Annotated in this window: 45 protein-coding genes, 1 other RNA gene and 1 other annotated feature (1 of these 47 running past the window's edge); of the genes, 21 read left to right on the top strand and 25 right to left on the bottom strand. The window is 53.5% G+C overall.

Going from position 1 to position 57,671, the window contains the following annotated elements; genetic code table 11:
• Together AOY24_RS15475 and AOY24_RS15470 are read left to right on the top strand one after the other, a co-directional pair.
• Positions 1 to 896 carry the 3' portion of a sensor histidine kinase gene (locus AOY24_RS15475; RefSeq protein WP_042999654.1) on the top strand. Its footprint begins 532 nt before the window's first position, so 896 of the gene's 1,428 nt are visible here — the last part of the coding sequence; its start codon lies off the left edge, out of view; its stop codon occupies positions 894 to 896.
• Between the two features lie 756 nt (positions 897 to 1,652).
• Positions 1,653 to 6,299 (top strand): autotransporter outer membrane beta-barrel domain-containing protein, encoded by a 4,647-nt coding sequence (locus AOY24_RS15470; RefSeq protein ID WP_072185406.1) that lies wholly within the window; start codon positions 1,653 to 1,655, stop codon positions 6,297 to 6,299.
• Positions 6,300 to 6,375: 76 nt separating this feature from the next.
• Here the strand turns inward: AOY24_RS15470 and AOY24_RS15465 are convergent, their stop codons facing one another.
• The gene (locus AOY24_RS15465) at positions 6,376 to 6,732 is read right to left on the bottom strand and encodes a hypothetical protein (RefSeq protein ID WP_054176930.1); all 357 of its coding nucleotides are present in this window, start codon (positions 6,730 to 6,732) and stop codon (positions 6,376 to 6,378) included.
• A gap of 271 nt (positions 6,733 to 7,003) precedes the next feature.
• Between AOY24_RS15465 and AOY24_RS15460 the strand changes: the two genes are divergently transcribed.
• Positions 7,004 to 8,527 carry a cyclic diguanylate phosphodiesterase gene (locus AOY24_RS15460; RefSeq protein WP_054176929.1) on the top strand — a complete coding sequence of 508 codons (1,524 nt, stop codon included), beginning with the start codon at positions 7,004 to 7,006 and terminating at the stop codon, positions 8,525 to 8,527.
• A 5-nt stretch (positions 8,528 to 8,532) separates the two neighbouring features.
• Here the strand turns inward: AOY24_RS15460 and AOY24_RS15455 are convergent, their stop codons facing one another.
• Positions 8,533 to 8,730 carry a hypothetical protein gene (locus AOY24_RS15455; RefSeq protein ID WP_042999658.1) on the bottom strand — a complete coding sequence of 66 codons (198 nt, stop codon included), beginning with the start codon at positions 8,728 to 8,730 and terminating at the stop codon, positions 8,533 to 8,535.
• A gap of 733 nt (positions 8,731 to 9,463) precedes the next feature.
• On the opposite strand from AOY24_RS15455, the gene AOY24_RS15450 reads away from it, so the two are divergent.
• From AOY24_RS15450 to AOY24_RS15440, 3 genes are read left to right on the top strand one after another with little or no spacing between them, the layout of a single operon-like run.
• Entirely contained in the window at positions 9,464 to 10,201 is a 738-nt protein-coding gene (locus AOY24_RS15450; RefSeq protein WP_054176928.1) for a hypothetical protein, read from the top strand.
• Positions 10,198 to 10,443 carry an ogr/Delta-like zinc finger family protein gene (locus tag AOY24_RS15445; RefSeq protein ID WP_000984205.1) on the top strand — a complete coding sequence of 82 codons (246 nt, stop codon included), beginning with the start codon at positions 10,198 to 10,200 and terminating at the stop codon, positions 10,441 to 10,443. Before AOY24_RS15450 ends, AOY24_RS15445 begins: the two co-directional genes overlap by 4 nt.
• Before the next feature lie 15 nt (positions 10,444 to 10,458).
• The gene (locus AOY24_RS15440) at positions 10,459 to 11,025 is read left to right on the top strand and encodes a phage polarity suppression protein (RefSeq protein WP_054176927.1); all 567 of its coding nucleotides are present in this window, start codon (positions 10,459 to 10,461) and stop codon (positions 11,023 to 11,025) included.
• Positions 11,026 to 11,311: 286 nt separating this feature from the next.
• Here AOY24_RS15440 and AOY24_RS15435 read toward each other — a convergent pair whose 3' ends face one another.
• From AOY24_RS15435 to smpB, 10 genes are all read right to left on the bottom strand, one after another.
• On the bottom strand, positions 11,312 to 12,157 hold the full coding sequence (locus AOY24_RS15435) for a DUF4435 domain-containing protein (RefSeq protein ID WP_054176926.1): 846 nt from the start codon (positions 12,155 to 12,157) through the stop codon (positions 11,312 to 11,314).
• A 1-nt stretch (position 12,158) separates the two neighbouring features.
• A complete protein-coding gene (locus AOY24_RS15430) occupies positions 12,159 to 12,995 on the bottom strand; it encodes an AAA family ATPase (protein ID WP_082366192.1) in 837 nt (278 codons plus the stop codon).
• Positions 12,946 to 13,494: an AAA family ATPase gene (locus AOY24_RS15425; protein ID WP_054176924.1), complete on the bottom strand. Its 549-nt coding sequence runs from the start codon at positions 13,492 to 13,494 to the stop codon at positions 12,946 to 12,948. Before AOY24_RS15425 ends, AOY24_RS15430 begins: the two co-directional genes overlap by 50 nt.
• Positions 13,495 to 13,499: 5 nt before the next feature.
• Positions 13,500 to 14,693: an integrase domain-containing protein gene (locus tag AOY24_RS15420; protein WP_054176923.1), complete on the bottom strand. Its 1,194-nt coding sequence runs from the start codon at positions 14,691 to 14,693 to the stop codon at positions 13,500 to 13,502.
• Positions 14,694 to 14,877: 184 nt separating this feature from the next.
• Positions 14,878 to 15,240: a transfer-messenger RNA gene (gene ssrA / locus AOY24_RS24035) on the bottom strand.
• 62 nt (positions 15,241 to 15,302) lie between these two features.
• On the bottom strand, positions 15,303 to 16,493 hold the full coding sequence (locus AOY24_RS15415) for an HlyD family efflux transporter periplasmic adaptor subunit (RefSeq protein ID WP_054176922.1): 1,191 nt from the start codon (positions 16,491 to 16,493) through the stop codon (positions 15,303 to 15,305).
• Entirely contained in the window at positions 16,474 to 18,660 is a 2,187-nt protein-coding gene (locus tag AOY24_RS15410) for a type I secretion system permease/ATPase (protein WP_046401928.1), read from the bottom strand. The genes AOY24_RS15415 and AOY24_RS15410 overlap by 20 nt, the downstream gene beginning before the upstream one ends.
• Entirely contained in the window at positions 18,657 to 20,063 is a 1,407-nt protein-coding gene (locus AOY24_RS15405; protein WP_044266542.1) for a TolC family outer membrane protein, read from the bottom strand. Before AOY24_RS15405 ends, AOY24_RS15410 begins: the two co-directional genes overlap by 4 nt.
• Positions 20,064 to 20,145: 82 nt before the next feature.
• Positions 20,146 to 30,882 carry a BapA/Bap/LapF family large adhesin gene (locus tag AOY24_RS15400; RefSeq protein ID WP_054176921.1) on the bottom strand — a complete coding sequence of 3,579 codons (10,737 nt, stop codon included), beginning with the start codon at positions 30,880 to 30,882 and terminating at the stop codon, positions 20,146 to 20,148.
• Positions 30,883 to 31,498: 616 nt separating this feature from the next.
• On the bottom strand, positions 31,499 to 31,981 hold the full coding sequence (smpB, locus tag AOY24_RS15395; protein WP_042325938.1) for an SsrA-binding protein SmpB: 483 nt from the start codon (positions 31,979 to 31,981) through the stop codon (positions 31,499 to 31,501).
• A gap of 130 nt (positions 31,982 to 32,111) precedes the next feature.
• Here smpB and AOY24_RS15390 point away from each other — a divergent pair, with 130 nt between their 5' ends.
• Both AOY24_RS15390 and AOY24_RS15385 read left to right on the top strand, forming a co-directional pair.
• Positions 32,112 to 32,588, top strand: coding sequence for a type II toxin-antitoxin system RatA family toxin (locus AOY24_RS15390; RefSeq protein ID WP_042999680.1), 477 nt, complete (start codon positions 32,112 to 32,114; stop codon positions 32,586 to 32,588).
• Positions 32,578 to 32,868, top strand: a complete 291-nt coding sequence (locus AOY24_RS15385) for an RnfH family protein (protein WP_042999681.1) — start codon at positions 32,578 to 32,580, stop codon at positions 32,866 to 32,868. Before AOY24_RS15390 ends, AOY24_RS15385 begins: the two co-directional genes overlap by 11 nt.
• 54 nt (positions 32,869 to 32,922) lie before the next feature.
• Here the strand turns inward: AOY24_RS15385 and bamE are convergent, their stop codons facing one another.
• From bamE to nadK, 3 genes are all read right to left on the bottom strand, one after another.
• Positions 32,923 to 33,267 (bottom strand): outer membrane protein assembly factor BamE, encoded by a 345-nt coding sequence (gene bamE / locus AOY24_RS15380; protein WP_044255202.1) that lies wholly within the window; start codon positions 33,265 to 33,267, stop codon positions 32,923 to 32,925.
• Positions 33,268 to 33,416: 149 nt separating this feature from the next.
• Positions 33,417 to 35,078, bottom strand: coding sequence for a DNA repair protein RecN (gene recN / locus AOY24_RS15375; RefSeq protein WP_042999683.1), 1,662 nt, complete (start codon positions 35,076 to 35,078; stop codon positions 33,417 to 33,419).
• An 85-nt stretch (positions 35,079 to 35,163) separates the two neighbouring features.
• Positions 35,164 to 36,042: an NAD(+) kinase gene (gene nadK / locus AOY24_RS15370; protein ID WP_042325929.1), complete on the bottom strand. Its 879-nt coding sequence runs from the start codon at positions 36,040 to 36,042 to the stop codon at positions 35,164 to 35,166.
• 122 nt (positions 36,043 to 36,164) lie between these two features.
• Here nadK and grpE point away from each other — a divergent pair, with 122 nt between their 5' ends.
• Complete coding sequence (gene grpE / locus AOY24_RS15360; RefSeq protein WP_042999685.1) at positions 36,165 to 36,758, top strand: nucleotide exchange factor GrpE; 594 nt, start codon at positions 36,165 to 36,167, stop codon at positions 36,756 to 36,758.
• 81 nt (positions 36,759 to 36,839) lie between these two features.
• Here the strand turns inward: grpE and AOY24_RS15355 are convergent, their stop codons facing one another.
• Entirely contained in the window at positions 36,840 to 38,126 is a 1,287-nt protein-coding gene (locus tag AOY24_RS15355) for an HlyC/CorC family transporter (protein ID WP_152967205.1), read from the bottom strand.
• A gap of 19 nt (positions 38,127 to 38,145) precedes the next feature.
• On the bottom strand, positions 38,146 to 38,937 hold the full coding sequence (locus AOY24_RS15350) for an inner membrane protein YpjD (protein WP_042999687.1): 792 nt from the start codon (positions 38,935 to 38,937) through the stop codon (positions 38,146 to 38,148).
• Between the two features lie 165 nt (positions 38,938 to 39,102).
• On the opposite strand from AOY24_RS15350, the gene ffh reads away from it, so the two are divergent.
• From ffh to AOY24_RS15315, 7 genes are all read left to right on the top strand, one after another.
• On the top strand, positions 39,103 to 40,464 hold the full coding sequence (ffh, locus tag AOY24_RS15345) for a signal recognition particle protein (protein ID WP_042325920.1): 1,362 nt from the start codon (positions 39,103 to 39,105) through the stop codon (positions 40,462 to 40,464).
• 270 nt (positions 40,465 to 40,734) lie between these two features.
• Complete coding sequence (gene rpsP / locus AOY24_RS15340; RefSeq protein WP_042325918.1) at positions 40,735 to 40,983, top strand: 30S ribosomal protein S16; 249 nt, start codon at positions 40,735 to 40,737, stop codon at positions 40,981 to 40,983.
• An 18-nt stretch (positions 40,984 to 41,001) separates the two neighbouring features.
• Positions 41,002 to 41,550, top strand: a complete 549-nt coding sequence (gene rimM / locus AOY24_RS15335) for a ribosome maturation factor RimM (RefSeq protein ID WP_042325915.1) — start codon at positions 41,002 to 41,004, stop codon at positions 41,548 to 41,550.
• Between the two features lie 44 nt (positions 41,551 to 41,594).
• Complete coding sequence (trmD, locus tag AOY24_RS15330) at positions 41,595 to 42,362, top strand: tRNA (guanosine(37)-N1)-methyltransferase TrmD (protein ID WP_054176919.1); 768 nt, start codon at positions 41,595 to 41,597, stop codon at positions 42,360 to 42,362.
• Positions 42,363 to 42,402: 40 nt separating this feature from the next.
• A complete protein-coding gene (rplS, locus tag AOY24_RS15325) occupies positions 42,403 to 42,750 on the top strand; it encodes a 50S ribosomal protein L19 (RefSeq protein WP_012134695.1) in 348 nt (115 codons plus the stop codon).
• A 134-nt stretch (positions 42,751 to 42,884) separates the two neighbouring features.
• Positions 42,885 to 43,301 (top strand): DUF2946 domain-containing protein, encoded by a 417-nt coding sequence (locus AOY24_RS15320; RefSeq protein ID WP_042999690.1) that lies wholly within the window; start codon positions 42,885 to 42,887, stop codon positions 43,299 to 43,301.
• A gap of 56 nt (positions 43,302 to 43,357) precedes the next feature.
• A complete protein-coding gene (locus AOY24_RS15315; protein ID WP_054176918.1) occupies positions 43,358 to 44,716 on the top strand; it encodes a PepSY domain-containing protein in 1,359 nt (452 codons plus the stop codon).
• Between the two features lie 3 nt (positions 44,717 to 44,719).
• On the opposite strand, the gene AOY24_RS15310 is transcribed toward AOY24_RS15315, so the two are convergent.
• The 4 genes from AOY24_RS15310 to AOY24_RS15295 form a co-directional block, all read right to left on the bottom strand.
• Positions 44,720 to 45,202, bottom strand: coding sequence for an OmpA family protein (locus tag AOY24_RS15310; protein WP_042999692.1), 483 nt, complete (start codon positions 45,200 to 45,202; stop codon positions 44,720 to 44,722).
• 15 nt (positions 45,203 to 45,217) lie between these two features.
• Entirely contained in the window at positions 45,218 to 46,441 is a 1,224-nt protein-coding gene (gene dgcN / locus AOY24_RS15305; protein WP_044255213.1) for a diguanylate cyclase DgcN, read from the bottom strand.
• A complete protein-coding gene (locus AOY24_RS15300; RefSeq protein WP_044255216.1) occupies positions 46,434 to 46,952 on the bottom strand; it encodes a YfiR family protein in 519 nt (172 codons plus the stop codon). Before AOY24_RS15300 ends, dgcN begins: the two co-directional genes overlap by 8 nt.
• A gap of 140 nt (positions 46,953 to 47,092) precedes the next feature.
• On the bottom strand, positions 47,093 to 47,467 hold the full coding sequence (locus AOY24_RS15295) for a DUF2799 domain-containing protein (RefSeq protein WP_044328072.1): 375 nt from the start codon (positions 47,465 to 47,467) through the stop codon (positions 47,093 to 47,095).
• A gap of 213 nt (positions 47,468 to 47,680) precedes the next feature.
• Here AOY24_RS15295 and aroF point away from each other — a divergent pair, with 213 nt between their 5' ends.
• Together aroF and tyrA are read left to right on the top strand one after the other, a co-directional pair.
• On the top strand, positions 47,681 to 48,751 hold the full coding sequence (aroF, locus tag AOY24_RS15290) for a 3-deoxy-7-phosphoheptulonate synthase AroF (RefSeq protein ID WP_054176917.1): 1,071 nt from the start codon (positions 47,681 to 47,683) through the stop codon (positions 48,749 to 48,751).
• Positions 48,752 to 48,761: 10 nt separating this feature from the next.
• Positions 48,762 to 49,883, top strand: coding sequence for a bifunctional chorismate mutase/prephenate dehydrogenase (tyrA, locus tag AOY24_RS15285; RefSeq protein ID WP_054176916.1), 1,122 nt, complete (start codon positions 48,762 to 48,764; stop codon positions 49,881 to 49,883).
• A gap of 101 nt (positions 49,884 to 49,984) precedes the next feature.
• Here the strand turns inward: tyrA and pheA are convergent, their stop codons facing one another.
• The 4 genes from pheA to bamD all read right to left on the bottom strand — a co-directional run bounded on the left by pheA (position 49,985) and on the right by bamD (position 52,741).
• A complete protein-coding gene (gene pheA, locus AOY24_RS15280; protein WP_042999698.1) occupies positions 49,985 to 51,145 on the bottom strand; it encodes a bifunctional chorismate mutase/prephenate dehydratase in 1,161 nt (386 codons plus the stop codon).
• 22 nt (positions 51,146 to 51,167) lie between these two features.
• Positions 51,168 to 51,292, bottom strand: a sequence feature (Phe leader region).
• Positions 51,244 to 51,291 carry a pheA operon leader peptide PheL gene (gene pheL / locus AOY24_RS24990; protein WP_001386991.1) on the bottom strand — a complete coding sequence of 16 codons (48 nt, stop codon included), beginning with the start codon at positions 51,289 to 51,291 and terminating at the stop codon, positions 51,244 to 51,246. (Overlaps the previous feature by 48 nt.)
• Before the next feature lie 102 nt (positions 51,293 to 51,394).
• Positions 51,395 to 51,733 carry a ribosome-associated translation inhibitor RaiA gene (raiA, locus tag AOY24_RS15275; protein ID WP_003031244.1) on the bottom strand — a complete coding sequence of 113 codons (339 nt, stop codon included), beginning with the start codon at positions 51,731 to 51,733 and terminating at the stop codon, positions 51,395 to 51,397.
• Positions 51,734 to 52,003: 270 nt separating this feature from the next.
• Complete coding sequence (gene bamD / locus AOY24_RS15270) at positions 52,004 to 52,741, bottom strand: outer membrane protein assembly factor BamD (RefSeq protein ID WP_044255229.1); 738 nt, start codon at positions 52,739 to 52,741, stop codon at positions 52,004 to 52,006.
• Between the two features lie 131 nt (positions 52,742 to 52,872).
• Here bamD and rluD point away from each other — a divergent pair, with 131 nt between their 5' ends.
• The 3 genes from rluD (at position 52,873) to clpB (ending at position 57,284) form a co-directional block, all read left to right on the top strand.
• The gene (rluD, locus tag AOY24_RS15265) at positions 52,873 to 53,853 is read left to right on the top strand and encodes a 23S rRNA pseudouridine(1911/1915/1917) synthase RluD (protein ID WP_044255232.1); all 981 of its coding nucleotides are present in this window, start codon (positions 52,873 to 52,875) and stop codon (positions 53,851 to 53,853) included.
• On the top strand, positions 53,850 to 54,581 hold the full coding sequence (gene yfiH / locus AOY24_RS15260) for a purine nucleoside phosphorylase YfiH (protein WP_054176915.1): 732 nt from the start codon (positions 53,850 to 53,852) through the stop codon (positions 54,579 to 54,581). The genes rluD and yfiH overlap by 4 nt, the downstream gene beginning before the upstream one ends.
• 129 nt (positions 54,582 to 54,710) lie before the next feature.
• On the top strand, positions 54,711 to 57,284 hold the full coding sequence (gene clpB / locus AOY24_RS15255) for an ATP-dependent chaperone ClpB (protein WP_044255236.1): 2,574 nt from the start codon (positions 54,711 to 54,713) through the stop codon (positions 57,282 to 57,284).
• Positions 57,285 to 57,671 lie beyond the last annotated feature (387 nt).

Below are 57,671 nucleotides of genomic sequence, written 5' to 3'. Positions count from 1 at the left end.
GTTTGTTGGTGCTGCTGACGCTGGTGCTGGTCGGCTGGCTGCTGCGCCGCGTGCTGCGGCCGATGCGCCAGCTCTCCTCACTGATGGTGCGACGTGAACCGGAACTCCTGACGCCGTTACCTGAACTGCTGCCCTGGTCGGAGACGCGGTTGCTGATCGTCGCGTTTAACCGCTATCTCGATCGCCTGCGCGCGCTGATCTCCCGGCAGGAACGGTTTAGCGCCGATGCCTCTCATCAACTGAAAACCCCGCTGGCCGTGTTGAAAACGCAGGCCGCCGTAGCGCTTGCCAGCGAACAGCCTCAGCAGTGGCACGAGAGTTTACGGGCGATGAGTACGACGCTGGACAACACCATCCTGCTGACGGAAAGGTTGTTACAGCTTTCGGCGGTGAAGCGAAAAGAGCAGGGGGAGCGGCAGTTTTCACCGGTCAATCTGTTCGAGGTGGTGCAGACGAGCTGTTTCACGCGACTGGCGCAGGCGCGCAGTAAAGGCATCGACCTGGGTTATGAAGGCGTGCTGGAGGCGATATGGATAGACGGTGATGATGTCCTGCTGGGGGAATTGTGCGGTAATTTGCTGGATAACGCCCTGAAATATACCCCGGCGCAAGGGACGGTGACCGCCAGGTTACGTCGGGAAGGTGAGGCCGTGGTGCTGGAGGTCGAAGACAGTGGTCCTGGCATCGAAGATGAACAGATTCATCAGGCAATGCTGCCGTTCCATCGTCTTGAAAATGCCGGAACGGAAGCCGGAGCAGGCATTGGCCTGGCGCTGGTTTCTGATATTGCCCGTTTGCATCGCACCCATCCTCATCTTTCACGCAGCACTACGTTAGGCGGTTTACATGTTCGGGTTCGCTTTTTAGTGGTCGCTCACATCCCGATGAAAACATAAATATTCTTTATAGACAATCAGATAGCCGGAATTACCACATTGAGCCATAAAAGCTTTTAGCAAAAAGTGCTTTTCAAAGGCAGTTTTTACACGCTGGCAAAATGTTAAAAATCTTATTACGCAATATAAAAATCCTGGGTTCCTCTCTATTTCCCCTTTCATGATACGGAAAAATAGAATTTCGTCATCTGTCCTTCCCAGGAATTTATGCTCACTAATTATTATTTTCTGATATTAATGTTCAGGCTAATAGTCCGGGGGCGTATTGACAGCTTTTTAGGCGAGTGTAAAACTGAGCGCAAGAATTACATAAACATTATTAACCAAACAGCAAGCCGCAATGGCTGCCGCCGAACCGATCCCGGGTCGTCACCAGAAGGTCTGAATTTATCGTGTGTTGTCAGTCACCAACTGGCATGAGTGGATGTTTTGTACAGGGACACGCGTTATATATTTGCATAATATTTTTTTTTATTTCTGACGATGGTCTGTGATTCATTAACGCCCTCTCCGGAGAGTAAATCGTGGATCCTGGATGTTCGTTATTTACTCATGCATGGATACTATTGTCGGAGACAATATGTGAAATCATTATAACACCATCAATAGATTATTTAATTTAAGACTGTTCAGAATTCATTTCTGAATAGCCCTCTATTTCCCATTTCCAGGTGAGGGAAGCTTATCGATTCTATGTTGCGTATTAAAAACAATTACACCGCATATAAACATTTTATCAGATTATGAGCATTTTTTATGAACACAAATTATCGCGTTATATGGAATGAAGTTCTGAAGGTATTTCAGGTTTGTTCCGAGTTGGTGAGAGGGAAAAGCCAGTCATCAACCCATTCATCTTTGAAAACAACGTTCTCTTCCGCGCAACAACATCATGCTTTGCAACCGCTTTTTAAACGTAGTGCCCTGTCACTGCTGCTGCTGGCCTCTCTGCCCGCCTATTCAGCCATTATTGATAATGGCGAGGTGGTCAACGTGGCGACGGGATATTCACTGGATTACTACACTTTCATCGGCATGAACGGCGTGGGCACACTGAATATTCTCGCGGGCGGTGTGGTGGCAGGATCGGATGTCTACAAGCTCATTATCGGCGATAACACCCAGGCGAACGGTACGGTGAACGTCGATGGTTCCGGCTCTTCGTTACGTTCAGGAGCGATGACCATTGCCGAGTACGGTGTCGGCACCATGACCATCTCCAACGCTGCGGTGGTGAATACTTCAGGGTTGGGCGTGTTGGGCGGATCAAATGGCAGTCACGGGTCCGCTACGATCCGTTCGGGTGGGCTGTGGAATTTAGTGAATCCTTCGGGGGCGCTCCAGGACCTGAATATTGGTTATGGCGGCACAGGAGTGATTAACATTGAAGAGGGCGGTGCGCTGAACGCCGGTATGACAACGATTGGCAGTTTTGAGGCCGGGGTCGGAACCGTCAGCGTTAGCGGTCAGAATTCAACAATGAGCACCGGCGCGCTGCGGGTCGGGGATTATGGTTCGGGAACGCTGAATATCTCTGACTCTGCCATTGTACGCAGTAGCGCCGACAGTATGCTGGGACGTTCGCCTGCGGGTTACGGGCGAGTGAATATCAGTAACGGCGGGGAATGGCGGATCGCTGACGCCAGTGACGTCACCAAAAAACTCAACGTGGGTCATTCCGCGACGGGGATACTGGATATTCAGTCGGGTGGGAAAGTGGTTGCCAGCGCGGTGAGCCTCGCGGCAAATGGCGGCGAGGGGACGGTGAATATCAATGGCGCCGGATCGCGTCTGGATGCGACGTCAGCCACCGTCGGCGCCGTGGGCGACGGTACTCTCAACCTGAGTAACAGCGGCGCGCTTAACCTGAATGGCAAACTGTTCATTGCACAGAATGCCTCAAGCACCGGCGTAGTGAACATTGGCGCGGCTCAGGGACAGGCCGCCGCCGGAGCGGGCGTGATTTCCGGCGTGACCGGCGTGACGTTTGGCTCGGGTACCGGTTCTCTTGTGCTCAATCACACCACCAACGATTCCTCCACCGCGGGAGGATATCAGCTCGCTATGCCGATTACCGGCCAGGGAACGATTGTTCATCAGGCCGGGCATACCGTACTGACGGGGGACAATACCTACAGCGGGAAGACCCTGGTCAATGGCGGCACGCTCACCTCGGCTCAGCAATCTAGCGCTAACAGAACCGGTCTTGGCAGCAGTGAAGTGACGATTGGCAGTGATGGCACGCTCGAAATTGTCGGTGCCACCGACACCAGCACTAATGACTTTGCTTTTAGCAATGTGTTGAACGGCACGGGGTTGATGTCTGTCAATCTGCACGCTGGAGATGATGTCTTTTCCTTTACGCCTGCCGTCGGCAACAGTTTTCGCGGAGCGGTTGAGTTGCGAAATAGCACATTTGCGCTTTCCGGGAATAACGCTTCGTCATTGGCACAATCGCTGTTAATCAGCAGTGCGGGGAACACCACAACCGTCAGCGGTACGCAGGATCTTACGGGGCTACTTTTTAATGGGGGCACGCTGGCTTTTGACGTTACGCTTCCGGGGTCAACGATCTCCGACAGTCTGGTGTCGGTCAATACCCTGGTTGCCGGCGCTGCGGGGGTAATGTACAACGGACGCGAACACCAGGCAGACGGTACCGGCACGGTGAAAGTAAACCTTGCCGATCCCTGGAACGATACTGGCGCGGCGGCGAATCCAGATACTACCGCAAACCTGCTCCAGCAGGATGACACCGGGATTGGCGTACAGCTGGTGAAAGCGTCGATTGTGCTTGGGTCGGGTGGTTCACTGACGCTTGCCGATCAAAACGGTGCGCCGATTGCGGCAGATAAAACCCTTCAGATAGCGCAGAACGGGACGACCGTGGCGAACGGGCAGTATGGTTTTCGCCTGACCACCGCACCGGGTAATGGCCTGTATGTAAACTACGGTCTGAAGGCGTTGGATATTCTCTCCGGACAAACGTTGGTGCTGTCGCCGTATGCGGGGGCGACGGGGGCTGGCGCTGATATGTCGGCGACGATCTCCGGCAGCGGCAATCTGGCGGTGAATACGGCTGATGTCGTGTCGCTCTCCAACGGCCTGAACGACTACAGTGGTGCCACGCAGGTACAGGCAGGGACGTTGCGCACCGACGCCGATGGCGCGCTGGGCGAGACCAGCGAATTGCACATCAGTAGTGGAGCAACCGCCGATCTCAATGGTACAACCCAGACGGCGGGTACGTTGACAGGACAGTCCAACTCCACCTTTGCACTAAATGGCGGCTCGCTGACCCTGTCGAACGGTGGGCTTAGCGAGGGAAGTCTGACCGGCAGCGGCGCGCTGAATGTTAACGGCGGCCTGTTAACGATTGATGGTGCTAACGCCGCCCTGACGGCCAAAACGACCATCAGCAGCGGGGCGGAAGTGAGCGTAAATGATGTGCTGGGTGCAGGCAGCGGCGATATCGTCGACGGCGGGACATTAACCCTGAATGGCGTTGTCGGCACGCTGACGAACACCCTCAGCGGAGCGGGCGGCATTGATGTGGCAAACATGTCAGATGTGGTCGTCAGCGGGGATAACAGCGGTTTTAGCGGCCTGTTCAATATCGACATAGACAACAAACTGACCGTCAGTGAACAGCAGAACCTTGGCACTGCTTCTGTGACGGATAACGGCTTGTTGACGGTAGCGACGGATACGAACTGGACGCTGGACAATGCCATTAGCGGCACAGGCAATCTGACTAAGACCGGTAGCGGCGTGTTGACACTGAAACAGGATTTGGCCTCCTGGACGGGCACCACCGATATTCTCGACGGTGAGATTGCGCTGGGTAGCGATGCCGATTCTGCCGTCGATATGGCTAACCAGCAGGTGAATATCCACGATGGCGCTACCCTGTCGGGATATGGTCGCACCGCCGGGGATGTGGATGTGATGAGCGGCGGGACGATGCAGGTGTCCGGCTTTACAGTCGGCGGCAATCTGACTCACAGCGGCACTGTGATCCTGGGGCGTTCGGGCATGCAGCCGGGTAATCACCTGGATGTGAACGGTAACTACCACGGTAATGACGGTCTGATGGTATTTAACACAGCCCTCGGCGGTGATGATTCCGCCACGGACAAACTGACCGTACATGGCGATACCTCCGGTAACACGCGGGTGGACGTCAATAATGTCGGCGGTATTGGCGCGCAGACCCGCAACGGCATTGAACTGGTGCAAGTGGAGGGCAATTCAGCCGGTCAATTCGCCCTGACCCGTGGCTCCGTGGAGGCCGGTGCGTATGTCTACACGCTGGCGAAGGGAACCGGCGAGGCGGCGAAAAACTGGTATCTGACCAGCAAATGGAATGGTGTGATTGATTCGGACAACCCGCCGGTTGTTGATCCGCGGACGGTGGATGTTCTGCGACCGGAAGCGGGTAGCTATACCAGCAATATTTCTGCTGCGAACACGCTGTTTGCTCACCGTCTGCACGATCGTCTCGGCGAGCCGCAGTACAGCAATGCGCTCCAGGATGAAGGGCTGGCTGGTAGCATGTGGATGCGCCACGTCGGCGGGCATGAACGTTCCACGGCGGGGGACGGCCAACTGAAAACACAGAGCAATCGCTACGTGCTGCAACTGGGTGGCGACATTGCACAGTGGAGTATGGATGGGCTGGACCGCTGGCATCTCGGCGTGATGGGCGGTTACGCCAATGAGCACAGCAACACCCAGAGTAACCGTGCAGGATACGGTTCAGACGGACGTACCAGCGGCTACAGCGCCGGTCTGTACGGAACCTGGTATCAGAATGCCGTGGATAACACGGGGGCGTATGTTGATAGCTGGTTGCTGTACAACTGGTTCGACAACACGGTGGATGCGGATGCGCGTGAGAGCGACAGCTATGACTCTAAAGGGCTGACGGCCTCGCTGGAAGCGGGTTACACCCTGAAAGCCGGTACGTTCAGCGGCAGCCAGGGCTCACTGAACACCTGGTACATCCAGCCGCAGGCACAGATCACCTGGATGGGCGTGAAGTCGGATTCGCATACCCGGCATGATGGTACGCGCATTGAAACAGAAGGTGATGGCAACATTCAGACGCGTCTTGGGGTGAAAACGTACCTCAACAGTCATCACAAAATGGATGACGGACAGCAGCGCGAGTTCCAGCCCTATGTCGAAGTGAACTGGATCCACAATACCGAATCCTTCGGCGTGAAGATGGATGGCGTGAAAATCAGCCGTGACGGCGCGCGCAATCTGGGTGAAGTGCGTACCGGGGTGGAAGGTAAACTGAATAACCGTTTAAGCGTCTGGGGGAATGTCGGTGTGCAACTGGGTGATAAAGGCTACAGCGATACCCAGGGCATGCTGGGAGTGAAATACAGCTGGTAAGTTCAGACGGGGAAAAGCAGAAATAAAAAAGCCGCGTAAGCGGCTTTTTTATTCTTTAATGATCAGGGCGAAAGATTTATTTGCTGATTTTCTTCTCTACGCTGGCTGCGCCTTCTTTGGTTTTATTCCAGCCCTGCTCAGCACTTTCTTTCGTGGCGTTCCAGCCTTTTTCAGTACCTTCTTTGGTTTTATGCCAGGTTTCTTGCGAGCCTTCGCTAACTTTGCTGCTGATATTATCCTGTTTACCTTCGGCGCGGTGTTCTGCTTTCAGTTTTTGCTCTTCACCCTGATTCTGCGCCTGGTGTAATTTCTCTTTCGCTGTATTTGCGTTTTCATGTGCGGCAGCGACATCATTATCGGTTGCGTGTGTCGTAGCGGCAAAAACAGGAGAAGCCAGCAGAAGTGCAGATAATGCGATTAGAGTCTTTTTCATCATGTCCTCGCTTTACGTTATAAGTTATTAGCGTGATTAAGCATGGCATCTAAACGAAGCGCTGGCTTTAGGAAAAAACTGTAAGCGGGAAATATCGATTTTTTTCCATGTGTTACGTCAGGAGCGCGTCATGCTGATTGGCGTTGACGGCGACAAATAAATATCGACATGACTATGGTTATTTATCGTTCTTTCTACCATGCTTTTTAGATTCGTGGCGTAAAGCGAGTCAACGACAAAATAATAACTTTTCTCTCGCCCGGGGCTGACAATGCGTAACACTCTTCTCCCTATTATTGTTGCTGTGTTGCTCTTTATTCTCGGTGTTTCTGTTTTAAATGTGCAGCTCTGGTATTCGGCGAGAGCAGACAGTCTTTCGGGGGCCCGCTATGTTGCGAGTGATATTGATGTCATTCTTGATGAGGCTACTCACGCGACGTCAACGGCCAGTGATATCATGCGAAAGGGTTGCGATCAGGAAGGGCAGTACCGGTTAGGGACGGAAGCCGCGCTACAGCCTCATCTTCGGACCATTTTAATCTACCGCGAAGGCAAAATATGGTGCTCCTCGCTGCCGGGTAATCGCATGCTACTTTCTTATCTTTCTGAAATACCGGATACAACGCTGCAACTCGCGCCAGCAAATAATGCGGTTAACAGACGACCGGTTTTGTTATATCAGAATCAACTTGCCGGGAGCCGAATTGTCATCACCATCAGTGATCAGCATATTCGTGATTCACTGCGTACGCCGCTGAAAGAGGCGAATTATTCATTAATGGTAGGGAAGGCGATCCTGGGGCTGTCCGGTGATGTGGCGACCGTCAACGATACAGGCCAGGAGTTCGGACAGGTAGGATCCAAACGTTACCCCTTCACAATACGTTATAATTTACCGCCCGTGTTTAGCCTGCAAAGACTCATCAGTCAGGGGATGGGGATGCTGATCTTCATTTTTCTCATGTCTTGTTTTGCCGCGTATGCCCTGATTAAGTATTTAAATAAAAGCACCACGCCGGAAGAAGCGCTGCGCAGAGCAATTCTCAAGGGAGAAATCGTGCCTTTTTATCAGCCCGTGGTGAATGGCCGGGAAGGGACGTTACGGGGTGTTGAAGTGCTGGCGAGGTGGAAACATCCGAAAGCCGGATATATTTCCCCGGCGTCATTTATTCCGCTAGCGGAAAAGTCAGGTTTGATTATTCCTCTGACGCAAAGTTTGATGGAACAAGTGGTTACCCATATGAATGCTATCGCCACGAAGTTGCCAGAAGGTTTTCATGTCGGTATTAACTTCAGCGCTTCTCATATTACCGCTCCGACCTTTGTCGACGAGTGTCTGAACTTTAAGGCGCGGTTCAGCCGAAAAGATTTGAATCTGGTGCTCGAAGTGACCGAGCGTGAACCTTTGCATGTCGATGAGCACCTGGTACAGACGCTCAACGTTCTGCACGAAAATGGTTTTGTCATCGCTCTGGATGATTTTGGCACCGGTTATTCCGGACTTTCTTATCTTCATGATCTACACATTGATTACATTAAGATCGATCAAAGCTTTGTGGCGCGAGTCAGCATGGAAGAAGATTCCACCCGGATTCTGGACTGTGTACTGGATCTTGCTCGAAAACTGTCGCTAAGCATTGTGGCGGAGGGCGTGGAAACAAAGGAGCAGGTTGACTATCTGAACCGTAACGATATTACCTTCCAGCAGGGGTACTATTTCTTTAAACCGGTTAACTTCACCGAACTGATAAAAATTATTTTGTCGAAGCCGAAAGTCAAAGTGGTTGTTGAATAGGTGCGTTATTTTTTCTGTGAATTTTGTGTATTCATATTATCCACTTCCTGCATGCCTTTTTGTGGGTCAATAAAATAGCATTTCGTCTTTGACGAATGGGCCAGTGATGCCGTCTCGCATTGCGCCAGATCGCTAAACGCGCCAATCACTTCACTTTTCGTTGTGTTATTGGAAAGGGCGAAAATCAGTGCCAGAACGTACATATTCATTCCTTGAATAAATGGCTCGCGGAGAGCCAATGTTTTATTGACAGGAAGATACTACGTAGGACATGGCGCAAAACAAGTTGAACATGCCTGCAAGTCTGAATCTGGACCAGATCTCGTTTTTTATAAACCAAAGAATTGGCGTGGCTTGTCTGGTGTTCAGGAGGACTCCAGCATATCTCAATGGTGTTAAAGAAAAGCTAAACGCCAGACTATGAAGCCGCCGTAGAACGGTTCAATAAGTGTGTTGCGTCTATCAGTTGAACTCACAGCTCATAGCAGACGCTCACATCAGCTATGGCTAAAAAGCATGTATGAGGGGAAGGTGACAGGCTGCGTTGAAAGAAAAGCGGGCTGTTGTTTGCGGTCGCATTGAGAGTGGCGAATGAGGCCAGAGAGCAGCAATAAAAAAGCCCGCATCAACGGGCTTTCATGTCACTCTGGAGCCGCGGCTCCTTTGCGTATCCTTTTTTGTCCCCTCACCGTCAGTTACACCCTCAACTGTTCACCCTTTATCTGACTGTATTACTTACCTTTTTCTTTTCAGTGAACAGTAGTGAATAGTTATAAGTAAAAAAAAAAACAGTGAGTAAGGTTTTCCTGAGACCTTTCTCTGGCAAGCCGGGTTTTAAGGTCTGTTTGTGCCATTTTTGCCACAACGGCAATGAATCGTGTTGTTGTGTCTGGCGCGGCAGAATCTCCTCAGGTTGAAACAAAGAGGAGACCTTACATGACCAGTACCACCGCCATTCCCGACTACCTGAAACCCGCAATAGAACGTCTTGAGACGGCCAGAGAAGCGCATCTCGCCAGTGCCCGACGTATGGATGAAACCACGACGGCCATCAGCCAGGTGCAAACGCAAAAAAATGAACTGGAGCAGGAAAACGGCAATGATTCCGGCGCATGGCGCGCCGCCATTCGTGCCGGTGGTGCTGTCATTACCGACGACCTGAAACAGCGCCATATTGCGCGAGTGGTACGGCGGGAACTGGCGCAGGAATGTGACAATATGGCTGAGGTGCTGTCTTTCGAGCTGGACAGCCTTAAAGGCGCGTGTGACCGGACGGCCAGAGCGTATCGTCAGGCACATCACAGCGTCCTCAGTCAGTATGCAGAGCATGAACTCGATGCTGCCCTGCGTGAAAGCTGCGGTGCCCTCATCAGAGCAATGAAACTCAACATACTGGTTCTGAATAATCCGCTTGCTAATACGACCGGGCATCAGGGATATATCGAACCGGATAAAGTTGTAATGCAGCAGGTGAAAGCGTGGCTTGAACAGGCCGTAAAGGGCTGCAATATCCGTCTGACCGATGAACCGGTGCTGTTTAAAACAGGGCTGTCGGCCTCCACTCTGCCACATATGGAGTATGACGTTGCGGCCACACCCGGTCAGCGAAAAGTCTGGCAGGAAAAAATGCGGGAACGTGAAGCTGACCTGAAAGCACGGGGGTTATTGTCATGATGCGCTGCCCTTTCTGCCGCACAGCGGCACACGTTCGCACCAGCCGCTATATGTCTGACAGCGTCAAAGAGAGTTACCTGCAGTGCCAGAATGTGCACTGCTCGGCGACATTCAAAACGCATGAGTCCATCTTTGAAGTGATACGTTCGCCGGTCGTCGATGAGAAACCCGCGCCGGTGCCGACAGCCCCCGTTGCGCCCCGTCGGGTAAAAGGCTGCTACAGCTCGCCATTCCGGCATTAAACAGGAGAGAGACACGTGACTACTGTGACATTACAGCAGGCCTTTGAGGCCTGTCAGACGAACAAAAACACCTGGCTGAAACGTAAAGCCGAACTGGCCGACCTTGAACTTGAATACCGTGAACAGCTCGTTGCCGGTGACGAACAAATCCCGCGCAGAATGCAGGATTTGCGCGACAATATCGATGTGAAAAAATGGGAGATTAATCAGGCCGCCGGTCGCTATATCCGCTCACATGAAAAGGTACAGCATATCAGCATCCGCAACCGGCTCCATGACTTTATGCAGCAGCACGGCGCAGAGCTGGTCGCCACGCTGGCACCTGAGCTGATGGGGTATAACGAACAGCTTCCCGCAGTAAAACAGAGCGCCATGCAGCACTCAGTTGATTATCTGCGTGAAGCCCTGTCGGTGTGGCTGGCCGCAGGTGAAAAAATTAATTATTCCGTGCAGGACAGCGATATTTTAACGGCCATCGGATTCAGGCCTGATGCGGCCTCGCGGGATGATAATCGCCAGAAATTCACCCCGGCACAGAACCTGATTTACACCCGCCGACGCGCAGAACTGGCCGCACGGTAGCACGCAAAAAAATCCCCGTAAATCCTGCTATTTTTCCCGAAAAAAGCCATGCATCCATAGGGTGCATGGTTTTGCATGCAAATCCCCGTATTTTTTATCCCCCGCAGCACCAGTACCGGCGCGGCCTGAGACCGTTCATGCACCTGCATTAAAAGCGACCTCTTAAGCGAGCAGGCGTGGCGGGGAGAGCATTGCGCGCCAGATGGCTACTTTAAAAATCTTTGTTACCATCTTAAAAACCACCTCGAAAAGAGGTGGCTAATGAGATTACGCTTGTTAAAGTAACTCAAGGAAGGAAAATAAAGTTTTCTATATCATTTAGATCTTCAAGACTGCATCGCTGGCTAATCCGATGTTTCAAAGTGATATTACTTACTTTTGTATTCACAATGCTTTTCATTCGAGTAACAATTAAAGGAAATAAATAATCTTTACCCGAAATATATTTTTTGATGTCGAAGTTACCATCAATTGCTCTGTAAATACTATCCTTTTCAGTTTGAAGTTGTTCCAGTGAAATGACCTTAAGTATTTCTTGTTCAAGAGAAGATATTCTCGTGTTTATTTTCTCGATATCGACTATGCCCGAGTTGTTGTTTACTAATTTACTTACTTGATAGTGGATGCTAGGAACTGTTGGTGTGTGTGTTTTAACTAAAAGATACACAATAAATAGTTTAATAAGTGGTTCGATGTTTAGTCTGTTCCATTCGGAAAAATTAAAGACTGCACTTAGTTCATCTCGTTCCCTTTCAGGATCTTCCTCTACCAAAATGTCGAGTAATGCGTGTTCACATAAGAAAATGTTTTCAATGCAATAATAAGGAAGAGTGTACAATCCAGCTTCGCATTTTCTGGTTCCGTTCAATAGATCGATGTCACCATCAATAATATGTAGTTGAGGTCGATTTCTTTTGTTTTTGTCATTCTCCCATGATTGTATTACTGCATTTTTACCTCCAAGAGGAAACACATCATTGATTAGGAATTTCCCATTTAGAACTCGATTTAAAATGCATTTATATATTTTTTTATAGCCAATGGCAGTGTCTTCAATATATATGTCAATTGTGTTTCTTTCCTCAAAGAAAACTGATTTAGCTTTTTTTGCTGCTAAGCCACGCTCTAACATGTTAGACACCTACCTTCAGGCATTTATCAGTCATCTCTCCTACAATATCAGGAGAGTGAGTTGCAAGTATAAATTGAGTTTCTGGATTTATTGCAAGTATTGTTTCTGAGAATTTCTCTTGCCATTTAAGGTGTAAGGATATTTCTGGCTCATCAATTATTATCACTCTGCTAATGCTTGTGTATTTATTAAGCATCACATTCGCAATTAGGACTAGCAATTGACGCTCGCCGGAGGAGAGTATATCAATGTTGCATTTTTTGCCATCTGTTCTGGTAATAAAAAGTCGACCAACCGTATCAACTTCGACTTTTTTCTTTGAGTCAATGAAGAATGAGTTCATCACTTGTAGGAAATTATTTATGGGGCGGTACATTTTTTCTGTTTTTTCGTTGTAGTCATCAATAACTTCTAATATTTCTGATATTCTATCTATCTGTGCTTTATTTAATAGCCACTCGATGGATAATGACTCACTTTGACTTAAATTTTGAAATAATTTTTCTATCTGATCAAAGAATTTTCCAATGTCAGCAATTAGAGATCTATCAGTACTACCTATTTTTTTGACAGCGTCTGTGATTTCTTCTCGGCGCTTTAATATATCTCTTTTATCTTCCCAGTTCATTTGATTATCTGAATGATTAAAATCTAAAAACGAAGAGAATTTAAATGATGATTTTAAAATACTATCTCTCAAGTAAATGCCTTGTCTATCTTCGAATTCACGAATTTTTCTATATTGTTCTTGCATGATTAATTGCACGGACAATAATGCTTCTGACAGACTACCAGTAATTAAAGTGTTTTTTCTGGAAATGTTTTTTTCTGTGAGCATACAACTCCTTTCTGGCTGAAATGCTTATTTCTGAATCTAAATACTCACTTTCTAAACCAATCGATTTCCGATCTAAACCTAAAAATACTGGAGGGGTTATACTTCTTATGCGTTTGTAAATAGAGTTGGTAATGAGTTCTCTTTCTGCATGGGCATAATATTCACTATTATATTCATCTGATAAATAATTTTCCCTTGTGATTATTGGGATTTCTATCAGTTGGCTCTCACCATCAGATTTTATGACTAGGGACAATTTATCTTTATATGCTTGTATTTTTCTTATCTTAGTGCGGTCTTCGTAAGCAATATCAATTTTTTCAAATGGAATTGATATTAAATCTTTGAAATTCAGACAAAACATTGCTTGTATGAGTTTTATTGCAGTACTTTTCCCCGAACCATTGGCTCCAACAAGAAATGAAACGTCTTTGTTGAAGTTGATATTGAAATTTAAATAGCCATACACACTTGTAGCCGCAAATTTTATAAGTTTCACTGTGTCTAATCTCCTTTTTTAACTTGTGTTCCCCACCAATTCATCATGTCAGCCCTTTGCTTTAAGTAGATCGAACGATTATATGCTTTGCGTACCTCATTCCTATCACTATGGGCAAGTGCCGATTCAATTACGTCCGCATTAAAACCTTGTTCATTCAGGGTTGTACTTGCAATAGAGCGTAAACCATGTGCAACCAACTTACCACCATATCCAATCCGTTTTAACGCAGCATTCGCCGTTTGGCTATTCATTGGTTGTTTTGGGTCATTTCTACTAGGAAAAATATGTTCACGATGAGCACTGATTGGCTTCATCACCTCCAGAATCTCTAATGCCTGAGGAGATAGAGGTACAATGTGCTCTCGCTTAGCCTTCATCCGTTCGGCTGGAATAGTCCAGAGCTTTGCATTGAGATCGATCTCTGCCCAACGAGCACCGGAGGCTTCAGAAGGGCGCACAAGCGTCAGGAGTTGCCATTCAATGAGACATCGAGTCGGGACAGACAGATTCGACATAACTAAAGAACGCATCAGCTTCGGCAATTCTTCTGGTCGCAGCGTCGGCATGTTTTGTTTTTTGGGCTTCTCAAAGGCCATCCCAACACCTGATGCTGGATTGGCATCAATCAGACCAGTGTTTACGGCATAAATCATTATCTCGTTAATGCGCTGCACCAGTCGGCGTACAGTCTCTAGCGCCCCACGTGCCTTGATTGGTTCAAGGGCTTCAATCAGTATTCGGGCTTTGATTTGCTGGACAGGGATCTCCCCGATGGCTGGGAGTATGTCTTTTTCCAGTGAGCGCCATATATCTTTAGCATAATCAGGGGTGACGCTTTTGCTTTTGAGCTGGAACCAGTTAGCGGCAACCGTTGAAAAAATACTGTCCAGTGCTATTTGCTGCTGTTCCTCTACAACTTCAGCCTGAATCTGTGGGTCGATTCCGTTGGCTAATAAGGCAAGGTAATCAGCTCTTAACCCTCGGGCATCAGCAAGCGAAAGGGCAGGGAAGGCACCGAGCCCCATCATTGTTCGATGCTTTGTTGCTGGGCGCTGATAACGGAAACGCCAGAGCTTTTTCCCACTGGTTTTCACTATCAGGAAAAGCCCATCGCCATCATGTAGCGTTAGATCCTTCTCTAACGCTTTAGCGCGCAGAACTTCGGTGTTGGTCAGGGGGCGTGTTGTCCGTGCCACTGTGGCCGCTCCTTCATGAATTGGTATACGCTTTTAGGTAGACATCCTACCGTATACCTAAACGTATACCAATAATCATCGGATTTAGGCGGATGTTCTCGGACAACGACAGACACAAAAAAGCCCGCAGGGCTTGTGCCATGCGGGCTTTCTGTACTTCACCGGACGTATCCGGATCATGATTTGGTGGAGCTGGCGGGAGTTGAACCCGCGTCCGAAATTCCTACATCCTCGGTACTACATGCTTAGTCAGTCTTTACATTCGCCTGGCACCTGCGGATTGACACGCCACTACCAGACTAGCCTGATTAGTTTTAACGCTTCAACCCCAGGCAGGGCATCCACGCGATCTCTTTTGGGTTTGACCTCTCTTTGATCCCCGTCTTAAGAGCGGAAGCTAGGGAGAGAGGGCTCAGAGCAGGTTATTAAGCTGCTAAAGCGTAGTTTTCGTCGTTTGCGACTATTTTTTGCGGCTTTTTACGAGGCCAACCGCCCCTCGGCATGCACCTTGGGTTTCGCAAATCCCGTCGAATCCAGAATCAGCCCCAATGTGTTAAGACAAGTATAACAGACTTGTGACAGCCCTTGCCACCCCCAATCATCAGGCATTTACCGCTCGCGCAGCGCTTCTTTGGCTCGGTTGAACGGTTTGATTAAATAGTCGACGATGCTTTTTTCACCTGTTTTTATATCCACTGTCGCGATCATGCCCGGTACGATGGAAAAACGGCGTCCCAGCTTGTTTTGCAGATAGTCCTGATGGGTACGAATGAAAACGCGGTAGTAGAAGATTTCCGGCTTCACTTTGTCCTGAATGGTATCCGGCGAAATGGTTTCGACAACACCTTCCAGTCCGCCGTAAATGGCGTAATCGTAGGCGGTGATTTTCACCAGCGCGCGCTGGCCGGGGTGGATAAAAGCGATGTCGCGCGGCGACAGACGCGTTTCAATCAGCAGATGATCGTCAACCGGTACGATCTCCATCATCTCGCCGTTTGGCGGGATCACGCCGCCGATGGTCGTGACCTGAATGTTCTTCACAATGCCGCGAACCGGTGAGCGAACGGTCAGGCGGGTCACCGAATCTTCGCGTCCCTTAATGATCGCGGAGAGCATTGCCACTTCGGCGTTGGCTTTAGACAGCGCCTCGCGCGCCTGGACGTAATATTGCGAGCGCAAATCCGTGAGCTTCAGACCAATATCGCTTTTTTGCCGTTGCAAACGTAGCACCTCGACGTGGCTGGCGGCGCCGCTTTTTGCCAGCCGCTCGGTGATCGCCAGCTCTTTATTCACCAGCGTCAGCGCCTCTTTGAGCTCAGACTGCGCGTCGGCGAGTTGTGCGCGGCGACTGGTGTAAAGTCGCGTTTCCGAGGCGAGCAGATCCGGCCAGGCGTTCAGTTCGTCAGAGAAAACCAGCGGCTTGTCGCTAACCTCAGCCGTCAGGCGCTGACTGGATGCCAGCGAGGCACGATAGCGGGCGGCGCTTTCGCCGACGTTAGACTCCGAGCGCGTCGGGTCCAGTCGCGCCAGTACCTGTCCCGCCTGGACCTGATCGCCTTCATGCACCATCAGTTCTGCGAGGATCCCCCCGTCGAGCGACTGCAATACCTGCTCGCGCGAACTGGGGATCACCTTGCCGGTGCCCGTCGAGACCTCATCAAGAATGCCGAACCACGCCCACACCGCGAGGATCAGACACAAGATCCCGGTAAGCCAGATGATGCGGCTGGCACCTGAGAATTCTCGCTCGCGGCTGTCGTCGAGCGCGTCGTGGGTCGCGTCAGGCTGACTGGTTTTCATTTTTCCACTCCCGTGTGTTGGCCTGCGCGGCCATTCGACTTTGTCCCAGCGCCTGCGCTTTCGGCGCGTCCATCACCAGTTGCCCCTCTTTAAGCACCACCACCCGTTCGACCAGCTCCAGTACCGGTACGCGATGGGTGGCGACGATCAGAGTGCGGTTGCCGAGCCACTGTCCCAGTCGTTGAATAAACTCGCGTTCGGAATGCTCATCCAGCGAGGCGGTGGGCTCATCGAGCAGGACGATATTGGGGGCGCGCAGCAGCATGCGGGCGAGCATGATGGACTGTCGCTGACCGCCGGATAACCCGCTGCCGCCTTCCATAATCGGATGATCGAGCCCTTTCGGCAGCCGTTTCACGAAGTTGGCCGCACCGCAAATCTCCAGCACGGTAAATATCTCGTCGTCGCTGGCATGCGGGGCGCCGAGCGTCAGGTTCTCGCGCAGGGTGCCAAAAAACAGGCGCGCGTTCTGGCTCAGTAGACCGACGTTGCGGCGCAAATCGGCCATATCGATGTGCGGTAGGCTGAGGTTATCGAGACGGGCGTCGCCCTCGACCAGATCCACGCCGCCTGCCAGCGCCTGCAACAGCGTGGATTTGCCCGCGCCGTTGCGCCCGAGCACTGCGATGCGTTCGCCGGCGGCGATCTCCAGTCGGTTAATGCGCAGTGGCACCCGCTGGTCTTCACTGTGATAGCGAAACTGTGCGTTCTCGAACAGATAATGACCGTGAAAGATCTCCTGATGCACCCGCGTTTCGTCACGCTGGGTCTCGGTGGGAAGTTCCATAATGCTGTCCAGCCCCTTTTTAGCGGCTTTCACCTGCTGCCAGCGTGCCAGCACGCCGCACAGATTACCCATCGGGGCGATCATCCTTGAGCCAAGCATGGAGGCAGCAACCACCGAGCCGGTCGTCAGCGTGCCTTCAATCACCAGCGGAGCGCCAAACATCACCATTGCCGCATAAACCAGCCCCTGGACGGTCACCCCCCAGTTGATTAGCCCTTGCGACAGTTCGCGGGTGCGCAGTCCGGACTCGGCGGTGATGCGGATATAGCTGTTCCACTGTTGCAGAAACCGGTTCTCCGCCTGCATCAGCTTGATGTCCTCCAGCCCCTGAACGCTTTCGACCAGCACGGCGTTACGCAGCGTGGCCTCGTGCGCTGACTGATTCGCCAGCTCCGCGAGCTTTTTTTGCAACAGTAGACCGGGAAGGATCATCAGCAGCGCGGCGACCGGGGCGATCCAGGCGAGCGGCGGGGCGATGATCGCCAGCACCACGATGAACAGGAAAAAGAAGGGCAGATCCACAATGGTGGAGATCGTGGAAGATGTCACCATCTCGCGGATCTGTTCCAGCTCGCGTAGCTGCGAAATAAAGCTGCCGGTGGAGCGCGGGATCGCGCTATTACGCAGGCGTAGAGCGTGGCTGAACACGCGATCCGACACCCGCATATCGGCGCGCTTACCCAACAGATCCATCACATGACCACGGGCGAGTCGCAGCAGAAAACCAAACAACATGGCGATCAAAACGCCGACGGCAAGGACATACAACGACGGCCACGATTGCGCGGGGATCACCCGGTCATACACCTGCATCGAGAAGACGATCCCGGAAAGCGACAGGATGTTGATCAGCAATGCTGCCAGCATCACCGGGCCGTAAGGACGTAGATCTTTCAGCACCAGGCTTTTCAGCCAGTCGGGTTTGAAACGCGAGATATAGGTATCCACCCGGCGGTCTTTCACGGCGGAAAGCGGACGTAACGCGATAATGAAACGGACCGTCGGCAGCAGGTCGCGCAGGGCGATCCGGTTGCGCTGGAGTTCGCCGTTGATAAAACAGACGTCAAGCTGGTCTTCGCCGTCGAACTGTTCAACCAGTACCAGTTCACCCTCCTGGAGCTGGATCACCACCGGCAGACGCCAGCGGGTGAGCGACTGTTCGCTGGGAGCCAGCGGCTGAAAAGAGAGTCCGGCCTGGCGGGCCAGTTGGCTGAGCGCCTGCGGCATCGGTTTATCCTGGAACCACGGGGCGCTGGCCTGTAACGCGCCGGGAGAACAGGCAATACGATAATGGGTGGCGATATGGCTCATTGCCCGCGCCCAGTTGGCCAGCGCCGGTGCGGTGATGCGCTCGTCGCCAGGAATGTCGGCGTGAGTCATGGCTGAATCTCCACTGACTGAATGGTGCGGTTTTCCAGACCAAAGGCCTGGCGCATCTGACCGGTGTTGTACAGGCAGTTAAGCTGCAGTTGATGCAACTGACTCTCTGTCTGTAACTGTGCGAAGCGCGCCTGATAGACCTCCTGTTCAGCGTTAAGCACATCGAGAAGCGGTCGGGAACCAAGGTCGAGATACTGTTGCTGGTACAGCTCGCGCGTCCGTTCACTCAACGTCTCCTGACGCTTCTGGATCTGCAAGGAGGTCACCAGGTTCATCGCTTCACTGCGATCCGCAAGCAGCTTCTTGCGAACGTCCAGCCGGGTGCGCTGGATGGCTGACTGGGCGGATTCCACCGCGTGGCTGGCGGCGTTGCGCCGGGCGGTTAAGCCGCCGCCCTGATAAATGGGCATCTCCACTTTGACCCACGCCGAATACTGAGTGCGGTCAACGGACTCATGCCCGGCATAATTATCATTGAGATAGTGGCGAACCTCCGGCTCCAGCGAAACCGTCGGCGTCATCTGCGCGTTGGCGTAGTCGAGATTAGCCTGGGCGACGTTGGCCTGCGCCCAGGCGGCAAGAACGGCGGGTACCAGCTTGTCATCCGGCTTTGCCAGTTCGCAACTGCGGCCCAGCTTTTGCGGGAAGTCGTTGCTGATGGTGTTAAGGTTTTTCCAGCCCAGCCAGGTCATGAGCGTCGCCTGAGAGCTCTCAAGATTGGCCTGATACTGTACGAGTTGGGAGCGGGCGCCCTCAATGCGCGCATCGGTCTGCACCACGTCCGACAGCGAGCTGGCGCCTTCATCGTTGCGCTGATTCGCCAGCCTGCCAATGGCGCTCAGGGCATCCAGTTGCTCCTTTGCCACCGCCACCATCTGCTGCCAGGTCTGCACCTGTACAATAGCGGTTGCCGTTTCATGGCTGACGGTATCAATGCTGAGCAGCACGTTGGCCTGCTCCTGCGCCACGCCGGCGTTTTCTGCCCGCACCTGGCTTGCGACTTTTCCAAAGTCATAGAGCATTTGCGACAGTGACAGTACCAGCGACGGGCTGAATCCGCTGTCGGAATAGCTGTTGGTATAGCCGTTATTCATCCCGGCGTTAACCTGCGGATAGTATTTGGCTTTTGCAACATCGACCTGCTGAATTTGGGCATACAGTTTACCGACCACTTCCGCGATCGATGGATGCCAGGTGACAGCGCGATTGACCGCCTGAGAGAGGGTCAGTTCACCGGGCGCGGCGCTGTCGCCGCTTTGCGGCATCGGGCCATCAAGCGCGGGCAGTTCCTGCTGTTCAACCCACTGCTGCGGGGCGATGCGGGGCATTTCCACGGCAGCGATAGCGGGCGCAGCGCACAGATTGCCCGCCAGCCACCAGAAAGTAAGCTGTCGTTTTCCCATTTTCTTCCCTAATTGAGCGTTGTTTTTTGCCCCGGGCGAGCGTGCGCCCGGGGTCGTTGTGTTGTCGTGCTACTGGCCTTTATCAGGTCACAATATGGTTTTGTTCGATAAGCTCCGTCAGCGTGGTTTGTACATTCTCCAGGGTTACCAGTTGCGTGGAGTGGTAAGTGCTGCCCGCCCCGTCACGGTCAATAGAGAGAGTGGTATTGCCGCCGCTGGTGCTGACGCTGAGATAGTTGCCCAGCGAGGCGGTTTGCCCGTTCCAGCCCACCAGCAAATCGCCGATGTCAATTTTGTCGCCCTGCGCCAGCGAGAAGTTTCTCCATGTGTCAGTCCCGTTGCCGCCCGTGGCATCGCTGGCGTTGAGCAGGTTGTAGATCAGCGTGTCGCCATATACCGATCCCACCAGCACGTCGCTTTGCACGGTACTGCTTACCTGCGGGGCGATATCCACCGTCAGCGTGGCGGTATCGGTATGACCGTGGGTGTCATTGAGCGTGTAAGTGAATGTCTCCTTCGTGGTGATGGACGAGAGCGCCACACCGTTGTTGAGCGTGTAGGTGTACGAACCGTCGGTGCGAATTTGCAGAGAACCGTAGTGGCCCTGAATGGTTGTAGTGGCGCTGGAGTAAGGATCCAGCGTGGCGGTACTGCCGTTGTAACCGGTAATGGTCAGGCGCGTATCGACGGTATTCAACTGGTCCATCGCACCGCCGGAGTCGCTGCCGTCAAAGATATTGCCGCTGACGGTGTGCGTGCCGGAGGTTTCGAAGTTATCCAGATCGACCGTCGTCCCGGTGATTTTCGGCGTAATGGTCGCTGCGCCCGCCAGGGTGTTATTGCCGGTGAAGTTCAGCGTGTAGGTGCCGCCATCCAGCTCCAGCCCGCTCAGATTGACGGTCACGGTGGCGCCGCCGAGCGTGATATTGGCGACCGGCACGGTACCGGAGCGAACGACCACGCCGTTTTCCAGTATTGACCAGCTAATGGTCAGATTGCCCAGCGTCACTAGCGTCGAGACATCAAAGACGATGGACGCGCCTTTCAGAATGGTGCCTGCCGCGACGTCAAAGGTTCCGCTGCCGCTACCGGTTCTGCCAAGTACTCCCCAACTGGCACTCCCGACGGTGGAATCCAGATAACTCGTGGTGTCCTGTACGGACGGGGCCAACAGGGTATCGCTGACATCGTTCACGGCATCCAGCGGACGGGCAGTCGGCTGGATATTGAGCGAGGCGGTATCGGTATCCCCGTTTGGCGCTTTCACCGTGTAGATGAAGCTGTCCGGTGTTTTGGTGCCGTCCGCGCCTACGCCGCTTTTCAGGGTGTAGGTGTAGTTCCCTTTCGCATCAATGGTTAACGTGCCGTAGGTGCCGACAATAGTCGTCGGGCCGGTAGCGGCAACCGCCACACCGTTTACCTGGGTGACCAGCGTGCCGGCGGGGGCGATATCATCGCTCAACACATTGCCCTGGGTGCTGGTGGTCAGGCTGTCAACGCTGTAAACATGATCCTCCAGCACGTTCAGGGTATAGCCGGTCAACGCCGTGACGCCAAATGCCGGGTTCAGCAGGAACAGGTATTCGCCGCCCGGCAGATTCAGCGTCAGCTTGTCGGACTGACCGCCCAACAGCGGTGCGTTCAGCCAGTTTTTCTCCACTTGCCACTGTTCAAATTTCTGGGTGACGTCGTTGAAGCGATAGATGTACAGATCGAAGCTGGACGCCACCGCCACGCCGCCAATGGAGGATTGCAGCGTCATGGTGCGCGTAGAACCCTGCTCAACGTCGAAAATAATTGGGTTGCTCAGTTTGTCCAGTACGCCCAGATCCAGCACGTTGCCCAGACTGACGTTCACCACCGTAAAGCCGCCCTGCGAGGACGCCCCGTTGTTGATCGCCTCCACATGCGTGTCATAGGGCAGGGTGGAGACGTTATCGACGGCGGTCACGCTGCTGACCGGAGCGTCATTGCCCAGAGTAATCACCAGCTTCGCCGAGGCGCTGTTGCCGCCGCCGTTGATGGTGTAGGTGAAGCTCTCCGTGCGGCCAATCACTGAGGCCGGACTGTTCGGGTTCAGCGCATAGCTGTAGCTACCGTCCTGATTAATCGTCAGCGTGCCGTAGACACCCTGAATGACGTTACTGCCAGCGTTAAGCGTAAAGACTTGTCCGTTGGCGTTAGTGACTGTGGTGACAAGAGTATCCTGCGGCGCGCTGTCATTATTCAGCACGTTGCCAGTCTGCGGCGTAGTGGTAGTGATGGTACCGGCACTGGTCTCTTCGACGCTGACGTTCAGTGCGGTATAAGAGCCGGTTGCCAGCAGCGCGGTGTTATAGGTCAGAACCCGATAAGTACCGCCCTCCAGTCCGGACACGTTCACCGTGACGCCGCTGCTGCCGAGCGTCAGTAAATTGGCAAACTGTGCCTGCGCGGTGTCGATGACCGTGGTCCACGAGTTAGTCGCGGCATCATATTTCTGGATCGCCACCTCCTGCGTATTCAGCAACGAGAGCACAACCCCGGTAGCGCTGGCGTCTATCACCAGACTGGCGCTGCCGCCGTCCTGAATGGTGAACTCCACGGCTGCCGTATCGTTACCTAACACGTTCGCCACGTTGCCCAGCGCGCCAACCAGCAGCAAACCATAGTCGCTCAGTTGCTCGGTTGTGACGGTGGCACTGGAGGTTAACTCCAGATTTTCAACGTTATCGCTGGCCGAGATGGGCAGCGTTGGCGCGGTGACCTGCGTCGGGGTCGAGGTGTTGCCGACGGCGTCCGTGGCGCTGACGCTGATGTTCTCGCCGCTGGTCTGTTTGCGATCGAAGGTATAGGTGTAATTGCCGCTGCTGTTGGCGGTTGTGGTCACCGTTAAGCCCGTGCTAAGCGTGATGCTCACCGTACTGCCCGCTTCAGCAGTGCCGCTGATGCTGGCGCCGTCGGCGCTCACGGTGCCCGTTGGCGCGGCCGTGACCGTATCCACCGTGACGGTATAACCTGATGACAGCGTACTGGTGCCGTTGGTGTTAGTGGCTGTGGCGGTGAGGATGTGTGTTCCGTCGGCGATGTTGGCCTGCGGGGTCAGCGACCAGTTACCTTGCGCATCCACGCTGGTGCTGCCAATAGAGACGCCGTCGCTGTACACCGTGATGGTGGAGAACGGCTGACCCGTCCCGTTTAACAACGGTCTGGCGTCATTGGTGCCCTGACCGTTGGCCACCTGGCCGGTGATAGAGCCCACATCGTCCGTCAACGAGGCGATCACCGGGGCTCCAGGCAGACCACTGAACGGCGCAATGACGCTGCCGGAGGTCCCGGTATTACCCGCTTTGTCCTGGGCGACTACCTGCAACGTCTCTCCACCGACCTGCGCAGGGGTAATCAGAATGTTAAAGCTGCCAGTGGTGCCGTCCGCAACGCCGGTACCCAGCACCGTGCCATTGCTGCTGGTGATAGTGACCGTGCTGCCGGCCTCTGCCGTACCGGTGACGTGACTGCCGTTGGTGACCACCGCCAGATTGGTCGGCGTGCCGGGCGGCGTGGTATCCACCACGATGGTCGATGTCGCCGACGATGCGCTGACATTGCCCGCGGCGTCGGTGGCTTTGGCGGTAAAGGTATGCGTACCCTCCGTCAGTGCGGTGGTAGGCGTAAAGCTCCACGCGCCGTTGGCATCCGCCTGAATCGGGGTTGGCGTGAGTAACGTTGCGCCGTCATAGAGTGTGATGAATGCGCCCGGCTCGCTGGTGCCACGCAGCTCTGGCAGGGTGTCATTGGTGCTTTGTCCGCTGCCGACGGGACCGATGATATTGCTGACATCATCAAGAATGGTGGTAATCACCGGCGCGGTTGGCGCCAGCGTATCTACCGTGACGGCGAAACTGGCCGCCGGACCGACGTTGCCCGCGGCGTCAGTCGCGGTCACAGCAAGGGTATGCGCGCCGTTAGTCAGGGCGGTGGTTGGTGTGAAGGTCCAGTTGCCGTCCGTACCGACAACGAGGCTGCCAATGACCGTGCCGTTATCGGTAAAGGTTAGCGTGGTGCCTGGCTCTGCCGTGCCGTTAAGCGTTGGGCGAGTGTCATTGGTGCTCTGATTGGGCGACAGATTGCCGGTTTGCGGCGCGCTGTCATCGACCACAGAAGTGATTACCGGTGCCAGCGGTGCGGCGGTATCTACCGTGACGGTGAAGCTGGCAGAAGGACCGACGTTACCAGCGGCATCCGTTGGGGTGAAGGTTAACGGATGATTCCCCTGGCCCAGATCGCTGGTGGGGGTAAAGGTCCAGCTCCCGTTCGCCTCAACCGTCACGCTGGCGAGGGGAACGCCGTTGTCCGCGATGCTGATTGTGGTCCCCGGTTCACCGGTGCCGGTGAAAACAGGACGCGCATCGTTGGTGGTTTGACCGCTGCTCAGACTGCCGATGACTGGGCCAACGTCATCCTGCACATTACTGATTATTGGCGCGCCGGGCGAAACGGTATCGACCGTCAGCGTAAAATTCGCTGATGCCGGGCCGGTATTGCCCGCGCTGTCGGTGGCGGTGACCCTCAGCGAGTGGCCCCCCTGGGACAATCCGTCCGGTCGGTAGCTCCAACTCCCGCCTTCGGTCACGGTGGCGGTGCCAAGCAGAACGTTGCCATCGTAGACGTTAATGGTGCTATCGGGTTCACCGGTTCCGGTCATGATCGGGCGGGTATCATTGGTGCTTTGCCCGCCGGTGAGCGCACCGGTTCCTGGCGTCACGTTATCGGTGACGCTGACGATGGTGGGAGCCGGAGGGGCAACCGTATCGACGATCACAGTAAAGGCGGTGCCAGGGCTGACGTTACCGGCCGCGTCTGTGGCGGTTACGTTGAACGTGTGTGAGCCATTGCCCAGCGCGGTGGTGGGCATAAAGGTCCATGCGCCTGTACCGTTGGCCTGCACGGTGCCTAGCAGCGTGGTGCCGTCAAAAATGCTGACGGTGCTGTTCGCTTCGGCGGTTCCGGTCAGCGTTGGCCGCGTGTCGTTAGTGCTTTGTCCGTTGTTCAGCGAACCACTATTCGGGGCGACATCATCACTGACGGAACTGATGACAGGAGCCGATGGCGCCAGTGTGTCCACGGTCAGAGTGAACGCGGCGGACGGGCCTTCGTTGCCTGCCGCGTCCGTGGCCGTGACGGTCAGATTGTGTGGGCCGCTGCCTAATGGGGTATCCGGTGAGAGCGACCAGCTTCCATCGGTGCCCACCACCACGCTGCCCACGGCGAGTCCGCCGTCATACAGCGTAACAGTGGCACCCGGCTCCGCCGTTCCCTGGAAGGTTGGCTGAGTATCATTGGTGCTTTGTCCGTTCGCCAGTACGCCGGTTGACGGGGTGGTGTCATCGGTGACGCTTTGAATCACCGGTACCCGTGGCGCGGTGGTATCGATGTTCACCGTGTACGCAGTGGAAGGCGCGCTGACGTTACCCATCGCATCGGTGGCGGTGACGGTAATCGCATGTGAGCCTGTGGCAAGCGTCGGAGAGGTAAAACTCCAGCTACCGTTGGTGACCTGCGTGGTGCCGATTTTCACGCCATTGTCATAGAGGGTAATCGTACTGCCTTCTTCACCGCTGCCGGTAAAGGCGGGTGTGGTGTCATTGGTGCTACCACCGTTACCGATGACGCCTGTTTGCGGCTCGCTGTTATCCGTGGCGCTGGTAAGGGTTGGCGCTACTGGCGGCGTGGTATCCACCACCACGACAAATGCTTCCGACGCGACGCTGGTATTCCCTGCCGCATCGGTGGCAGTGATGGTCAGATTGTGGCTGCCTTCCCCCAGACCGGTGGGAGGCGTAAAACTCCACGTGCCGTTGACGACCTGTACCTGACCGATTGGCGTATTGCCATCGTAAATCGTGATGGTTTCGCCGTTGGTGCCGCTGCCGCTCAGGGTGGGACGGGTATCGTTGGTCGTCTGCCCGCTGGTCAGTGTTCCCGTACCCGGGGCGACATCATCTGTCACGCTGCCAATCGACGGTTGTGCCGGTGGAGTGAGATCGACGGTGATGTTGACCACGGCTGACGCTTTGCTGCCATCCACAGTATCGATAACCTCGAAGGTGTGCAGGCCTTCGGCTAACGTGGCGGTGGATGTCCAGTTCCAGTTGCCGTTCTCGTCAACCGGGACGTTTGACGCGACAACGATGCCGTCGACCAGAATATCGACGGTTGAGTTCGGTGTGGAAACGCCGCGCAGCCCTGGTTGCGTATCGTCAGTGGTTTGTCCGCTCTTCAGATCGCCCTGAATGGTGCCGGTGTCATCGACTATCGCGCTGATGACCGGCAACCCGGTGCCGGAGCCGGTAAAGTTTGTGGGATCGCTGGTGTTACCGGCGGCATCCTGCGCCGTAGCGGTCAGCGAATTGACGCCCGTTTGCGCTGGCGTGACCTGAATCTGGAACGTGCCGTCTGTTGCCACGCCCGTACCAATCACATTGCCGTCGGTATCGCGGATTGTCACCGTGCTGCCGGTTTCCGCTGTGCCGCTGACCGTCGCGCCATCGGCTGTGATCGTTACCTCCTCCGGGGACGCCGGTTTAGTCAGATCGACGTTCAGCGAGATGGAGGCAGAAGGCGTGCTGACGTTACCCGCCGGATCGGTGGCCGTTGCCGTCAACGTGTAATTGCCTTCGGTGAGCGGCGAATCCGGGGTGATCGTCCAGTTCCCTGCGGAATCGACTTCAGCCGTGCCAATCGCCGTGCTGCCATTCGACAGGGTGATGGTGCTGCCGGGTTCGCCGGTACCGCTAATGGGTAACCCGGGCTGATTGGTGACTGCCGGACTGCCCAGCGAGGTGATAAACGGCGCGTCGGGTGCCTGGGTATCAATGATGATGCCAGTCGCCTCCGACGGCTGACTGGTGTTACCTGCGGCATCTTTTGCCGTCACGCTAAAGTTGTAATGGCCTTCGACCAGGGCGCTATCCGGGGTAAAGCTCCAGACGCCATCAATGACCTCGGCAGTGCCAATCTCCACGCCGTTATTCAGAATGGTAACAATGCTACCCGTCTCGCCCGTCCCACTCAGCGTTGGGGTGGTATCGTTGGTTTGCGCTCCGGCGTTCAACGCCCCGTCATCATCGCTCACAGCCAGCGTTGGCGTGCCAGGCGCCTGGGTATCCACGCGAACAATGCGATCCGGCGAGGTGCTGCTGTTACCGGCGGGAGCGGTCGCGGTGACCTTGATGATATGGTCGCCCTGCGCCAGCAGTGGCGACGGGATGCTCCAGTTCCCGGAATTGTCAATCACCAGCGATGGCAGCGCGACGCCATCCAGCGTGATAGTGATCGTGTCGCCTGGCGTACCACTTCCGCTCAGCAGCGGTCGCGTATCATCGGTGTACTGACCGTTATCGAGAGTGCCGGTCTGATTGCCGACGCGGTCAGTGACGGTCAGGTTGGGCACGGCGGGTGGGGTGGTATCTACCAGAATGCCGATCGCCGCGGAGGGTTCACTGATATTGCCCGCCGGATCGGTGCTGGTGAGGGTAAAAACATGGTCGCCCTCATCAAGGGCATCCGACGTGTAGCTCCAGACGCCGTTAGTCACCGTGACGGTGGTAACCAGATCGCCATTGTCGTAAATGCTGATGATATCGCCATCTGTTCCCGTACCGCTCAGAACCGGCTGGGTTTCCCGGGTCGCCTGACCATCGGTGAGTGGGCCATTTGCGCCATCCGTCAGTGTCAGCGCCGGAGTGTCGGGGGCGGTGGTATCCACCGTAATGGTTATCGGGGAGGATTTCTCGCTGGTGTTGCCTAGAGGATCGCTGGCGGTGACGCGCAGCGTATGGTCGCCTTCGCCCAGCGCGGGAGTCGGGGTAAAGCTCCAGCTCCCGTTTTCCGCAACTTTTGTCGTGCCAATGATCGCCGTTCCGTCATACACCGTAATGGTGTCTCCGGCGGTGCCGCTTCCACTTAACACCGGTTGCGTGGCGTCGGTCACGTCGTTGTCCGTCAGTTCACCTACGTTGCTGCCAGTGTTGTCAGTCAGGGTCACGATCGGAACGACTGGCGGCGTGGTATCGACGGTAATCGTGATGGGTGCAGAAGGTGTGCTGGTCTGGTTTTCCACATCGGTCGCGGTGACGGTGAAGGTATGGTCGCCGTCGCCCAGCACCGGTGTGGTGAGCGTCCAGTTGCCGTTGCTGTCCACGGTGGTGGTTCCCGCAAGCGGGGTCCCTCCGTCCAGAATGGTGATGGTTGCGCCGGGTTCACCGGTACCGTTTAAGGTCAACGTGTTGTCGTCCGTGCGCTGGCTGTTACTCAGATTGCCTTTCTGCGCGCCGGCATCATCGATAATCGCACTGATGACGGGGGCGTCTGGCGCTGTGATATCCGGGGCCGTAACGTCAGTTGGCTGGCTGGTATTGCTCGCGGCATCGGTGGCGGTGATGCTCAGCGTTTCACCGTTGGCCTGCGGCGGGTTAAGGGGGATCACCAGCGTTCCGCTCTCCGGTACCGGACCGATTTCCGCCAGCGTATTGCCGTCACTGTCTTTAATCGTAATCGTACTGCCGGGTTCGGCGGTGGCGGTCAGGGTGGTGCCGTCTGTTGAAATAACCGCCGTAGGTGGCTGCGGCGCGGTGGTATCCGGCGCGGTAACGTTGGCTGGCGTGCTGTTCTGATTTGCCGGATCGGTCACTGTGGCAGTAAGCGTTTCACCATTGGTTTGCGGCGTGTCCAGCGTGACGGTGAAATTCCCCTCGCCGTCGGTTTGACCCTGGCCAATCGGGTTACCGTCCGGATCGCGAATCGTCACCGTGCTACCGGGTTCCGCAGTCCCCGTTACGGTGGCGCCATCATCCGAGACATCCAGGTTTCCGGCGGGCTGCGGCGGGGTCGTGTCCGGGGCGAGGGCGGTCGCCGGAGGACTGGTCAGATTCGCCGGATCCTTGACGATGGCGGTTAAAATTTCTCCGTTGGTTTGTGGTGGGTTCAGTGTGACGGTAAATGAGCCGTCGGGTTGAACCTGTTCAGATCCCAGCGGGGTGTTGTCGCTGCCGTAAATGGTCACCGTCGTGCCTGGCTCGGCGGTACCGGTTACGGTTGTCCCATCATCGGAAACATCCAGATCACCGGCCGCCTGCGGAGGCGTAGTATCTGGAGCGGTTGCGTTGGCTGGCGAGCTGTCATTTCCCGCTTTATCCGTGGCGATGGCGGTCAGAACTTCTCCGTTTACCCGTGGCGGATTGAGCGGGAAGCTGAATTTCCCTTCGCTGTCTGCGGTCACGGTGCCGAGCGTGGTGCCGCTGGCGTCAGCAATGGTGACTTTACTTCCCGCCTCGGCGTTGCCGGTCAGCACGGTTCCGTTTTGCGAGACGCGCAGATCGTCGGGAGCCGCCGGTGGGGTAGTATCCACGGTGACCGCAAATTCTATCGTATTGCCGCTGACGCCGTCCTCTGTGGTCTGTGTGGCCGTGTAGTTGTGCAACCCTTCAGGCACATCTGTCAGATCGAACGTCCACGTGCCATCGTTGGCACTCGCCGTGCCGATCGCGATACCATTTTCATAAATGGTCACGACTGCGCCAGGCAACGCGGTACCTGTAAGGGTGGGGGTGGTGTCCTTGGTAAACTGACCGCTGCCTAACGTCACCGCGATGGGTTGCGTGTCATCAATGATGCCGGTAATGGTGGGGGCATCAGGAAAACCTGAGTCGGAACCGAGAAAGGCGGCTTCGTCACCTTCGTTACCCGCAGCGTCAGAAATATCGGCATACAGCTGTTCGGAATCGGTTTGCGCTGAAGTGAGGCGAACGGTAAACCGGCCAGTGTCATCGACCTGAACCGAGGCCAGGACATTGTGCTGGTTGTCGAAAATCGTGACGACACAACCCGCTTCTGCGATCCCTGAAACCCAGAGCCCATCTTCAGAAATCGCTAACCCGGAGACCTCATCAGGGGCAATCGTGTCGACGGTAAAGGTGAAATCACCGGAGATGGCGCTGGTATTACCGTTTTCGTCCGTCGCGGTCGCGGTCAGTACGTGTTCGCCTTCGGAAAGCGGGAGGTCGGGTTTATAGCTCCAGTTTCCTTGTCCATCGACGATAACGGTCCCCATGACCTGCCCATTGTCATAGAGGGTGATGATGGAGCCTGCTTCACCGGTACCGGTAATCATCGGCTGGCTGTCGTTGGTGCTCTGGTTTTCCTGAATCGCCCCCGTAATGGCGGAGACGGCATCTGTTGCGCTGGTAATCACAGGGGCCGTCGGTGGTGTGGAATTTTCCCCGCCCGGAAGGTTCGTGTTGTTATCGCCGCCGCTGTTATTTCCACTTCCGTTATTTCCGCCCGCATCCCCCGGCGTGCCGCCGTTCCCGGAACCATCATCAGGATTACCATTGTCGTTATCATGATGATGACTGCTGCCACCTCCCGAGGATGCGATGGCCACGATTCCACCGGCAGCAACCGCGCCACCCAGAAGCCATGGCCAGAGTGCTCCGCCTTCGTGAGATTCGCCGGCAGTAACCAGTAAATCGTCAATGGTTGAAATTTGTTCAAAATGCAGACCGTTTTCCGGGTTTTCCACCCACCACAGAGCACCGTGACTGTCTTCCAGCACCAGTTGGCTGGCCCCCTGGTCGTTCGCCACATAGAAATTTTTAACGGTCAGTTTTTCACCGGACGTAAAGGTGATCACCAGATCCTGATTCACGCGAGCCAGTTGGCTGATGTCGCTACGCTCTGCGGATAATTTCACAATGGAAGGGGCATTAAGTGTGACTTCAGAGGCTTCAACATTGGTGGAAACGCCCGTCAACCTGGATATAACGGCGAGATGACGCATATGATCACTCCTGATGGCTAGCTCTGTGCATAAATTCGTTAAAACTACCGGGCAGGGAAAAGTACAGACGAGCGATCCCGTTCATCATGTGGATGAATTCTTGCCGGTGATGACAATGTTATGGCCGTGCAGATAATGGTTTCTGTTGCGTTGAATAACCCTTTGTTTTTTTGATCCACTGGTACTTTCGTATTAGATGATATAGTCAGAAAGAACTCATTCTGCAAATTAACGTATATTTGCGATTTGTTTAGTGGCGGTAAAATATATACAGTTTTGCACCGATTGGCGACGTGAAACGGTACGGTGCGGAAAGCGAGTGTGATTTATCTCATTGTATTGAAATTAATTTTATGATTTCTGTTAGCCGGATAGGTATTGATTTCTTACATAAATTGTATTGGTATTTTTGACTATTAAAATGTCAAAAAAAATTATTTGAAGTATTAGATTATTGGACTATGTACGTAATATGAATAGGGTTGAAGATATATTCTTATCAGTTTTACGTTTCGGGGAAATAGAAATAATAAAGGAGAGAATATATTTTTGGAGATTCAACAGGTAAATAATGATGACCTACCTCAAATGCGAGGCAGGTCACATAATAACACCGTTAGCGTCCGGCATTTTTCATAATGCGCGCTTTATCCAGTTGCCATTCACGTTCTTTCAGATCGGAACGTTTGTCGTGCTGTTTCTTACCCTTCGCTACGCCAATTTTGACCTTGCACCAGGCATTCTTCCAGTACAGAGAAAGGGCGACAACAGTGTAGCCTTCACGATTCACTCGACCATACAGGGAATCAAGTTCACGCTGATTCAACAGCAGTTTACGGGTGCGAGTGGGATCGCACACCACGTGCGTGGAGGCCACCGCCATCGGCGTAAAGTTAGCGCCGAACAGGTACGCTTCGCCGTCTTTCAGGATCACATAGCTGTCGCCGATGTTGGCTTTACCGGCGCGCAGGGATTTCACTTCCCACCCTTGCAGAGCGAGTCCCGCTTCGAATTCTTCTTCGATAAAGTATTCGTGTCGCGCGCGCTTGTTGAGCGCGATGGTGGCTGAGCCAGGTTTGTGTGCTTTTTTCTTCGTCATAGTGCCGCTCAGTATAGGTAATCTGGAATCGAAAAACACCCCATTTCATCCTTTGGGGCGCAAGGAGATATCTTAACATGAACGAGGTTGTACCCTGTTGTGGGATAGCGTTTTTTTTACCTTGTGATAAATGGTATTATTTGTTCGATTTTTGTTGATGGAAAGAGCTATGCCGCAGATTAGTCGAACCGCGTTAGTCCCTTACAGTGCGGAACAGATGTATCAGTTAGTGAATGATGTTCAGTCCTATCCCCAGTTTTTACCGGGTTGTACCGGCAGCCGTGTTCTCGAGTCTACGCCAGGACAGATGACGGCCGCAGTGGATGTCTCTAAGGCGGGGATCAGCAAGACGTTCACCACGCGAAATCAGTTAACCAGTAACCAGAGTATCTTGATGCATCTGGTCGACGGTCCGTTCAAAAAATTGATTGGTGGCTGGAAATTTACGCCGCTGAGTACGGATGCCTGCCGCATTGAGTTTCATCTCGATTTCGAGTTTACCAATAAGCTGATAGAGCTGGCGTTTGGCCGTATCTTCAAAGAGCTGGCATCCAATATGGTGCAGGCTTTTACGGTTCGAGCCAAAGAGGTCTACCGTGTCGCCTAAGATTGTCGTTGAGGTGGCCTATGCGCTGCCTGAGAAACAGTACCTGCAACCGGTGACGTTGCAGCCGGGGGCAACGGTCGAAGAGGCTATCCGCGCGTCGGGGCTGCTGGAACTGCGAACCGATATCGACCTGACGAAAAACAAAGTCGGTATTTACAGCCGTCCGGTCAAGCTGGCGGATGTGTTACAGGATGGCGATCGGGTAGAAATTTATCGACCACTGATTGCCGATCCGAAAGAGTTGCGCAGACAGCGGGCAGAGAAATCGGCAAAAAAATAGCAGATAACAAAAAAGGTGCTCTGAGAGCACCTTTTTTGTTATCTGAAGACAAGCTTACGGATTGTTGGTCAACGAAGGCTTGTTATCGATATTGGTCAATACACCGCTGCTGTTGAAGGTTAACGTCAGCGTTTGCTGCGTAACACCTTCATGGCCCGGCTGTTGACGGAACACATAGAACCAGGTGTTGGTGCCAAACGGATCGGACATCATCGGCGTACCCAGCGCATAGGCAACCTGTTGTTGCGTCATGCCCACACGAATTTTGGCTACATCGTTCGCGGTCAGATAGTTCCCCTGGTTGATATCAGGGCGGTAAACCACTCGCTCCAGAGTGGAACAGCCTGCGGTCAACATCAATAATACTGCTGCGGCAGCAGTCAGCGTTTTACAGCGCATAGTGATTTGATTCCTTTTCGGGCCCGAGCAGTACGTGGCTCATATGTAATATGCCGATGATAATAGACCTTTCACCACTTTAAAACCTTTTGCTTACGGGTCCGACGGCGTTTTTGTTGTCTACTCTGACCGTTAGGGTGCAAAAAAGTTTACGCTGCCAGCAGTTCTTTCGCATTTGCTAGGGTGTTGCGCGTTACTTCGCTGCCGCCCAGCAGGCGCGCCAGCTCCTGTAACCGTGCGCGTTTATCCAGTGGTTGCATGTGCGTTTCGGTCATTTCGCCGTCGGTCTCTTTACTGACAAAAAAGTGCTGATGACCGCATCCCGCCACTTGTGGAAGGTGCGTGACGCACATCACTTGTGTTGACTCACCGAGCTGACGCAGCAATTTCCCGACCACTGCGGCTGTTGGACCACTGATGCCGACATCGACTTCATCGAAAATCAGCGCCGGGGTTTCCATCTTACGTGCGGTAATCACCTGAATGGCGAGAGCAATACGCGACAGTTCCCCACCGGAGGCCACTTTGGCAATCGGCTGCATCGGCTGGCCTGGGTTAGTTGTCACTTTAAACTCGACGCGGTCTGCGCCGTCCTGGCTCAGATGGTGCTCATCAAACGCCACGTCGATAGTGAAACGACCGTGTGGCATAGAGAGTGAGTGCATACTCTCGGTAATGAGGGTACTCAGTTCCTGGGCATAGTGCTGACGTTGCTCATGCAGCGCTTTCGCTGCTTCCAGCGCCTGCTGGCGGTGTTTGTTCACGGCCAGAGTCAACGTTTCCAGCGAGTCGGCCTGATCGTCGAGCTGCTGCTGTTCCTCCAGTAACGACTGGTAATACTGTGGCAGCGCTTCCGGACTGACGTGGTGTTTACGGGCCAGCGAAATTTGCTTCGAGATACGCTGTTCCAGTTCGAACAGGCGATTAGGGTCTAAATCCAGGCGATCGCAATAGTGGCGCAGCTCGTCACTGGCTTCCGTGAGTTGAATCGTTGCCTCTTCCAGCATATCAAGAATGCCTGAGAGCTTACCGTCCATACCGACCAGTTCACTAACCAGTTGCTTTGCGGTATAGAGCTGACTTTGTAGGTTAACGTCTTCACCGTCTGCCATCAGTGACAGCGCATTCTGGCTGGTGGAGAGAAGCTGGCCGCTGTTGGCCAGGCGCTTGTACTCTTCATCAATCTGTTCAAACTCACCCGGCTGCGGGTTAAATTCATTCAGCTCTTTAAGCTGATATTGCAGCAGTTCCGCACGAGCGGCACGTTCCTGACTCAGCTGCTGGTGATGTGCTAAATCACGGCAGCTCTGGTGCCAGAGTTGGTAACGCGCAGCCATATCCTGCACCCGCACGGATTCATTCGCGTAGCCATCAAGCAAGGATTTTTGGTGTTCAGCTTTGGTCAGCAACTGATGCGCGTGCTGGCCATGAATTTGAATGAGCAGTTGTCCCAGTTCGCGAAGCTGAGAGAGGGGAACCGCAGTCCCGTTGATAAAACCACGGGAACGCCCGTCGCTGCTGATCACGCGGCGAAGTAAACACTCACGTCCTTCTTCAAGCTGGTTTTCTTCCAGCCAGCGCAGGGCTGCAGGGGTATCCTTCAGCGAAAAACGGGCGCACAGGTCAGCACGGCTGGCGCCGGCCCGGACCATGTCGGCTTCAGCACGGCCACCAAGGCACAAGCCGAGCGCATCAATTGCAATAGATTTACCCGCCCCAGTTTCACCGGTGATGACGGTCATTCCGCTCTGAAAATCGATCTCAAGTTCACGAACGATAGCAAAATTGCTGATGGTCAGTTGTGCCAACATAGTCGTTTTCCTGTATGAAAAACCATAACTGTAATTACATACAGTATAAACTGGTTTTTTATACAGTAAAGAGGTTGGTGTTAAATTAGAATAATTTTTTTGACCAGCCTAATTTGGTACTTAATGTATTGAAATAGCTATAATCTTTAGGGTGGATGAGATTCAGGTGATAGTCACAGCGGCGGATCAGTACATCTTCACCTTCCTGGATCGGCAACGCGATCTGACTGTCACAACTGATTTCGAGATCGTTACGGCGGTGCGAGAAGCGCAACCGAATAGTGCTGCTGCTGTTGATGACCAGCGGACGCGCAGAAAGGGTGTGCGGGAACATCGGCACCAGCGTGATGGCATCAAGCGACGGGGTCAGAATCGGCCCGCCGGCGGAGAGGGAATAGGCGGTGGAACCGGTAGGCGTTGAGATGATCAGGCCATCGGAACGCTGAGAGAAGGCAAAGCTTTCGTCAATATAGACTTCAAACTCAATCATATGCGCGACTTTGCCGGGATGCAGCACCACTTCGTTAATGGCGGTACTGATACGCTTCTGGCAGTCCTTCTGACACACCTGTGCTTCCAGCAGAAAGCGTTTTTCCGCGACGTAATGACCTTCCAGCACGTCGGCGAGCTGTTGCTGCGCGTTATCGGGGTCAAGGTCAGTCAGAAAGCCGAGATTGCCACGGTTGATACCGATCACTTTGATATCGTATCGCGCCAGCGTTCGCGCCGCACCCAGCATATTGCCATCACCGCCGACAACCACCGCGAGGTCTGCCTGCTGGCCAATCTCCGCCAGGGTGCCAATTTTCACATTCTTCAACTGCAACTCGTGAGCGATTTGTTGCTCAACAATGACCTCATACCCTTTCGTGCATAACCAGCGGTAGAGCATTTCATGTGTCGTGAGTGCCGTGGGGTGCCGAGGGTGTCCCACAATGCCGATACACTTGAAATGATTATTCATTTTTTCGAGGTCCTTGTGACGAAGATTGATGACAATGTGAGTGCTTCCCTTGAAACCCTGAATCTGATCCCCATAATAAGCGAAGTTAGCGAGATGAATGCGAAAAAAACGCGGAGAAATTCATGAGTAGTAAAGAACAGAAAACGCCTGAGGGGCAAGCCCCGGAAGAAATTATCATGGATCAGCACGAAGAAGTTGAGGCGGTTGAATCAGACGCTTCTGCTGAGCAGGTGGATCCGCGCGATGAAAAAATTGCGAATCTGGAAGCGCAGCTTACTGAAGCTCAGACCCGTGAACGTGATGCGGTGTTGCGCATAAAAGCGGAAATGGAAAACCTGCGTCGCCGTACCGAACTGGACGTTGAGAAGGCACACAAGTTCGCGCTGGAGAAATTCGTCAATGAACTGCTGCCGGTGATTGATAGCCTGGATCGCGCGCTGGAAGTGGCGGACAAAGCCAATCCGGATATGAAGCCTATGGTGGAAGGGATCGAACTGACCCTGAAATCGATGCTGGATGTGGTGCGCAAGTTTGGCGTTGAAGTGATTGCTGAGACGAACGTTGCGCTGGATCCGAACGTGCATCAGGCGATTGCGATGGTCGAGTCTGAAGACATCGCGCCGGGCAACGTGCTGGGTATTATGCAGAAAGGCTATACGCTAAACGGTCGTACGATCCGCGCGGCGATGGTGACCGTTGCGAAAGCGAAAGGTTAATCTTTCGGCTATTTATATTGCCGGATGGCGCTGATGTTTATCCGGCCTACGGCCCACTGGAAAACCAGCGGGCCGTTTTCATTACTCCGCGACACTCTCCCGCAGCGGTTTAACGGGCAACACTTTGACCTGTTTAATCATATTCTCCTGGACGTCGAGAATATCGATATCATATTGACCGATGCGCACGCGAGTGCCCGCAATCGGGATCTCTTCCAGTGCTTCCAGAATCACGCCATTTACCGTACGCGCGTCGTCTTCCGGCAGATGCCAGTTAAACGCTTTGTTAATTTCCCGCACGTTGGCGCTGCCATCGATAATCACCGAACCGTCATTTTGCGGCGTCACTTCCTCAGCCAGCGTAGGTGACATCGAGGTGGTAAAGTCGCCGACAATCTCTTCAAGAATATCTTCCACCGTGACCAGCCCCTGAATATCGCCATATTCATTGACCACCAGGCCGACTTTCTTTTTATTGCGCTGAAATTTGATGAGCTGTGTGTTGAGCGGCGTGCCCTCCGGGACGAAGTAAATCTCATCGGCGGCGCGCAGCATGGTCTCTTTGGTGAACTCTTTCTTTTCCGACATTAACCGCCAGGCTTCGCGAACGCGCAGCATGCTGATAGCGTCATCCAGCGAGTCACGGTACAACACAATACGCCCGTGCGGCGAGTGCGATAGCTGACGCACGATGGACTTCCAGTCGTCATTGATATCAATTCCCATAATTTCACTGCGCGGCACCATGATGTCATCCACGCTGACCTTTTCCAGATCGAGCACTGACAGCAGCATGTCCTGGTTGCGCCGGGAAATTTGCGAGCGGGATTCATTCACGAGGGTTCGTAACTCATCTTTACTCAACGAACCGCTGATGACGATATCGGTTTTAATGCCCATCATGCGCATCAGTAATCGGGTGATGGTGTTGAGCAACCAGACCAACGGCATCATCAGAATCTGTAACGGCGCCAACAGGAAGCTGCTGGGATAGGCCACCTTTTCCGGGTACAGCGCCGCAATGGTTTTTGGCAGAACTTCGGCAAACACCAGCACGACGAAGGTCAGCACGCCGGTGGCGATGGCAACGCCCGCATCGCCATACAAACGCATACCGACAATGGTGCCGATGGCCGAAGCAAGAATATTGACCAGGTTATTACCAATTAGTACCAGGCTTATCAGGCGATCGGGCTTACGCAGCAGCTTTTCAACGCGCTTTGCTGGACGGTTCCCTTGTTTGGCAAGGTGGCGTAAGCGATAGCGATTCAGGGTCATCATTCCGGTTTCGGAACCGGAAAAATAAGCGGAGATAACCACCATGACGATCAATGTGACGATCAGCGTGGTGGTGGAGATGTGTTCCAGGGGGCGCCTCCTTTAAGGCTTAGCTGACAAACTGCTGCAATATCCGGCTACCGAAATAAGCCAGCGTCAGGATCCCGGCGCCTGCGACGTTAAACCACACAACACGACGACCGCGCCAGCCTTCATGATAATGTCCCCACAACAGAACAATATAGACAAACCATGCGATGATCGAGAGCACCGCTTTGTCGATATTTTCCATGCTGAACAGATTGTGCATGTAAAACAGGCCGGTACACAGGGTGAGCGTCAGCAGGACCACGCCAATCTGCGTGATGTGGAACATCTTGCGTTCGATGCTCATCAGCGGCGGCATTTCATTATTGAATGCCAGCTTTTTGTTTTTAAGCTGATAGTCGATCCACGCCAGTTGCAGCGCGTACAGTGCGGCGATAATGAGTGTCGCATAAGAGAACAGCGACAACCCGATGTGGACCATCATTCCCGGCGTGGCTTCAAGGTGGGTGATGAACTCGTTCGGCATAAAGGTCGCGAAAGCCAGATTGATCAGCGCGAAGGCATACACCACTGGCAACAGTAGCCAGCCACGGTTGCGCGAGGCGACAATCGTCATCACCGTACAGATCATCAGGCTGACCAGCGAACCGACGTTCAGCAGGCTCAGGTTTTGTCCGCTATCACCACCCGGCAGAATGCGGGCTTCAAGCGCAATGGCGTGACACACCAGCGCGACAACCGCAGAAAGAATGGCCATACGCCGCCAGCCGCTGTTTTTTTGCAGCAGAGCGGGGACGATCAGCGCGAGGCTGACGGAATAGGCGACAAGGGCGAGCAAAGCAAAAACGGGCATAGTGGTGTCGACAGTTGGCCAGTGAGAAAGAGAAGCAGTATAGCGTTACGTGACCGCGGCTCCAACCGTTGCATAACAACAAAGACGGCTTCATGTTATACTGCGACAAAATTCTGTTCATGTGTCGCTTGAGCGACCAACCGTTTCCACCCCAGGCGAGAGACAATGTTTGATAATTTAACCGATCGTTTGTCGCGCACGCTGCGCAATATCAGTGGCCGCGGACGCCTTACTGAAGACAACGTTAAAGAGACGCTGCGCGAAGTGCGCATGGCGCTGCTGGAGGCTGACGTTGCGCTGCCGGTAGTGCGAGAGTTTATCAATCGCGTAAAAGAGAAAGCGGTTGGGCATGAAGTTAACAAGAGCCTGACGCCAGGGCAGGAGTTCGTCAAGATTGTCCGTAACGAACTCGTGGCGGCGATGGGCGAAGAGAACCAGAGCCTGAATCTGGCTGCGCAGCCGCCAGCCGTGGTGCTGATGGCGGGCTTGCAGGGTGCGGGTAAAACCACCAGCGTCGGTAAGCTGGGTAAGTTCCTGCGCGAAAAGCACAAGAAGAAAGTGCTGGTCGTCTCCGCTGACGTATATCGCCCTGCGGCGATCAAACAGCTGGAAACGCTGGCCGAGCAGGTTGGCGTTGATTTCTTCCCGTCGGATGTCGGCCAGAAGCCGGTCGATATCGTTAACGCGGCGCTGAAAGAAGCCAAACTCAAATTCTACGACGTGCTGCTGGTGGATACCGCCGGTCGTCTGCACGTTGATGAAGCGATGATGGACGAAATCAAGCAGGTCCATGCTTCTATCAATCCGGTAGAAACCCTGTTTGTGGTCGATGCGATGACCGGTCAGGATGCGGCGAATACCGCGAAGGCGTTCAATGAAGCGCTGCCGCTGACCGGCGTGGTGCTGACTAAAGTTGATGGTGACGCCCGTGGCGGTGCTGCGCTCTCTATTCGTCACATCACCGGCAAGCCGATCAAATTCCTCGGCGTTGGCGAGAAAACCGAGGCGCTGGAGCCGTTCCATCCGGATCGTATCGCGTCACGTATTCTCGGCATGGGCGACGTGCTGTCGCTGATCGAAGATATCGAAAGCAAAGTTGACCGCGCGCAGGCTGAGAAGCTGGCGACGAAACTGAAAAAGGGCGACGGTTTTGATCTGACCGACTTTCTGGAACAGCTGCGCCAGATGAAAAACATGGGCGGCATGGCGAGCCTGATGGGCAAGCTGCCGGGCATGGGGCAGATCCCGGACAACGTGAAGTCACAGATGGATGACAAAGTGCTGGTGCGCATGGAGGCGATCATCAACTCGATGACCCTGAAAGAGCGCGCGAAGCCGGAAATCATCAAAGGGTCCCGTAAACGCCGTATCGCACAAGGCTGCGGTATGCAGGTGCAGGACGTTAACCGCCTTCTGAAACAGTTCGACGACATGCAGCGCATGATGAAGAAGATGAAGAAGGGCGGGATGGCCAAAATGATGCGCAGTATGAAAGGGATGATGCCGCCAGGATTCCCTGGTCGCTAAAAACAAGGGTATAGGGCTATCTTGTTTGCCATTTTAGTTCCGGGGTGTGCTCGAAATGCTCACGTACTACGTGTACGCTCCGCTTTCTGTGCGCACGCCGGAACGAAACTGGCTTCACCGATATACGCCTTCTATCCCTTGTTTACTGTCCAGCATCAAGATGCTGATTGCAATTTCCCCAGAAATCAGTAAAATTTTCGGGCTTTTAATATGACACCGGGCTCCGTTCCTCGATGGGGCCCGGTTGTTTTATTCACACAAGAGGATGTTATGGTAACTATTCGTTTAGCTCGTCACGGCGCTAAAAAGCGTCCGTTCTACCAGGTTGTTGTTACTGACAGCCGTAACGCACGTAACGGTCGCTTCATTGAGCGCGTTGGCTTCTTTAACCCAATCGCTAGCGAAAAAGAAGAAGGCACTCGCCTGGATCTGGATCGCATCGCTCACTGGGTTGGCCAGGGCGCGACCATTTCTGATCGCGTTGCTACGCTGATCAAAGAAGTAAGCAAAGCAGCTTAATCTGTCACGGTGGTCATGATGAGCAAGCAACTCACTGCGCAAGCACCCGTGGACCCGATTGTCTTAGGGAAAATGGGATCGTCTTACGGTATTCGTGGTTGGCTCAGAGTGTTTTCTTCCACTGAAGACGCCGAAAGCATTTTTGACTATCAGCCCTGGTTTATCCAGAAGGCGGGTCAGTGGCAGCAAGTACAGCTGGAAAGCTGGAAGCACCACAATCAGGATCTGATCATCAAGCTGAAAGGCGTTGAAGATCGGGATGCTGCGAATCTGTTGACCAATTGCGAAATTGTCGTGGATTCTACGCAACTGCCAAAACTGGAAGAGGGTGACTACTACTGGAAAGACCTGATGGGCTGCCAGGTAGTGACCACTGAAGGCTACGATCTCGGTAAAGTCGTCGACATGATGGAAACCGGATCGAATGACGTCATCGTCATTAAGGCAAACCTGAAAGATGCGTTTGGTATCAAGGAACGCCTCGTGCCGTTCCTCGATGGGCAGGTTATCAAGAAAGTCGATCTCACTACGCGGACTATCGAAGTAGATTGGGATCCTGGTTTTTAAACCACCGGATAAGCGGTAAATGACGGCGTGATGGGGATTGGCTTGTGTATATAGGTATCGTTAGCCTGTTTCCAGAAATGTTTCGTGCAATTACCGATTACGGGGTAACTGGCCGGGCTGTTAAAAATGGCCTGCTGAACATTCAGAGCTGGAGTCCTCGTGACTTCACGCATGACCGGCACCGTACCGTGGACGATCGTCCTTACGGCGGCGGACCGGGGATGTTAATGATGGTACAACCCTTACGGGATGCCATTCATGCAGCAAAAAGCGCGGCGGGTGAAGGCGCTAAGGTGATTTATCTGTCACCTCAGGGACGCAAGCTTGATCAAGCAGGCGTCAGCGAACTGGCTACGAATCAAAAGCTGATTCTGGTCTGTGGTCGCTACGAAGGCATAGATGAGCGCGTGATCCAAACCGAAATTGACGAAGAATGGTCAATTGGCGATTACGTTCTCAGCGGTGGCGAGTTACCGGCAATGGTACTGATTGACTCCGTTTCCCGGTTTATTCCGGGGGTTCTGGGTCATGAGGCATCGGCAACGGAAGATTCCTTTGCGGATGGATTGCTGGACTGCCCGCACTATACCCGACCTGAAGTGTTAGAAGAGATGGACGTCCCGGCAGTGTTACTGTCAGGAAACCATGCTGAGATACGTCGCTGGCGCTTGAAACAGTCGCTGGGTCGCACCTGGCTTAGAAGACCTGAACTTCTGGAAAACCTGGCTCTGACTGAAGAGCAAGCAAGGTTGCTGGCGGAGTTCAAAACGGAACACGCGCAACAGCAACATAAACATGATGGGATGGCGTAAGCCCCCGATTATCAGTTTACCCAGGATAAGAGATTAAATTATGAGCAACATTATTAAGCAACTTGAACAAGAGCAGATGAAGCAGGACGTACCTTCCTTCCGTCCGGGTGATACCGTGGAAGTGAAAGTATGGGTTGTTGAAGGTTCCAAAAAACGTCTGCAGGCATTCGAGGGCGTGGTTATCGCTATTCGTAACCGCGGTCTGCACTCTGCATTCACTGTTCGTAAAATTTCCAACGGCGAAGGCGTTGAGCGTGTCTTCCAGACTCACTCTCCGGTTGTTGACAGCATTGCTGTTAAACGTCGTGGTGCCGTTCGTAAAGCTAAACTGTACTACCTGCGTGAGCGTACTGGTAAGGCAGCTCGTATCAAAGAGCGTCTTAACTAAGATATCGCTCAGGCGACATCCTGTTAGAGGGGCTGGCCAGTTGGCTGGCCCTTTTTTATCTCCGTAACACTCACAACGTTAACCTTCAGTTCATAAATCATTTACAATGCCCCTCGTTCTCTGCGGGAGGGACAGTGAATAACGGTAAATTTCGTCAGTCAGGTTTTCAGCGGCACGCGGCATGTCTCGCGTTGTTTGCGATCCTGCTGATTGTCATTGCCCCGCTAATCTCCGTTGCACTGCAAAAAGATCCAATGAGCGCGATGCCGGGTATGCATCATGAGATGAGTTCGATGGCGAAGCACACCGGGCATCACGGTGATTCTCCTTCCATTCCGATACCTGTCGATCACGGCGAAGCCTGTGGCTATTGTGTATTACTGGCTCATGTTCCAGGGCTTATCCTGGCGATGATGATTCTGCTCTGCGGCGTTCTGCTCAGAGTGCAATGTCAACCCACTCGTCCGACGGTAAAACACTGGTATTTCTTCCCCTGGCTGTATCCTGATACGCGCGCGCCGCCGCGCAGGTCCTCACTTTCCTGTTACTGAAAATAAGATTGACGCATAAGCGTCACGATACTCTTTTGCTTTTTCTGAGGAAAAGTATGACAACCTGCACACCGCGCGCGGCATGGATAACCCTGCTGCGACGCCTTCATTTCTATATCGGCCTGTTTGTCGGGCCATTTATCTTTGTTGCCGCACTGACCGGCACGTTGTATGTGGCGACGCCGCAACTGGAAGAGGCCATTTACGCTCAGGCACTTAACGGGACGACGCAGGGAGAGCCGCAATTGCTGGCGGCACAGGTTGCGATCGCGCAGCAGGTGACCGGTGGGCACCTGCGCCTGCACGCCGTCCGCCCTGGACTGGAGCCGGGCGATACAACGCGCGTCATGTTTGCCGACCCTGCGCTGGCGGCTTCTGAACATCGGGCCATTTTTATCGATCCGGTAACCCTGGCCGTGAAAGGCGATATGCCGGTGTACGGCACCAGCGGTATCCTGCCGCTGCGGCAGTGGATTGATTATGCCCACCGTTCGCTATTGTTGGGGGAGGTCGGGCGTCTCTACAGTGAACTGGCGGCATCCTGGATGTGGGTGGCGGCGCTGGGCGGTATTACACTCTGGTCAGTAACGCGACCCCGGCGCCGGTTGAACAATCCGGTTCAAAACCACCGTCGCTTGCACGTTACGCTGGGATGGCTGTTGTTAGTCGGAATGCTGCTGTTTTCAGCAACCGGACTGACCTGGTCGCAGTGGGCAGGCGGCAATGTGGATAAAATGCGCGCCGCGTTTGGCTGGCTGACGCCACAGCTTAACGCTCAACTTCATGGTGCTCGCCCGCTTCATGATGAGCACGCAGGCCACCATGGCGGCAGGGAGATGCCTGCGGCTCAGGTGAATATCCGTCAGTTCGATACCGTATTACAAACTGCGCAGACGGCTGGCCTCAATGCGCTTCGGATGGAAATTCGTCCGCCGAAGGATGCGCAGCACGGGTGGACGGTAACGGAAATCGATCGCCGATGGCCTACGCAGGTTGATGCCGTTGCCGTTGACCCGACGACGCTTCAGGTGACTGACCATACCCGATTTGCCGACTTCCCGCTGATGGCGAAGTTGACGCGCTGGGGCGTCGATTTTCATATGGGCATTCTGCTGGGATTGCCGAACCAATTACTGCTGATCGGTTTTGGCGTTGGCCTTTGCCTGATGATCGTGATTGGTTATCGGCTGTGGTGGATTCGCCGTCCTGCGGGCCCATCAGCCAGTCCGGCGCAGACGCTGGTTCAAAGCTGGCTCATGTTGAGCGTTTGGGGGCGTACAGGTGTTGGGTTACTGGCGATGACGCTCGGACTGGCAATGCCGGTGCTGGGGGGGAGTCTGCTGCTGTTTATGCTGGTCGACTGGCTGCGCTGGGTTCACGCGTCACGCGCGGGAATCGTGCAGCCAGCCGACTGAGGACTAAGGCGTGCTGATGACCACGGCGACACGGCGGTTTTCAGCGCGACCTTTCGCCGACTGGTTGCTGGCGATGGGGTATTTTTTCCCTAATCCCTGAGTGGTCAGATTGGTGCGCGGAATCTTCGCACCTTCTGACCACGCGTCCGCCACGACATTGGCGCGCTTGAGTGATAACGCCTCATTGTAGCTGTCCTCGCCATAGTTATCGGTATGCCCATCCATACGCGCATGATTCAGACCGACTGAAGCCAGACGAGCGGCCATCGACTGAATCTGCTGCTGGCTTTCCGCACGCAGTTTGTAGTCATTCTTATCAAACAGGATAGTGTCGGAAAGCCCCAGGGACCAGTCTCCCGCGGATTCAGTAAATCCGTACGATTGCATGGCTGCTATCTGCTCAGGGGTGAATTTGCCCTGTGGAGCCTGACAGCCTGCCAGCAGTAGCGTGGCAAGAATGAATGGGGATAAAAGACGCTTAAGCATGTGTGCATTCCTTTTTTATTTTATCGAGCGCACAGCGCGCTGATGTTTAGCCTGATACATATTACGATCGGCCAGTTCTTGTAATTTCTCGGCGGAAGCGTGCTCCCAGGTCAGCGCGTAACCCATACTCAGTGTCATACTGACTAAATGTCCGTTATGCAGGTCAAAAGGACGATTAAACTCTTGTGACAGCGCGGCGCTGATTCGCTGGACTTCATAGTCTGAATGGACGCCGTAAAGCACGACGGCAAACTCATCTCCGCCGAGGCGATAAGGAATATGGCGGTTGCCGCCAAATTCAGCCAGTCGTCTGGCGACTTCAATCAGCACGCGATCGCCTGCGGCATGTCCCCAGGTATCATTTATAAATTTGAAGTTATCGCCATCAAGAAACAGAAGCGCTGAGCTGCTACGGGCTGAATTGTCGTTCATCAGGGCGCTGATGCTGCTCCGGAACGCCGCCCGGTTTGCCAGCCCGGTCAGCGGATCGTGCAGCGCCGTTCGCAATAATTGTGCATTTTTGGCCTGCAAACGCAGCTGCCACTCTTCCATTTCATCCAGCAGGCTGTTGAAGTCCTGGGCAAAATTGTGGAACTCTTCAATCCGCTCTTCAGAGACGCGGCGGGAGAAGTTACGGTTGGTACGCACATCGTGCACCACCTCGGTGATATTTTGCAGCGCCTCAACCACACCACGGTGCAGGTGACGCGTCAGCAAAATGGCAATACCGGAGGCCAGCAGAATCGACCCGGTAAGTACCGCCAGAGAAAGCCAGATGAAGTGGCTGATTAAGCTGTCGCGTGCGGTAAGTCGAACTTCACCGATAATTTCACCACTGTGCCAGACGGGCTGGGCGACGGGGAAGGGAAAGAGCCAGTGACTAATAAAATCCCCTAGCTTATCGTCGTTCTCCAGCGCGTTGTAGCGCCAGGAGGCAATGACATTCTGATTATTGTCGCGAACCTCAGCGGCGGAAAATTGCCCCTGTTGGCCGAGCGCGGCCAGCGTTTCTGCGGCGGCGGCATCATCGGCGAATACCAGCGCAGCTTCCAGACTATGGGTCATTGTCGCCGCCGTGAGCTCAAGGTTCCTTTGTGCATACTGTTTTAACGTCAGCACCGAGGCCACACATAGCAGCAGCCAGATCAAGGTCATGGTCACGATCACGCTGGTGATGTTAATGCGTCGCAACGCTCGCTTAAATGTGGGACGGGGGGTTGGGGAAAGATCCTTATCCATTTTTATTATTCCGTGCGAGCATCAATACATCCGGATTGACTCTTACGCCACTGCGTGACAAGGAATCCAGATTAACGGCGAATCTGACATCATTATTGTTAATAATCAGACAAAAGGTGCTGCCAATAATGCATTCGGCATTCTGTTCTGCAATTAATAACAACGCCTTAGACGGATATTTATTCGCTAATTCAACCTGAGCAGTGGGAGATTCGCTGCCGAAATAAACACCATCACAACGCGCAGTTAATGCTTCTTGTTCGGTGTAAATAATAACAGGTTGATAAGGCAGCGACGTATCACTGCTGTCTCCCAGGACGTTGACGAACCGGGAAGACGAGAAAATACACAGTCTGGGTGGCCCTGAGAGGGCAGGCCAGCGCGTATAGCTGACAATGCCAGAGACCATGGTGCGAACGTTCTTCGCCGCATCAGGGATGTCATTTGCAAAAACTGGCGATCCTGCCAGTAAGAGCACCAGCAGCATCAGGCATCGGTGAGAAGCGGACATAACGATTTCCTCACCAGCATCTTTTATCAGTCATCAAAATACATCCATGTTTTGTTTAAAGCAAAATAGCATTATTTTTGCGGAGCGTCATTATACCTTGTAGATTAACGTATACGCCTTAAGCTAAATCTGACTAAATATTAATTCAGACGTATTGAGCCAGCATTTTCATCGGCACCGTGTTGCCATGCTTCACGCAACTGGCTGGCATTTTCTACGGTATCGCAACTGGCAGGGAAGGTTTTCCCCGTTACGCCTCTGGCATAGACAAAATTTTGCTGACAGGTTTTACGCTGACCTTCTGCATAACCGTTGAGGTATTGCGAACGATCCACCTCCGGGTCGTTAAAGCTATCGGCCAGCGTTTCATTATCTTTAACCGCAACGCCGGAAATTGCATCTTCGATACCGGCGTCATACCAGTTGGTACTGGTCCATGTTGGCGCGTGGGTGTAAGGATCGATCTGGCAGCCACTAAGCAGAAAAATGACTGCGATACTGACTCTTCTCGTCATTGCTCGTTCTCCTGTTTTTCAAAGCATAGCGGACCGTACAATAACCGTGTGTAAATTATTATGTACGATGTGATGGGCTTTAAATCGAACAAATGTCGATTCTGTAACGTAATGTTTACGTATTTTGGATTGATATCTTTACTCGTTGTGTTATCGTTACGTCATCCTCACTGAGGAAAACTATCGCAAACGAGCTAAAACAGGATCGCCATCATGCAAAAAGACGCGCTTAACAACGTACATATTACCGACGAACAGGTTCTGATGACCCCGGAACAACTTAAAGCGGAATTCCCGCTGAGCCTGGCGCAAGAGGCGCAAATCGCCCAGTCCCGCAAAACCATTTCTGACATCATTGCCGGTCGCGATCCGCGTCTGTTAGTGGTGTGCGGTCCGTGCTCCATTCACGATCCTGAAACGGCCCTGGAATATGCTCGTCGATTTAAAGCCCTTGCCGCAGAGGTCAGCGATAGCCTCTATCTGGTGATGCGCGTCTATTTTGAAAAACCCCGTACTACCGTTGGCTGGAAAGGGTTAATTAACGATCCTCATATGGATGGCTCTTTTGACGTTGAAGCAGGTCTGAAAATTGCGCGTCAACTGCTGCTTGAACTGGTCAACATGGGACTGCCGCTGGCGACGGAAGCGCTGGATCCGAACAGCCCGCAGTACCTGGGCGATCTGTTTAGCTGGTCTGCGATTGGCGCGCGAACCACGGAATCGCAAACGCACCGTGAAATGGCATCGGGTCTGTCGATGCCGGTGGGCTTCAAAAACGGCACCGACGGCAGCCTGGCGACGGCGATCAATGCCATGCGCGCGGCGGCGCAATCGCACCGTTTTGTCGGTATTAACCAGGCAGGTCAGGTTGCGCTGTTGCAAACCCAGGGCAACCCGGACGGGCATGTGATCCTGCGCGGCGGCAAAGCGCCTAACTACAGCCCGGCAGATGTCGCCCAGTGCGAAAAAGAGATGGAGCAGGCGGGACTGCGGCCGTCACTGATGGTAGATTGCAGTCATGGTAATTCCAATAAAGATTACCGTCGTCAGCCTGCCGTGGCGGAGTCGGTGGTTGCGCAAATTAAAGATGGCAACCGCTCAATCATCGGCCTGATGATTGAAAGTAATATTCACGAAGGCAACCAGTCCTCCGAACAACCGCGCAGCGAAATGAAGTACGGCGTATCCGTTACCGATGCCTGCATCAGTTGGGAAATGACGGACGCGTTACTGCGTGAAATTAACAAAGATTTGAACAGCCAGTTGGCGGCGCGCCAGGCTTAAGAGGTTCGTTATGGTTGCTGAATTGACCGCGTTACGCGATCAAATTGATGAAGTAGACAAGGCGCTGCTGGATTTGCTGGCGCGCCGTCTGGAACTGGTGGCAGAGGTCGGGGAAGTCAAAAGCCGCTTTGGCCTGCCGATTTATGTACCGGAACGCGAAGCCTCAATGCTGGCTTCGCGCCGAGCCGAAGCGGAAGCGCTCGGCGTACCGCCAGATCTGATTGAAGACGTACTGCGTCGAGTGATGCGTGAATCCTATTCCAGTGAGAACGATAAAGGGTTTAAGACGCTGTGTCCTTCGCTGCGCCCGGTGGTGATTGTCGGCGGTGGCGGTCAGATGGGACGGTTGTTCGAGAAAATGCTCACCCTGTCGGGTTATCAGGTGCGGATCCTCGAACAGCATGACTGGGAGCGCGCGCAGGAGATCGTCGCGGATGCCGGCATGGTGATCGTGAGTGTCCCGATCCATCTGACGGAACAGGTGATCGCAAAATTACCGCCGTTGCCCGCCGACTGTATCCTGGTCGATCTGGCGTCGGTGAAAAACGGTCCTTTACAGGCAATGCTGGCGGCGCACGACGGGCCGGTACTCGGTCTGCACCCGATGTTTGGCCCGGACAGCGGCAGCCTGGCAAAGCAGGTGGTGGTCTGGTGCGATGGACGTCATCCGGAAGCTTATCAGTGGTTCCTGGAGCAGATTCAGGTCTGGGGCGCGCGGCTGCACCGTATTAGCGCCGTCGAGCACGATCAGAACATGGCGTTCATTCAGGCGCTTCGTCACTTTGCGACCTTTGCTTATGGTCTACATCTGGCAGAAGAAAACGTGCAGCTTGAACAGTTGCTGGCGCTCTCTTCTCCGATTTATCGCCTTGAACTGGCGATGGTGGGGCGGCTGTTTGCTCAGGACCCACAGCTTTACGCCGATATCATTATGTCGTCGGAGAGCAATCTGGCACTGATTAAGCGCTATTACAAACGTTTTGGCGAAGCGATCAGTTTGCTGGAGCAGGGAGATAAACAGGCGTTTATCGACAGCTTCCGCAAAGTGGAGCACTGGTTCGGTGACTACGCGAAGCGCTTCCAGAGCGAAAGTCGTACGCTGTTACGCCAGGCGAATGACAGTCGACAGTAATGGCAGGATTATGCCGGATAGCGCCGCTAAAGTGCCTTATCCAGCCTATGCAACATAAACAACAGGCCGGACAGGCATACGCCCTCCGGCCTTGTTGCACGTTAGCTCGGATCGACTGGCACCACGTTCTCACTGGGATAGCAACCCAACACCTTCATGGAGCGAGTAATCTCGCCCAACTCCTTGAGCGCCTTCTGCATCTGTGGGGATTCCAGATTGGCCTGGATGTCGAGATAAAACATCTCTTCCCACGGATTGCCGTGTATGGGGCGGGATTCCAGTTTGGTCATGATCAGATTGTGGTTACGCATCACCAGTAGCGCTTCCACCAGCGCGCCCGCCTGTTGTCCTGTCGCCATCAGCAGCGTTGTTTTGGCTGGCACCTGGTCAGAAACATTGATTGCTTTACGCGCCAGCACGATGAAACGCGTGATATTTTGCGTCTGATTCGCCTCGATACGTTCAAGAACCTGTAAACCATGCAGCACGCCACCGGCTTCGCTTCCGAGCGCAGCAACGTGCGGAGAGTTCGCCTGAGCGACCTTTTCCATTGCGGCGGATGTGCTTTCGGTGTATTCAATTTTCCAGTGCGGATAACGACTGAGGAACTTGCTGCACTGCTGGAACGGCTGCGGGTGGCTGTACACCGTCTCAATGGTGTCGAGGTCCGTGGTACCGGAAACCAGCACGCAGTGATCGATAGTCACCGTCATCTCACCCACAATGGAGAGACTGGTGTGCTGGAGCAGATCGTAGACATCGTTAATCCCACCCGAACTGGTGTTTTCAATCGGTACAACTGCGTAATCGGCCTGGCCGGTTTCAACCTGATTAAAGATATCGGCAAACTTTGTACAACCGCTCTCAATAAACTGCTCAAAGTGACGGGCAGCGTACTGACGTGCCGCAAGATGTGAGTAAGAGCCTTTTGGTCCCAGGAACGCCACGCGCGCAGAATGCGGGTTGATCTTATTCAGATGTTGCTGGAGCAGCGCCTGCTGGGTGAGAACGGAGTCTTCGATGATGAGTTGAAAAAGGCGGGTGATGTAGTGCGCATCCAGATGATGGGCTTTGCCAAGCGTAATCAATCTGTCCAGGAGATCGCGCTCGCGGTCGATATCCCGTACCGGGCGATGGGATTCAAGCTTGGCTTTGCCGACTTCAACTGCCAGCCCACGTCGCTCGGCCAGTAACGCCAGTAATTTTGCATCCAACGCGCTGATTTTATCGCGCAGCGCCAGTAATGGGTTTTCCGATGTCATAGTGTTGCCTTTATTGTTATCAATAAAAAAGGCCCCCCGGTGTGGGAGGCCTTATTGTTCGTCTTCGCATTCTTTTTCACACGACGAAAGCCTCCCATTCAGGGGAAGGTAAAAAAGAATGCGAAGAAGAACGGAGTGTGTTTCATATCAGTTTCCTTAAGTGATGTCAGTAAAGTACCCGTACTGTTTTCACCCTGTCAACAAAAAACGCGCCCGAAGGCGCGTTGGCGATACACTCAATGTAAGGGACTACTCTTCTTCTGCTTCGACGAAGTTGGCGTCTTTTACTGAAGTTGTTGCACGACGGGCTTCGCCTTTGTGCTGCACTTTATTGAGCTGCCGTTCCAGCTTGTTGATCAAATCGTTAATAGCGGTATACATATCTTCGTGTTTTGCGCTGGCGACCAGATGTCCGTTCGGTGTATTGATGGTGGCATCAGCAATGAAACCCTGTGGCTCCTTGGACAGAATGATATGTGGATTAATGAGATGGGTTTGCCATTTTTCAAGTTTGGCGAGACGGTCTGCGACATGTTGGCGAATTGCCGGAGTAATTTCCATTTGTTTACTGGTAATGTTCATTGTCATAAATTTTACCTCTTGTCTTTCCCGTCTTGGTGATTCCAGCATACCGTTCCTAATGTCAAAATGTGTGATTTAAATCACATTATTTTGTCACTTTTTGTCAAGGGTACCTTTTTGTGAGTTATCGCAGGAAGAGGTGATTTTTAACTTGAGGAAAGCCAGAAAGCAGGCCATATTTGATGAGTTGCGTCACGCAAAAGTCATCAGCGCCACGACGCGAAACGGATAAAAAAACGGCAGCTCAGCGCTGCCGTTTTTGCATCTGAAAATCGATCAGGTGTTGCTGCTGTTAGCGGCGATAATCTTCGCCACTTTGTCAGCCTGCGCCGTCATCTGCATTTCGCGATAGGCATTTTCCATCAACGGCAGGGCATCACGCGTTGCCTGCGTATCCGGGAAATCGCGCAGCATACCTTCTACACGGTTAACCACGGCAACCCATGCACCGCGCTGAGTGTAATAATCCGCAACGGAGTACTCATATTTCGCCAGACGATCTTTCAGGAACACCAGACGTTTGGTGGCGTCGGTGGTGTACTGGCTGTTCGGATAACCGCGAACCAGTTTCGAAAAGTCATTGAACGCAGCTCGCGCATGCTGAGGGTCACGGTCGCTACGATCAACACCAAAGAACCCTTGTAATGCGCTGTCATCTAACGCCATATTGGTCAGGCCACGCATATACATGACATAATCAATGTTAGGATGAGTTGGATTCAGGCGGATAAAGCGATCGATGGCAGCCTGAGCAAGCGGCAGATCGGCGTTTTTGTAGTAGGCGTAGATGAGATCTAACTGCACCTGCTGAGAATAAGGACCAAATGGATAGCGGTTATCCAACGCTTCCAATTGCGTTATTGCCTGTTTCCAGTTACCGTCCTGCAGCTTTTGCTGAGCAGTCGCGTAGATTTCATTAGGCGGATTATCGGGCACCTCTTCCTTTGAACCAGAGCAACCCGCCAAAAACAGGCTCAACGTGGCTGCTGCCACCAGATATTTCATGCGCGTCATGACGTTTTGACTTTCCTCAAAATGTTTTACGGGAGATTCTCTGTTCCTGCTCCCGGTTAAGACCAGCTACAATAGCACACTATATTAAACGGCAAAGCCGTAAAACCCAACGTTAAACGAAGAAGCTGTATATGGCACAACGAGTACAACTCACCGCAACGGTATCCGAAAATCAACTCGGTCAACGCTTAGATCAAGCTTTGGCCGAAATGTTCCCTGATTATTCGCGATCGCGCATAAAAGATTGGATTCTTGATCGGCGCGTGCTGGTCAACGGTAAACTTTGCGACAAACCAAAAGAAAAAGTGTTAGGCGGAGAACGGGTCGCCATCGATGCTGAAATCGATGAAGAAATCCGCTTCGAGCCTCAGGATATCCCACTGGATATCGTTTATGAAGATGATGACATCATTGTTATCAACAAGCCACGCGATCTGGTTGTTCATCCTGGCGCGGGCAACCCGGACGGCACGGTTCTGAATGCATTACTGCATTATTATCCGCCAATTGCTGATGTCCCACGCGCAGGTATTGTCCATCGCCTGGATAAAGACACCACCGGGCTGATGGTAGTGGCGAAAACCGTTCCGGCGCAAACGCGGCTGGTGGAAGCGCTGCAACTGCGTGAGATTACCCGTGAATACGAAGCGGTAGCGATCGGTCATATGACGGCTGGCGGCACGGTGGAAGAACCTATCAGCCGTCACCCGACGAAGCGTACTCATATGGCGGTGCATCCGATGGGTAAACCAGCGGTCACGCACTATCGCATCATGGAACACTTCCGTGTGCACACGCGTCTGCGCTTGCGTCTGGAGACCGGACGTACGCACCAGATCCGCGTGCATATGGCGCATATTACCCATCCGCTGGTGGGCGATCAGGTATACGGTGGCCGTCCACGTCCGCCGAAAGGCGCGTCGGAGACATTTATCTCGACATTGCGTAAATTCGACCGTCAGGCGCTACATGCCACCATGCTGCGTCTGTATCACCCGATTTCCGGTATCGAAATGGAATGGCATGCGCCGATCCCACAGGATATGGTGGAACTGATTGACGCGATGCGTGCGGATTTCGAAGAGCATAAGGATGATGTGGCCTGGCTATGAATGAGCTTATTGTCCCGCAGTGGCCTCTGCCGAACGGTGTGGCGGCCTGCAGTTCGACCCGTACCGGTGGTGTGAGTTTGCCGCCGTATGATGCCTTAAACCTGGGCGCCCACTGTGGCGATAACCCGGAGCATGTCGAAGAGAACCGCAGACGCCTGTTTGCTGCGGGCAATCTGCCTTCAAAACCGGTCTGGCTGGAACAGGTGCATGGAAAAGACGTCCTGAAGCTGACCGGCGAGCCTTACGCCTCTAAACGGGCGGATGCGTCATACAGTAATACGCCGGGTACCGTTTGTGCGGTAATGACGGCAGACTGTCTGCCCGTACTCTTTTGTAATCGGGCAGGAACGGAGGTGGCGGCAGCCCATGCGGGCTGGCGTGGATTATGTGAAGGCGTACTGGAAGAGACGGTGGCCTGCTTTGCTGATAAGCCTGAAAATATTCTTGCCTGGTTAGGCCCGGCGATTGGTCCTGCGGCGTTTGAAGTCGGACCTGAGGTGCGCGAGGCGTTTATCGCCAAAGAGACTAATGCGCATGAAGCCTTTGAGCCTCACGGCGAAAAATATCTGGCGAATATTTATCAGCTTGCCCGTCAGCGCCTGGCAAATGTCGGCGTTGAGCAAATTTATGGCGGCGACCGCTGTACTTTTAGTGAAAATGAGACTTTCTTCTCTTATCGTCGCGACAAGACCACGGGGCGTATGGCAAGTTTTATTTGGCTGATATAACCTAAAGAATCAAGACGATCCGGTACGTGTAATTTTCTTTTCACATAATTCAGGTCAATAACCTTGAATAATTGAGGGATGACCTCATTTAATCTCCAGTAGCAAATTTGACCTGTTATGGGAGGAGTTATGCGTCTGGATCGTCTTACTAACAAATTCCAGCTTGCTCTTGCCGATGCCCAGTCGCTCGCACTGGGGCACGACAACCAATTCATCGAACCTCTTCATTTAATGAGCGCCTTGCTGAATCAGGAAGGGGGATCGGTACGTCCTTTATTAACCTCTGCCGGTATTAATGCCGGACAGTTACGCACCGCCATCGATCAGGCGCTGAGTCGTTTACCGCAGGTGGAAGGCACTGGCGGCGACGTCCAGCCCTCTCAGGATCTGATGCGTGTTCTGAATCTTTGCGACAAGCTGGCGCAAAAGCGAGGGGACAACTTTATTTCGTCAGAACTGTTCGTTCTGGCGGCGCTTGAGTCGCGTGGCACACTGCCCGATTTACTGAAATCGGCTGGCGCAACGACCGCGAATATTACTCAGGCAATTGAACAAATGCGTGGAGGTGAAAGCGTGAACGACCAGGGGGCTGAAGACCAACGTCAGGCCTTGAAAAAATACACTGTCGATCTGACTGAGCGTGCCGAGCAGGGCAAACTTGACCCGGTTATCGGCCGTGATGAAGAGATCCGCCGGACCATTCAGGTTCTGCAGCGTCGTACAAAAAACAACCCGGTGTTAATCGGTGAGCCTGGTGTCGGTAAAACGGCGATTGTTGAAGGACTGGCACAGCGAATCATTAATGGTGAAGTCCCTGAAGGGTTAAAAGGCCGTCGCGTACTGGCGCTGGATATGGGCGCGCTGGTGGCAGGGGCAAAATACCGCGGTGAATTTGAAGAACGCTTAAAAGGCGTACTCAACGATCTTGCCAAACAGGAAGGGAATGTCATCCTGTTTATCGACGAATTGCACACCATGGTGGGCGCAGGTAAAGCGGATGGCGCAATGGATGCCGGGAACATGCTGAAACCGGCGCTGGCGCGTGGGGAACTGCACTGCGTAGGGGCGACTACGCTCGACGAGTATCGGCAGTACATCGAAAAAGATGCGGCGCTGGAACGTCGTTTCCAGAAAGTGTTCGTGGCTGAGCCGTCAGTGGAAGATACCATTGCGATACTGCGTGGTCTGAAAGAACGTTATGAACTGCATCACCATGTGCAGATTACTGACCCGGCAATCGTCGCGGCCGCCACGCTGTCTCATCGTTACATTGCCGATCGCCAGTTGCCGGATAAAGCCATCGACCTGATCGATGAAGCGGCATCCAGCATCCGTATGCAGATTGACTCTAAGCCGGAAGAACTGGACAGACTCGACCGCCGCATTATCCAGCTCAAGCTGGAGCAGCAGGCATTAATGAAAGAGTCTGATGAGGCGAGTAAAAAACGCCTCGATATGCTTAACGAAGAGCTGGATGATAAAGAGCGTCAGTACTCTGAATTAGAAGAAGAGTGGAAAGCGGAAAAAGCGTCGCTCTCCGGAACACAAACGATCAAAGCCGAGCTGGAACAGGCGAAGATTGCTATTGAACAGGCGCGTCGTGTTGGCGATCTGGCGCGGATGTCAGAACTGCAATACGGTAAAATTCCTGAGCTGGAAAAACAGCTGGAAGCCGCGACGCAGTCGGAAGGTAAAACCATGCGTCTGTTGCGTAATAAAGTGACGGATGCGGAAATTGCCGAAGTGCTGGCGCGCTGGACCGGTATTCCGGTCGCGAGAATGCTGGAAGGCGAGCGCGAAAAACTGTTGCGTATGGAGCAAGAGTTACATAGCCGTGTGATCGGTCAGAATGAAGCGGTCGAAGCCGTATCGAATGCGATTCGTCGTAGCCGTGCCGGTCTTGCCGATCCAAACCGCCCGATTGGCTCGTTCCTGTTCCTCGGCCCAACCGGGGTCGGTAAAACCGAGCTGTGTAAGGCGCTGGCAAACTTTATGTTTGACAGTGATGACGCGATGGTGCGGATCGACATGTCCGAGTTTATGGAGAAACACTCCGTATCACGTCTGGTGGGTGCGCCTCCGGGATATGTCGGTTATGAAGAGGGTGGCTACCTGACAGAAGCGGTTCGTCGTCGTCCTTATTCCGTTATTCTGCTTGATGAAGTTGAGAAAGCGCATCCTGATGTGTTCAACATTCTTCTGCAGGTACTGGATGATGGTCGTCTGACCGATGGACAGGGGAGAACGGTCGACTTCCGTAATACGGTGGTCATTATGACCTCTAACCTGGGTTCCGATTTGATTCAGGAACGCTTTGGCGATCTCGACTACAGCCATATGAAAGATCTGGTGTTAGGTGTGGTGAGTCACAACTTCCGCCCGGAATTCATCAACCGTATAGATGAGGTTGTGGTATTCCATCCGTTGGGTGAACAACACATCGCGTCTATTGCGCAGATCCAACTGCAGCGTCTGTACAAACGTCTGGAAGAGCGTGGCTATGAAATCCACATCTCTGATGAAGCGCTGAAACTGCTGAGCGCAAATGGTTATGATCCGGTGTATGGGGCGCGTCCGTTGAAACGTGCAATCCAGCAGCAGATCGAAAACCCGCTGGCGCAGCAAATCCTGTCTGGAGAGTTAATTCCAGGCAAAACGATTCGTCTTGAGGTAAACGACGATCGGATTGTCGCAGTACAGTAATTCTTGATGAAATAATTAATGGGCTCTTCGGAGCCCATTTTTGTTTAAAAAACAGGCTAAAATGATGGTTTATAGAGTGGTTTGCCTGGAAAGTGAGCAGTCGATAAGTTTTTTGTATTTTTGACTTGTCAGCCCGAAATAACTCCCTATAATGCGCCTCCACTGACACGGAACAACGGCACACAAGCCGCCGGGTCAGCAGGGTTCTCCGGTGAAAACCAGTGATGAACACCGACAGAGAAAAGCGAAATAAATGCTTGACTCTGAAGCGGGAAAGCGTATTATGCACACCCCGCGCCGCTGAGAAAAAGCGAAGCGGCACTGCTCTTTAACAATTTATCAGACAATCTGTGTGGGCACTCAGAGTGACATGGATTCTTAACGTCG

The sequence above is a fragment of the Citrobacter sp. CtB7.12 genome, from assembly GCF_001297795.1.
Lineage (GTDB): Bacteria > Pseudomonadota > Gammaproteobacteria > Enterobacterales > Enterobacteriaceae > Citrobacter_A > Citrobacter_A amalonaticus.
This window is presented reverse-complemented; position numbering and strand designations above follow the sequence as displayed.

Coding starts and splice junctions, on each gene's coding strand:
- aroF (WP_054176917.1), top strand. CDS start 47,681: ATGCAAAAAGACGCGCTTAACAACGTACATATTACCGACGAACAGGTT.
- AOY24_RS15310 (WP_042999692.1), bottom strand. CDS start 45,202: ATGCTTAAGCGTCTTTTATCCCCATTCATTCTTGCCACGCTACTGCTG.
- clpB (WP_044255236.1), top strand. CDS start 54,711: ATGCGTCTGGATCGTCTTACTAACAAATTCCAGCTTGCTCTTGCCGAT.
- dgcN (WP_044255213.1), bottom strand. CDS start 46,441: ATGGATAAGGATCTTTCCCCAACCCCCCGTCCCACATTTAAGCGAGCG.
- AOY24_RS15300 (WP_044255216.1), bottom strand. CDS start 46,952: ATGTCCGCTTCTCACCGATGCCTGATGCTGCTGGTGCTCTTACTGGCA.
- nadK (WP_042325929.1), bottom strand. CDS start 36,042: ATGAATAATCATTTCAAGTGTATCGGCATTGTGGGACACCCTCGGCAC.
- AOY24_RS15315 (WP_054176918.1), top strand. CDS start 43,358: ATGACAACCTGCACACCGCGCGCGGCATGGATAACCCTGCTGCGACGC.
- AOY24_RS15460 (WP_054176929.1), top strand. CDS start 7,004: ATGCGTAACACTCTTCTCCCTATTATTGTTGCTGTGTTGCTCTTTATT.
- ffh (WP_042325920.1), top strand. CDS start 39,103: ATGTTTGATAATTTAACCGATCGTTTGTCGCGCACGCTGCGCAATATC.
- AOY24_RS15445 (WP_000984205.1), top strand. CDS start 10,198: ATGATGCGCTGCCCTTTCTGCCGCACAGCGGCACACGTTCGCACCAGC.
- bamD (WP_044255229.1), bottom strand. CDS start 52,741: ATGACGCGCATGAAATATCTGGTGGCAGCAGCCACGTTGAGCCTGTTT.
- AOY24_RS15350 (WP_042999687.1), bottom strand. CDS start 38,937: ATGCCCGTTTTTGCTTTGCTCGCCCTTGTCGCCTATTCCGTCAGCCTC.
- AOY24_RS15415 (WP_054176922.1), bottom strand. CDS start 16,493: ATGAAAACCAGTCAGCCTGACGCGACCCACGACGCGCTCGACGACAGC.
- tyrA (WP_054176916.1), top strand. CDS start 48,762: ATGGTTGCTGAATTGACCGCGTTACGCGATCAAATTGATGAAGTAGAC.
- yfiH (WP_054176915.1), top strand. CDS start 53,850: ATGAATGAGCTTATTGTCCCGCAGTGGCCTCTGCCGAACGGTGTGGCG.
- AOY24_RS15295 (WP_044328072.1), bottom strand. CDS start 47,467: ATGACGAGAAGAGTCAGTATCGCAGTCATTTTTCTGCTTAGTGGCTGC.
- AOY24_RS15430 (WP_082366192.1), bottom strand. CDS start 12,995: ATGCTCACAGAAAAAAACATTTCCAGAAAAAACACTTTAATTACTGGT.
- AOY24_RS15405 (WP_044266542.1), bottom strand. CDS start 20,063: ATGGGAAAACGACAGCTTACTTTCTGGTGGCTGGCGGGCAATCTGTGC.
- AOY24_RS15450 (WP_054176928.1), top strand. CDS start 9,464: ATGACCAGTACCACCGCCATTCCCGACTACCTGAAACCCGCAATAGAA.
- grpE (WP_042999685.1), top strand. CDS start 36,165: ATGAGTAGTAAAGAACAGAAAACGCCTGAGGGGCAAGCCCCGGAAGAA.
- recN (WP_042999683.1), bottom strand. CDS start 35,078: ATGTTGGCACAACTGACCATCAGCAATTTTGCTATCGTTCGTGAACTT.
- AOY24_RS15465 (WP_054176930.1), bottom strand. CDS start 6,732: ATGAAAAAGACTCTAATCGCATTATCTGCACTTCTGCTGGCTTCTCCT.
- AOY24_RS15470 (WP_072185406.1), top strand. CDS start 1,653: ATGAACACAAATTATCGCGTTATATGGAATGAAGTTCTGAAGGTATTT.
- smpB (WP_042325938.1), bottom strand. CDS start 31,981: ATGACGAAGAAAAAAGCACACAAACCTGGCTCAGCCACCATCGCGCTC.
- AOY24_RS15400 (WP_054176921.1), bottom strand. CDS start 30,882: ATGCGTCATCTCGCCGTTATATCCAGGTTGACGGGCGTTTCCACCAAT.
- rpsP (WP_042325918.1), top strand. CDS start 40,735: ATGGTAACTATTCGTTTAGCTCGTCACGGCGCTAAAAAGCGTCCGTTC.
- raiA (WP_003031244.1), bottom strand. CDS start 51,733: ATGACAATGAACATTACCAGTAAACAAATGGAAATTACTCCGGCAATT.
- AOY24_RS15455 (WP_042999658.1), bottom strand. CDS start 8,730: ATGTACGTTCTGGCACTGATTTTCGCCCTTTCCAATAACACAACGAAA.
- AOY24_RS15435 (WP_054176926.1), bottom strand. CDS start 12,157: ATGTTAGAGCGTGGCTTAGCAGCAAAAAAAGCTAAATCAGTTTTCTTT.
- bamE (WP_044255202.1), bottom strand. CDS start 33,267: ATGCGCTGTAAAACGCTGACTGCTGCCGCAGCAGTATTATTGATGTTG.
- rplS (WP_012134695.1), top strand. CDS start 42,403: ATGAGCAACATTATTAAGCAACTTGAACAAGAGCAGATGAAGCAGGAC.
- rluD (WP_044255232.1), top strand. CDS start 52,873: ATGGCACAACGAGTACAACTCACCGCAACGGTATCCGAAAATCAACTC.
- pheA (WP_042999698.1), bottom strand. CDS start 51,145: ATGACATCGGAAAACCCATTACTGGCGCTGCGCGATAAAATCAGCGCG.
- AOY24_RS15390 (WP_042999680.1), top strand. CDS start 32,112: ATGGTATTATTTGTTCGATTTTTGTTGATGGAAAGAGCTATGCCGCAG.
- rimM (WP_042325915.1), top strand. CDS start 41,002: ATGAGCAAGCAACTCACTGCGCAAGCACCCGTGGACCCGATTGTCTTA.
- AOY24_RS15410 (WP_046401928.1), bottom strand. CDS start 18,660: ATGACTCACGCCGACATTCCTGGCGACGAGCGCATCACCGCACCGGCG.